The sequence below is a fragment of the uncultured Porphyromonas sp. genome, assembly GCF_915070105.1.
GTDB lineage: Bacteria > Bacteroidota > Bacteroidia > Bacteroidales > Porphyromonadaceae > Porphyromonas.
This window is the reverse complement of the sequence record NZ_CAJZFJ010000003.1, coordinates 1-57,671: the sequence shown is the minus strand read 5'-3', so window position 1 is coordinate 57,671 and position 57,671 is coordinate 1. Positions and strand designations below refer to the sequence as shown.

Here is a 57,671-nt window from a genome sequence, read left to right as displayed (position 1 = left end):
TTGCCCTAGCGCTGCACGCAGGTCTTCTAGCCCTGCTGTGGAGCCTCTACCTCAGTGCCCCACACCCTCAGCCCAAGCCGGTAGAGGTAATGGTGGCAGTGAACGTGGGCAATGTGGAGCAAGCTGCGGGCGCTGTCGAGCCTGGGGGTACACCTACCGAAGCTCCTCTGTCTACCCGTGTCGAGGCGCCTCGCCCTACCCCTCCCACTCCTCCGATCCCCACCCCTACCCCACAGCCCAAGGCTCCCTCACGCACCTCCAGCCAGCCCCTGCAGACGCAGAGCATAGAGCAGAGCATGCGCATCGAGGAGACCCGCCGTGCTGAGGCTGAGGCCAAGGCTCGTGCCGAAGCCGAACGCAGAGCCCGTGAGGAAGCCGCTCGCCGTGAGGCGCAGCGTCAGGAGATCGGGCACTCCGTATCGGGTGCCTTCGGACGGCAGAGTGGTGCAGCAGGGTCACAGGGGACAGCCAGCTCAGGCACAGGTAATCAGGGCAACCCCAACGGTAGCGCTGGTAGCTATGCCCTCACCGGGCGTACCATCGTCAGCAATGGCGGTGTCCTAGCCCGACCCTCCACCAGCCGAGCTATCGACGGCGTCGTACGTGTACGCATCGTCGTAGATGGCTCAGGACGTGTCATACAGGCTACCGTCGCCCAGGGTACCAATATCGCTGACACCTCCATCCGCAACGCTGCCCTTGCGGCAGCTCGTGCGACACGATTCAACAGCGTAGCAGGTGCTGATGACCAAGAGGGACTCATCACCTACCGCTTCAAGATCCAGTCGTAACCCACCCTTCCTTGCCCCCTCCTCCCGAGGGGGCAAGGCGCTCGCTCCTCTCACGGAGCACCCTCTCCTACACCCCAACTATACCCACTCCTCAACAATCCGAATTTATTATGCCAAAGAACATCTACGTCTTCCTCGCAGAAGGCTTTGAAGAGACCGAGGCCGTCGCCACAATCGACCTCCTACGCCGTGCCGGCCTACCTACCCACATTGTCACCATCGACGATGAGCCACACGTCACCGGCGCACACGGCATAGCGATCCAAGCCGACCTCTCCATCCGCGAGGTATATAGTGCCGATGTCCGTGCCCTCGTCCTACCCGGTGGACTACCCGGCGTGACCAATCTCGATGCCTCACCCCGCCTACACGAACTGATCCAAGATGCAGTCACCGACGGCAAGCTCCTAGCTGCTATCTGTGCTGCTCCCTCTATCTATGGTCGCCTTGGGCTACTTGAGGGGAAGGAAGCTACCGCCTACCCTGGCTTCGAAGGACAGCTAAAGGGTGCGAAGGCAACGGAGAGCCCCGTCGTCCGCTCGGGCAACTTCATCACAGCCAAGAGCGCAGCCTATACCTTCGACTTCGCCCTTGCCGTGATCGAAGCCCTCGAAGGCAAGGCGAAGGCAGACGAAGTCGCCGCCGCCCTCATCTACCACCGCCCCTAATTCCCCCTGCCCCTTCCTCTTCATCCCACAGCGAGATAAAGCAGCAGCCCCCAGCGAGTACCACTACTCGCTGGGGGCTGCTTACATACGGGGCTGAGGGAGCTCCTAGGGATCTATTGCTTCCAGTAGACGTCCCCCTCTCGTTGCATAGTCCCCTCATTATAGTCGATGAAGAGGCTATTTACCCGAGCGCCCCTATTGCTGTAGAAGACGATTAGCCTGCGACCATTAGACGTCTCTAGTCTATAGACACCAATAGGCTCACTCTCCACAAGGATAGCATTCTTATCAAGAGTCTGCCTCTGATAAGTCTCTCTTGATATGAATTTGTAGACGTCATAGCCCCTATTCCTAGATAGACGATTAACCCAGGTTGTCCCTGCTAGAGGGTAGGGCTTTCCGCCCTCTATGTCCTCATCCTTCTTGCAGAAGGAGAGGAGAGTGATAATCCCCACAACGAGGATAAATAGTCGAATGAACTTACTCATAATATTCTGATACTAATAACGACTCGTCTTCACGGGAGTAAAGGTCGCTGTAACCGTTCCACTGCTGATATTGAACAGCTCATACTTACCTCCCTCCGCAGAGACGATGATTACCTCTGATTCACCAAGCTCAAGGGCGTGGGATAGAGCACAAGCAAAAACCAACTCCTCTACAAGCGTACTTGCCTGAGTAAACCCTATCGTGAAGCTATTGCTTCCGGTACTTAACGACGCCCTTCGTCATATATCCCTCATCATAGTAGATGAATAGGCTATGACGGATCCTATCACCCTGATAGAAGTCCACGTTCCACCGGCCTCTATACTTCGTCACGACATAGCGCCCCCTAGCAGAGACATCTATCAGCACTGCGTTCTGGTCTAAGGTTCGCTCCTCATACTGGTTCCCAGCAAAGAAGCGAAAGGACGTGTACCTCTTATTCTCTGACATCGGGGAGGTCCAGGTTGTCCCCGCTAGAGGGTAGGGCTTTCCACCCTCTATATCCTCATCCTTCTTGCAGGAGGAAAAGAGAGAGACGACTCCGATGATAAGCACAAATAATCGAATGAACTTACTCATAATATTCTGATACTAATACCGACTCGTCTTCAAGGGGGTGAGGGTCGCTGTAACCATTCCATTGCTGATATTAAACAGCTCATACTTACCTCCCTCCGCAGAGACGATGATTGGATCATAGAAGAAGATGGAAAGCGTACCTAGATTATCTGACTCCATCTGAGTGGTTACCGAATAAGTCGTATTCTTAGGGTAGCAGCCAATGCCACTATGCCCCCGACATAAATCGTTCCTCTCCTTGCATATTCTTCTACTATGATACTCGAATAAACCCAACTTGGGTTAATTAGGTTCATGATCGGAGATGTAAAGGCACAGCTAAACCGAGGACATAGAGCCTTCCAGCAACCCAACTTGACCCGTCGTGTCATCTACCTCTACGAGTGACGGCCAGAGCTCTTCAACGCTATCCCCAGGAGCCACCTAGCCACCCTACTCGGGATGCACTGCAATACCCTACAGCAGCTCATCGACACATTGAGCCATCCCCCTCCCTGACCAACACCTCCCCACACTCCTAGGCCAGCCCTCGGGGCTGGGTAGAGATCCCCATTAGACTCATTAGGAGACATATTTTAGGCGCATAATTATAGGCTCATCCCGACTATATCGGAGGCGGAGAAGTATACACGTGTGTACACAAGAGTATACCCACGTGTACACAACTGTATACACGCGTGTACACAACATCGCTCTAAGTATATCCTCCGTAGAGCTCTCTCGGACACAGCACTCGGGGCTAACACCCAGTCACTCTAAGCCATACAGCTGGGACCCCCTCGGGTAGGAAGTAATATTCCCGAAAGAGGCAGAGCGTGGAGCATCCGGCAGGAGCGCATGAGCCCGCCCTAGCTCCTAGGGTATCTCCCCTATGTATGAGGGGCTTTTCGTACATTTGTATCCTAAATATTGTGCATGTAAGCCCTATACACCATTATATAAAGAGGACAAAAGATGAATATATCCTACGACCTACTGCGTAGCTATGTACCTACAGACCTCACCCCCGAGGAGGTGGCCGAGGCCCTTACCTCCATCGGACTAGAGACAGGGAGTGTCGAGGAGGTCGAGTCGATCCCCGGAGGCCTACGTGGCCTAGTCATCGGGCGAGTACTCACCTGCCAAGAGCATACCAACTCCGACCACCTACACGTCACCACCGTAGACATCGGTCAGGGTGAACCCCTACAGATCGTCTGTGGTGCCCCCAATGTACAGGCGGGCAAGGCCGTCGTCGTAGCGACCATAGATACCGTACTCCACTCCGGCGGGGAGTCCTTCACCATCAAGAAGGGTAAGATCCGTGGCGTAGAGAGCTACGGGATGCTCTGTAGCGAGGTGGAGATAGGCGTAGGGAACGACAATAGTGGGATCATCCTGCTGGATGCCGACGAGGTCGTCATCGGGCAGCCTGCCGCCGAGCACTTCGGCGTCACCTCGGACTATGTCCTCGAGGTGGATATTACCCCCAATCGCGTAGATGCTACCTCCCACTACGGCGTGGCACGTGACCTAGCAGCCTACCTCGCTCAGCGTACCGGGGAGCGTGTCCACACTCACCTCCCCCAGGTACTCAGTCGTCCCGAGGGCACCTGCCCCATACCCGTCTCCGTCGACGTAGCCCCCGAGCTCTGTCCTCGCTTCCAAGGGCTCGTCATCCGTGGGCTCAAGGTCACGGAGAGCCCCGAGTGGCTCCGTCGCCGACTCGAGACCCTCGGGCTCAAGCCGATTAACAATGTCGTGGACGTCACGAACTTCGTCCTCCACGAGATAGGGCAACCGCTACATGCCTACGACCTAGCCAAGGTCGGGACACAAGGCCTACGCATACGTGTAGGCCAGGGAGAGGAAATGACTCTCCTCGACCAGAGCAAGGTGAAGCTCACCGAGCAAGACCTCCTCATCGCCTCGGGCGAAGGCGCTCCTCTCTGCATCGCTGGCGTCATGGGCGGCTTAGACTCAGGGACGACCGAGCAGACGACGGAGATCTTCCTAGAGGCTGCGAACTTCAATGCCTCCAGCGTGCGTCGTACGGCACGTCGCATCGGGGTGAGCTCTGACTCCTCCTTCCGCTTCGAGCGTGGGCTCGACCCCAATGCCACCGAGTGGGCACTGCTACGTGCTAGCACCTTGATCCTAGAGCTTTGCCCCGATAGCTATATCGACGGCGGGATGGTCGACTACTACCCCGAGCCTGCGCAGCCCTACTCCGTCACACTGAGCCTCGGACGCATGCACCAGCTCCTCGGCCTAGAGATCCCCGAGGAGGACATCGAGCGTATCCTCAGCCAGCTGGAGATACGGATCACCGACCGACAGGGAGACCAGTGGCACCTCCTAGTACCTCGCTACCGTGTGGATGTGACTCGTGAAGTAGACGTCATCGAGGATATCCTACGTATCTACGGATACAACCGCGTAGAGCTCAGTGGCTATATCCACGCTAACCTCAGCCCCAAGGGGGCAGCAGACCGCTCCTATAGCCGTCGCCTCCTCCTCTCTGAGCAGCTCACAGGGGCAGGCTTCAACGAGATCCTATGCAATAGCCTCTCCTCCGAGAGCTATTACGAAGGGCTTAGCTCCCTACCTCAGGACCGTCTCGTACAGCTACAGAACCCACTGAGTGGAGAGCTGAACGTCCTTCGTCAGTCCCTACTCTTCGGTGGACTCGCTACCATCAGCCGTAACCTTCGCCGCCAGCAGAAGAGCCACTACTACTACGAGTGGGGCAACTGCTATGAGCTTGACCCCAAGATGCCCAATACCGCTACCACCCTAGCAGGCTACCGTGAGACGGCGACCCTAGGGCTATGGATTGCAGGGGAGCGGGTACAGAATAGCTGGGCACATAGCGATGAGACGGTCTCCCCCTTCGAGCTCAAGGCACATGTACAGCACCTCTTCGACCGCCTAGGCATCAACCTCGGTAGCCTAGCCACGACGACGTGCGAGCGAGACATCTTCGCCTCGCCAGCCCTCGTGTGGGCGACACACGATGGGCGTGAGGTCGCTTGTCTCGGGCAGGTAGCCCCCCAGCTACTAGACCGCTGGGAGATCGACCTACCCGTGTACTTCGCCTCGGTGAACTGGACGCTACTCAATACGCTCGCCGAGCGCACGAAGACCACCATCAAGGAGCTTCCCAAGTATCCCGTCGTCAAGCGTGACCTCTCCCTCCTACTAGACAGCAGGACGACCTTCGCCGAGGTCGTAGAGATCGCCCGACGCACGGAGAAGAAGCTCCTGCGAGACGTCACCCTCTTCGACGTCTACGAGGGCAAGAACCTCCCCGTAGGCAAGAAGAGCTATGCCATCACGCTCTACCTACAGGATCCCGAGCGTACGATGAGCGAGGGACAGATCGAGGCCATCATGACCAAGATCCAAAAGAACCTCCTAGAGAGCCTGGGAGCAGAACTACGATAACGACCCAACACAACGATCATAAGCAAAGAATAGACATGGGAAGAGCATTTGAATATCGGAAAGCTCGTAAGATGAAGCGCTGGGGAAATATGGCCCGCGTCTTCACCAAGCTAGGTAAGGAGATCACGATCGCCGTCAAGGCTGGTGGTGGAGACCCCGAGACCAACCCTCGCCTACGTGTGCTCATGCAGACGGCTAAGAAGGAGAACATGCCTAAGGAGAACGTGGAGCGTGCCATCAAGAAGGCTACCTCCAAGGACTTCTCCGACTACAAGGAGATGAACTACGAGGGCTACGGCCCCTTCGGCATCGCCATCTTCGTCGAGACCGCTACCGACAACACGACTCGTACGGTAGCCAACGTCCGTAGCTACTTCAACAAGTTCGGCGGTAGCCTCGGCACCTCGGGTAGCCTAGAGTTCCTCTTTGACCACAAGTGCATCTTCCACATCGTCAAGCGGGAGGGGATGGACCTCGAGGAGCTCGAGCTAGAGCTCATCGACTACGGCGTAGAGGAGCTGGAGGAAGACGAGAACGAGATCATCCTCTATGGAGCCTTCTCTGCCAACGCTCAGATCCAGGCTTACCTAGAGAGTGCTGGCTACGAGATCACCTCTGCAGAGTTCGTTCGCCTACCGAACGATACCAAGCCCGTTACCCCCGAACAGCGTGAGACCCTCGCCAAGCTGATTGACAAGCTCGAGGAGGACGAAGATGTCCAGAACGTCTTCACCAACATGCAGGAGGAAGAGGAAGAAGAATAACCCTCCTAGGGTGACCCCTCACCCTAGACCACGGACGAGATAAGCAGAAAGCACCGCCCCCCAGAGGAATTGGGAGGCGGTGCTCTCTGCTTATCGCTATATGTAGGGCGGGAGCGTGGGGAGTCAGCCTAGCTATTTGCGCTCACGATAGCTCTTGATGATCGGGTAGAAGACGATCACCCCCGAGGCCGCAAGGGTCAGTAGAGTGAGCCCATCAAGTCGAGGTGAGCCTACGAGGATCCACACCAGGAGGGCAAGCCAGAGCAGAGCGATCACGATCATCTGCGAATAGGTCAGAGGACGACGATAAGCCATAGTGAGGAGATAAGAGGAGATGAGAGAGTGATATGGTGGAGAGGCCTGCTCTGGAGTGCGTACCCTATGCCCCACGCTCCGTACTATCTGCCCCCACAGGAGCATCCACGAAGTAAGGGCTTAGCCGAATACTATCATCACGGGTAAACGTACCCTCGTGACGAAGGATCTGCCACGTCAAGCGCCTACCATGCCGTAGCACCATGCGATGTAGGGCTCGCTGTGTCGCTCGGCTTAGGTAGGGATGCCATGGGATCGAGTCCGCCCTTAGCGTCGAGAGCTGATGGGTATGAGGTGGAGTCTTGATGACAAACCACGGGCGTAGCTCTAGAAACTTATCCTCATCCACTCCATATACCTCCTGTAGCTGTAGGACGGTATAGTAGCCCCCGAGGACTTGGCGGAAGGAGAGGATACGATGAGCAAAGGCTGGACCTACCCCCGGGATACGTAGTAGGGTGAGGGAGTCCACACGGTTGAGGTCCAGCTGGACGTAACGTCTGAACTTCTCCACACGTGCCCCTCGGCTCGTTGGTCCACCGACATAGTGCTCATCGGTGATGAGACTATCGGAGTGAGCATGCTTCGCCCCTATCGGATTAGGCGAGGTGTTTGGAGTCTCCGCAGTCTGCTGTGCCCCTGCTGATACAGATGCCGAGGAAGAGGAGCGATGAGCCGTGAGGGCATAGACCGCCAGCGCAGAGGAGAGGAGGAGCAAGAGGATGATCATGACCTTGCGCTCCGCTCGTCCTAATATCCGATCCGTCTGTCGCATGGAGATAGAGAGGGGGGATTACCAGACTTGCTCGATTGCCTCCGCTAGAGCTCGGGTACGAGCTTCCTCGGGATCCTCGGGTGTCGTCCCCTTAGGTGTAGGCTCAGGGGTAGAGGACATAGAGAGCGTAGGAGGCTCAGGGGAGATACAGATGGTTACTGGCTCTGGCCCGTCCTCCGAGTCTTGAGGACCAATAGGAGCACTAGTCCGCTTGGGTGCTAGGGGATTACTCTTGGTAGACGAGGGACGCTGAGATACCGCAGGCTGGGCGTGTGGGTGTGCAGTGGGCTGTAGTCGTGGTTGGGACACAGGGCGGGGCTGGCTTTTCGTCGCAGTAGGGGGTGTAGCCTGCGTCGTAGGCTGACTGCTTGCCTGCGCCGTAGGTCGCTTGGCGGTAGCGGGGCGAGGGGCTTCGGTCGAAGGCTTCGACTCGGGTCTAGGTATTACAGCCTCGGGCTGTGCCTTGGCTGGCGAAGGAGTAGGCTCCACAGACTTCGTCGTGGATGCAGGCGCAGTCGCTGTCGTGGGTGCGGGTGTAGGCTTCGCCGCAGGAGCTGGAGAAGGTGTAGCCGTGGAGGGAGACGGAGTTGTCGCCGTGGGCGTAGGGGAAGGCGTCGCAGTAGGAGCAGAGGATGAGAGAGACGTAGCCCCTGGAGATGGGGCATAGCGACTAGGAGCATCCTCAATCGACTGGATACGTCCATCCTTGAGGACGATCATGCGGTCTGCACGACGAGCGAACTCGGGGTCGTGCGTGACGATCACAAACGTCTGCCCGAGCTCTCTACGCAGATCGAATATGAGCTGGTGCAGACTCTCCTTGTTGGCCGTATCTAGGCTCCCCGAGGGTTCGTCAGCGAAGATCACAGCAGGCTCATTGATTAGAGCTCGTGCGACTGCTACACGCTGACTCTCCCCCCCCGAGAGCTGTGAGGGTTTGTGACTAGCACGTTCCCTGAGCCCAAGTCGGTCTAGGAGCTGTAACGCTCGCTCACGTATCGTATCCTTTGACTCCCCAAGGATCATAGCTGGTATCATGACATTCTCCAGAGCCGTAAACTCAGGAAGGAGCTGATGCGCCTGAAAGATGAAGCCCATCGTACGATTGCGTAGCTCTGCGGTACGCCTTGTCCCGAGCCCCGTTACCTCCTCACCCAGCACCTGAATGGAGGCACCTGGGTCGGCCTGCTCTAGCGTCCCGAGGATCTGTAGGAGCGTGGTCTTACCAGCCCCACTTGCGCCTACGATGGAGATGATCTCTCCCTGCTGTACAGTGAGGTCTATACCCTTGAGCACCTCTAGGGAGCCGAAGCTCTTGTGTATGTTCGTTGCTTGTATGATCATGATTGGGGTCTTGCGAATGATCGTGCTGTGATATGACGGAGTACATAGGCTGCTAGCTGACAGCCAAAGAGGGCAGGCATATAGGATATGGTGCCTGCGGTAGAGCGCTTGCAGGGCTCACCCTGGATCTCCAGTACCGCCTCCTCGTCGGGGAGCTCCGAGGAGAAGATGACGGGGACGCCACGGGTGATACCGAGCTTGCGTAGTCGCTTACGCAGGGCTCTTGCTAGGGCGCAGTTGTAGCTACGAGAGAGGTCAGCCTGATGGATTAGGCTCGGATCACTCTTAGCTCCTGCGCCCATCGAACTGATGATAGGCAGATCATTCTGCCTAGCCAAGGCAATCAAGTGTACCTTGGGGCTAAGTGAGTCGATCGCATCGACGACGAAGTCATAGGGATGACGGGCAAGGAGCTCCACCATACTATCGTCTCGTAGGAATTCCTGTATGACCTCCAGCTCCAGCTCGGAATTGATATCCCGTAGGCGCTCTGCAAGGACAAAGGCCTTCGCCTCTCCTAGATGGCTCTGTGTGGCTACGATCTGACGATTGATATTGGAGGGCTGGATGATATCGGCATCGACGATGGTCATCCGCCCGATCCCTCCTCGCACGAGCATCTCGGCAGCCATTCCCCCGACACCACCGAGCCCAACTAGGAGCACATGACAGGCTCGTAGCTCCTCTGCTCGTTCATTCCCCAGCAGGAGACGTGTACGTTCTGTCCAAACCTTGTGATCGATCATTGCCTAGGGTTAGTTGATTCCACGCCTATTGAGCTCCTGCTGATAGCGCCGAGCGTTGGCTAGGTGTATGGCATAGTCAGGGGCAAAGCTATGGTAGCCCGAGAAGTCCTCACGTGCGCACATATAGATATAGTCGTGCTGCTCGGCTGAGAGTACACTATCGATGGTAGAGGTACGAGGGAGGACGATGGGAGCGGGAGGGAGCCCTACGACCTGATAGGTATTGTAGGGGGAGGTGACGGTGAGGTGCTCAGCACGGATACGACGCAGCGAAAAGTCCCCGAGGGCAAACTTCACCGTCGGGTCGGACTGTAGGCGGATACCTTGGCGAAGGCGATTGAGGTACAGCCCTGCTATGCGCCTATATTCATCGGACTTGGCGGACTCACTCTCCACGATCGAGGCAAGCGTCGTCACCTGCAGTGGACTAAGACCAAGCGCTGCCGCCTGCGTGCTACGTGCTCCACTCCAGAAACTCAAGTACCCGCTATGGATACTATCCAGCAAGGCCTCAGCTGAGGTATCCCAGTAGACCGTGAGGGGCTGACGAAGGACCTCGGCACGGAAGGCCTCGGCACTGACACCATAACGCTCCTGCATCCTCGGGCTGTGCATCAGCGCACGAAGGCTATCAGCCCGTAGCCAAAGATGGGAGGAGAGAAAGTCTATGATCTCCGCCTCCGTCCTCTGCGCCGTAGGGGTAATCGTCAGTGGCGCCTGCTCCCCTCGCTGGAGAATATCCACAAGCTCGGGCATCGTAGCTCCTCGGGGGATAGCATAGCGTCCTGAGCGTAGGGAACCTGTCGTCAAGCCTCTCCACTGGGCATAGTAGCGGAAGAGGGCTGGGAAGCGGAGCCAGATCTTGCTCTGGATCTGCTTCTCTAGCTGGGCATATCCCGATCCTGGAGCAATGAGTAGGTAGGTCGTCTCCTCTGCTCCTCTTCCTGCAGGGGTATTATAGAGGTATACCCCGCCTGCGGTGAGGGCAAGGAGGATGAAGAGGAGGAATACGAGGGCGATACGCCCGATCCTTCTCCCCCTACTGCGTCCTCTCCGCTTGGAGGAGAGGGACGAGCGGTAGCTACCGATACGACGATGGAGGGGGGTGGAGCGTCTGTTCATTGGGCTGTCGTTACTTGATCATCTCCCGAGGAGAAGCAAGGCGCTTGAGCTCGCTTCCTCGTATGGAGAAGAAGGTGGGGAGCTGCTGGACATTGTAGGTCGAGAGGCTTCTCCCCGAGGGGTCATGCACGCTGATCCAGGGTAGGGTGCGTGTAGCATTCTTCCAGAAGTAGGCATCACGATCGAGGGACACCTCATAGATAGTGATCTCGGGATGGCTCTCGTGTAGGGCTCGTAGCTGGGCAACGAGCTCGGGAGACCACTCCTGAGCGTAGGAGGTGAAGCTCAGGAGGACAGGGCCACGGGATGCCACCTCGGTGAGGGAGATCTCCTGACCAGACTTGTCTCGTAGCTTGAGCTCTGGGTAGTCCACGACATGGGGCTTAGCTCTCTGCGTGGTGTCGGGATTCTGTGCTCGGTAGTGAGCTCTTTGGTTGGCTAGTGCCGTAAGTGCGGCTTCCTTGAGCAGAGCGGTATAGGGGGCTGTGGGGTAGAAGGTGTCGTAGGCTGTCGCCACAGCGGCATAGGCCTTGGCATCAGCAGGTGTCTCTACGGAGAAATAGGCGCCCCCACGATAGGTCTGTAGGAGGGCAAAGTAGGCCGCTGGACTCTTGGGGTCTGCGTAGATATAGCGACTCTTCAGTACCTCCTTGAGTCCTCCACTCAGCGAATCGAGATGCTGCTCTATCCCCTCCTGCGTCATCTTAAGTGTGGGGAGCGAGGCGATGAAGGCCTCGATCGCACGATCCGTCTGCCAGCGTAGGTGACTGATCTCTCGTATCTGTTCGTTGTAGGCCTCTGCCTTGGTCAGGCGGTAAGAGGCAAAGAGGCTATCGCCCGAAGCCGTCAAGCTAAGTTGCGTCAGCGAATCAGCGGCGAAGGGGATGGACTCCTCGCCCAGCCTTAGGCGGTAGAACATCGGGTAGGCATGTCCCTCTCCCTCGAAGGAGAAGCGCCCATCCTGCCCTAGGACCACAGAGTCTAGGGTCTGTGCCTCATCGGAACTCGTGGTCTCTAGGTAGAGTACCTTACCCGAGGCGTCTGTGATCGTCCCCGAGACGGAGAAGTGCTGCTGCCCCGAACGACTGCACCCACAGAAGAGGGCTAGCGAGAGTAGGAGAGGCGTTAGATAGAGATTCGTCTTCATGTACTATGAATAGTATCTATATAAGATGTCTGTATATGCGATGTGTTAGCTCCAGTGTGTCCCCGTACTGAGGAGTAGCTCCTCGGCTCGTGCGATCTCGTGGAAGAGGGTCTCTCGTGTCGTCGCCTGGAGCATAGCGATGCGCACGGGGCGGAAGTTGTCGATGCCCTTGAAGATTGGGCTCGCTGCTATATGACGGCGACTATGGAGGATACCCCGACGTTCATCGAGCTTGTGGATATTGTTATCCACGAGCTGACGCAGGATGTCCACATAGAATGCCTTGGCTCTCAGGGGGGGCTCCTGACCTGTCTGGAGGAAGTACTTCATCTGCTCGAAGATCCAGGGTTGCCCGATCGTGGCACGTCCGACCATCACGGCATCGACGCCATAAGTGTCGAAGGCTCGGCGAGCCTCCTCTCCCGTAGTGATGTCTCCGTTACCGATAATAGGGATATGCATCCGAGGGTTGGCCTTCACAGCTCCGATGAGGCTCCAGTCGGCCTGCCCAGTGTACATCTGGGCACGTGTCCGTCCGTGGATCGTGAGTGCCTGGATCCCACAGTCCTGCAGTGCCTCGGCTAGCTCGACGATGATCTTGCTCTCGTTATCCCAGCCTAGGCGGGTCTTGACGGTCACGGGGATGTTCACAGCCCGGACGACCTCCTTGACGATACGTAGCATCTGATCGGGACAGCGAAGCATCCCACTGCCTGCCCCCTTACCTGCTACCCGCTTGACGGGACAGCCAAAGTTTAGATCCAGCAGCTCGGGCCCCGCAGCCTCTGCGATACGTGCTGCCTCTACCATCGGCTCTACCTCACGCCCGTAGATCTGGATCGCTACGGGACGCTCCTCTGGGTCGATAGCCAGCTTGCGTGTCGTCCCCGCTACCTGACGGATCAGGGCATCGGCACTTAGGAACTCCGTGTAGACAAGATCGGCTCCGAACCGCTTGCAGAGGAGGCGAAAGGCGACATCCGTCACATCCTCCATCGGGGCTAAGAGTAGGGGTTCATGCCCTAGATCGATCTTACCTATCTTCATTCTCTTTGTCTTCGCTAATATATGACTGTGCGGCCTCTAGTGCCTGGTGAATATCAGAGCAAATATAACGCTCTCCGATGAGATCTGCGATCTCGGTGGCCTCGAGTGTGGCACGTACCCGAGGATTGACCCCCGAGAGGACGAGCTGTACACCCTGTGTGCGGGAGGTCTCGACGAGGATATGGAGGTTGCGCACGGCCGTCGAGTCCATGAAGGGCACAAAGCGCATACGCAGGATACGTACCTTCGGGCGATCTCGGGTGGCGATAACCAGTTCCTCGAAGCGGTTAGCAATACCGAAGAAGAAAGGCCCATCGATCTCATAGACCTCTACCCCATCGGGCAGGGTGAGCACCTCCTGCGTCCCATGATGCCCGTCATCGCCGTGGGCATGTAGGGCGAGCTCCTTGCGGGAAACGAGGATCTTCGTAGACTCCACCATACGGCGCATGAAGAGGAGCATAGAGAGCAGTAGCCCTAGTTCTATAGCGATCGTTAGGTCAAAGAGCACCGTCAGCAGGAAGGTCGTCGCCAGCACCGCCACATCACTGCGCGGGCCACGTAGCGAGGCGCGTACCGACCGCCATCCACTCATGTTGTAGGAGATCACCACCAGCACACCCGCCAGACAAGCCATCGGGATATAGGCCGTCAGTGGCATGAGGAAGAGGAAGATCAGTAGCAGGACGATAGCATGTACCATACCGGCGACGGGGGTGCGCCCCCCATTGTTGATATTGGTCATGGTACGAGCGATCGCACCCGTCACAGGGATACCGCCCACGAAGGGGACGATGATATTGGCGACCCCCTGAGCGATCAGCTCGGTATTGGAGCGGTGTCGCTCCCCGATCACCCCATCGGCCACACTCGCCGAGAGGAGGGACTCAATAGCTCCCAAGAGGGCGATCGTGAAGGCGGGTGAGATCAGTGCTCCTATGGCCTGCCAGCTCAGCTCGGGGGCTACGGGGGTCAGCAGAGCGGTGGAAATCTGATAGCGGTCTCCGATGGTGACGAGGTCGGTGACCCCACCCCAAGTCTTCAGGGCATAGCCTACGAGGGTCATCACCACGATCGCTACCAGCGAACCTGGGATCACCTTCGTCACACGAGGGGTGAGTTGGATGATCACGATGCTCCCAATCCCCACGGCTAGAGTCAGCCAATGGGTCTCTCCGAGCGAGGAGAGGAGTACGCCCCACTTAGGCACAAACTCCTTGGGGAGCGAAGTCAGCCCTAGCCCAAAGAGGTCATTGACCTGAGTGGTGAAGATCGTCACGGCGATACCAGCCGTGAAGCCCAAGATAATAGGATAGGGAATAAACTTAATCAGAGAGCCTAAGCCCAAGACGCCCATCAGCACCAGTAGAATCCCCGCCATAAGTGTCGCCAGTAGCAAGCCACTCATCCCATACTCCCCGATGATCCCGAGGACAATGATGATGAAGGCTCCCGTCGGGCCACCTATCTGTACGGAGCTTCCCCCGAGGGCAGCGACGATGAAGCCCCCGATGACAGCTGTGACCAGCCCGACCTCGGGCGACACTCCGCTAGCGATAGCGAAGGCAATAGCCATAGGCAGGGCGACAATCCCCACGATCAGCCCAGCCATTAGGTCTCGGGTGAGCATCTGCGTCGTGTAGCCCTTGAGCCTATCCAGGAGCATAGGGCGGAAGTTCATGTTCAGCTTCATGTATTTATTCCTCAAATAAGTCCTCCTTACATTATATATAATACAGACAAAGATAAGCATAAGCACCCCAACACCAATTCCCCACTCTAAGGGGTGCGCACTCATATATGCCCTCCCAGCATGTGTACTCTCACAGAGCATGACACCCGCCCTCCACGAGAGTCGTCCAGATATGCGCCCTTCCCCACCCCTTCCCCTTGGTCAATAGCCAAAGGTAACCACCCGCCCAATCCCCTCTCCTAACTCCCTCTATATCGGGCACTACGAGAGGCGGAGCTAGGACATGCCGAGAAGGGAGATAGAGGGCATATAATATCCACCCTAATCACCTATGTAAGGTGATGACTGCGCTCTTACCGAGAGCGGGGAGGCGAACATATAATGATCGTTCCAGTCACCTATGTAAGGTGATTACAGTGGACATACCGAGCCCTACTCTAGGGGGCTCTCGGAAAGGGTGTGATGAGCGACTGGTGATAGGGGCAGGATAAATGGGGCGTGGGGCTATCGGTGCAGTAGGGCTAATAGGTCATAGGGCTAATAGGTGCAATAAGTCTAATATAGGTATGCTACTCACTAGCTCTAGGCAAAGCTAGGGAGACGGAACTCTCTCCCCCACTCGGGAGAGCACCACTGCTAGTAGATGAGAGTGCGTGTTGGAGGGAGTAGACCTCGAGAGGACGATGCCCACGACAGCAGATGAGCGCATGAGCACCACGGCTGGTAGATGAGAGAGTGTGTGAGGGAGGGGGCAGACCACGAGTGGAGGATGCCCACGATAGCAGATGAGCGCATGAGCACCACTGCGGGTAGATGAGAGAGTGTGTGAGGGAGGGGGCAGACCTCGAGAGGACGATGCCCACGACAGCAGATGAGCGCATGAGCACCACTGCTGGTAGATGAGAAAGAGTGGGGAGAGGGAGTGACCACAAGAGGAAGATGCCCACGACAGCAGATGAGCGCATGAGCACCACTGCTGGTAGAAGAGAGAGTGTGTGAGGGGGAGAGAGCAGACCACAAGAGGCCGATGCCCACGATAGCAGATGAGCGCATGAGCACCACTGCTAGTAGATGAGAGAGTGTGTGAGGGAGGGGGCAGACCACGAGAGGACGATGCCCACGACAGCTAATGTGCGCATGAGCACTACAGCTGGTAGATGAGAGAGTGTGTGGGAGGGAGCAGACCACGAGAGGACGATGCGAGGGAGATACCCATAGTAGAGCCCCACAGAGTGGGGGGCTATAGTATCGGACCTATTAGACTTATTAGACCTATTGCACCTATTAGACCTAGCCCCAGCAGAGCTATGGGAGCGAGAGGTCTAATAGGTGCAATAGGTGCAATAGGCCTAATAAGCTAGCCAAACCTAGCCCAGAGTGCACCAGAGCTGGTAGAGCTGTGTGGGTTGGGCAGGGTGGATAGACTATGAGTGCTAGGAGGTATAGTGTGTGGGGCGCTAGACTAGATAGCCGAGGAGTGCTGGATGATGAGCCTAGGGGGAGATAGGGCGATGGATGAGGTGATGAGCCTAGGCATGGAGAGATAGGGAGCTGTCGCCAGCTGAGGGAGACTAGCCCGTGAGAGCCTAGGGGCGGTAGAGCTTAACGACACGTCGATCACTGAGGGTCTCGGGAGTTGAAAGGGTGACGACGAGGAGGAGTAGCCCACGGCGAGAACCGACGAGAGCCTCTAGGTGCTGCTCGGGATGTTCTAGGAGCGAGAGCAGGTTCGTCGGGTGGTGCCCCTCATTCTGCTGGACAACGAGTTGCCCCATCAGGTCATAGATACGCCAGGTGACTTGGTGGCCTGAGTATGCACGTAGCTCTTGCAGAAGTTCCGAGGGGGTAGTAGAGCCCCCACGAGGGGCATCAGAGGCCTTGGGGTCTTGTTCTCTCGGCTCTTTGCTCCAAAGCGAATTGGATCTACCAGGGGTAGCATGGCCTTGGGTAGCACGTGCAGGACGCCAATTGGTAGCTCCGTCGTCATCACGTAGGGGATCGACACGCTCCCACGCTACGCCAGCCTTGGTCTTCATTCCCCTAGGTAGACGAGCCTTGTCGTAGCTGCAGGCATCTATCGTGCGCCCCGTGGCATCGATGAGCCCAACCACCCCTGCTCGGTCTGTAAGATGGGGAAGGCTTACCTCTAGGACACCCTGAGCCGGAAGCCCGTAGAGCGACATCAGCGTGGAGCGGTCACTCGTCAGGACGACAAACGAGCGAGCGAAGAGGGAGACATCAGGCAGAGAGACGACCTCTACCGACTCTGCATCCCGCCCGACGACAAGGCGGTAGGGCGAAAGGCGAAGAGGCTCATCCGTGGGGTTGTAGAGCTCAATGTACTCTACCCCTTCCTTCGCAGGGTGTGCCATCACCTCAGAGATCAGGACATGCTTACCGGGATTGGTGTCAATGGGAGGAACGGGGTCGGGGGCAGGGTCGTCACTTGGGGGAGGAGTGCTTTGACCTAGGGCGGAGGAGATCCGAAGGTGGCTAAGTTGCCAAGCCTCGTTGTTCTTCGGGGAGTATTGGCAGACCCAGGCGAGGGAGTTTTTCGTCGGCAAAGAGGGCAGGAACTCATCATTTGTCCCGAGCTCGAGAGGTTGCCCGCCCTTGTCAGGGAAGGAGATCACGAGACGCCAGCCTACTCCTCTTCGGTAGTCCACCCGATAGTCGATACTGAAGACATGGGTAGAGGCAACACCTTCCTCCTCGATGAGCGTCTTGGTCTCTCGGTACTTGATGCGTGAGGCACTTCCCTCGGGATTTAGCTGTAGAGAGAGCGTCACGAGGGCGATGCCGTGATGTTCGCCTCCGACAGCGAGGGCAACATAGTCGTAGGTATTACCCTGCTGGGAGAGACAGCATAGTAGGACATAACTACAGTTCACCGAGGAGGGCTGCACCTGCCAGCGTATGCGCCCCTCGAAGCGTGGATCTTCGGGTAAAGTCGTAGCAATGGAGAGGACACTCAGCCCCCGTGCCACAGGGCGAGGAGCATGGAGCTCGATCGCTCCCCCTCGGAGCAAGAAGTGATCACGGTCTAATCGCCAAGTCGGAGCTGGGGGCACGATCCCGTCACCGCCTAGGTCGGGTGTCCATGTTTGTGCCCCAAGGGGTATTCTCACCACAAGGAGAAGAAGGCATATATAGGTAATAAGGCGCATAGTACGAGTGTGTATAGGATGGTATATATGATAGTGTGTGCTGTAGTGAAATGCCTCAACTAGTGGAGGAAGAGACGTCGTATGGAGACAAGGAACGAGATGAGGTAGAGCGTGTGTGTGGTAGAGAGCTATATAATAATGTATAGGTGATAGGTGTACGTGTGGCAGAGAGCGAAGGTATCAAGGCCTGGGAAACTATGGGGGAGAAAGGGGTTAGCCCTCCCCTTCGGGCTCGTCAGGCGGAGTGTGGCTCGCACGGGGATGAGCTTGGTAGACCTGCTTGAGCTGCTCGAAGGAGGTGTGGGTATAACGTACGGTCGTGGAGACAGAGTTGTGACCGAGGAGCTCACGCAGGAGCATAAGGTCGCCCCCCGAGTTAAGCATATCGGTGGCAAAGGAGTGACGAAGGGCATGCGCTCCACGACGGGAGAGGTGAGGCACAGAGGCGAGGGCTCGGTGTACGACTTGGTAGACAGAATGGGGACTCATCGCTCCACCCCGAGAGGTGACCAAGAGCGTCTCGGTAGAGCCAAACCGCTCATCACGTATATCCCGCCAGTGCTTGATGGCCTGGGCTAAGCCTTCGCCAAAGGGGACGATGCGCTCTTTGCGTCCCTTACCCAGCACCTTGAGCTGTCGGGAGTGAAGGTCTACATTACGATCCAGAAGGCCTGCGAGCTCAGAGCGTCTCAGCCCACACTCATAGAGGATAGATAGGAGGAGCTGATCTCGTACCCCTATCCAGTCCTGCGCCTCGGAGGATTCGTCAATGAGCCTATTGAGCTCTGCTGTCGGGACGTAGACGGGGAGAGGCTTATCTGCCTTCGGCGGACGGAGGGATTGAATAGGATTGACCCGAATGATTCCACTGCGTAGTAGATAGCGATAGTAGCTCTTGAGCGAGGCAAGGTACTTACCCACCGAAGAGGCCTTGGAGCCCGTGTCCAACCGATGAGATAGCCAGCTCCGTACGAGGTCGAGGTCGTGCTCCGTGGGGGCGAAGGGTTCGCCTAGTCGCTCCTCTGTATAGGCTAGGAACGCCCATAGATCCACCGAGTAGGCGTGGATCGTCATGGGCGAGGCATCGACCTCGGAGCGGAGATAGTCGAGGAAGGCCTGGATATAGTTGGGTGGCGTGGGCATAAGATCACCTATCGAGGAGCGATGGAGAGCTATGGAGAGCTATGGGGCGAGGCGATGGATCTCCCAGCTACCGTCTGCCTGCCGCTCGTAGAGGAAGCGGTCGTGCAGTCGGCTATCACGACCCTGCCAGAACTCAATACGGCGGGGTACGACAGCCCAGCCCCCCCAGTTGGCTGGGCGAGGTACCTCCCGCCCTACGAAGCGGAGGCTCTCCGAAGCAAAGCGCATCATGATGTATTCGCGCGAGGGTATGTGCTGACTCTGTGGAGAGATACGTGCCCCTACCCTACTCTTGTAGGGACGCATGGCGAAGTAGGCATCGCTCTCCTCAGGGCTTAGGCGGTGAATATCCCCCTCTACATGGATCTGACGCTCCAGCTCGTGCCATAGGAACGTGAGGGCAACATGAGGATTGGCAGCGATCTGCTGCCCCTTGCGACTCTCATAGTTGCTATAGAAGACGAACTGCTCGTCCAGCACTTCCTTCAGTAGGACGGTACGGACACTTGGGTAGCCATCGGGGGTCGAGGTGGCGACGATCATAGCTGTGGGCTCATTGACCTGGGTCTCTATAGCTTGGTTGAGCCACTTGCCCACGAGTTCAAAGGGATCATCAGGCAAATCCTTGCGCCCGAGACTCAGGGAGGAGTACTCCCTGCGTATATTCTCTAAATGTAGATCCTTTACCATACTCTTGTTAAGACATATTAGGGCGGAGTAGATACATACCCCCAGCGGGTAGAGGTACTATCGAGACCCCATGAGTCTGCTCTCACAAAAGTACAAGATACACCCTTCGTAAGCAACTAGATCTCCTTGTTTAACACAATTATGCACGATATATCCCCACCTGCTATCGCCATAGGTTGGCTCCAGGATGAGTAGTGAGAGAGCTTCGAGGGTAATCTCCTTGTGACCGACTCAGGCAAGAGCAAGCATCAAAACTCACTCTATTATCAATAAATTAGGAGTCAAACAAGGCAGGGACTACAGGGGTGGTTTTAGGGTCAAAGAAGGGGTAAGAGACTACGAAACAGCACCTTTAGTTCTTAATTATTTTAATTATACTTTGTTAGTATTTTTATTATATATAAACTTTGCTTTTCGGTAGGAAAGTCTCTACATTTGCTTCTAGGAACATTAAGAAATACCCCTCACTCATCTTAGCTTGTGAGGGAAGGATCCCTCAATAACACCATTGCACTTCGCACCAAACCGGAGGCCTTGTGTCTACCTTCATCCCCTACAAGATCTGGGGCAAGGGCAATGTTGATGTAAAGAGCGTGATGTAAAGAGCGTGCGTATAGTCGTCCTCCCTTACTCACGCCAGTAGCGACGCTGGACTCGGGAGGAGATCCCCGTGAGGATCTCGTAGGGGATGGTATCGCAGACCTCGGCCACATCCTCTAGGGGAAGGCCTTCGCATCCGAAGAGGATCGCTTCATCCCCTACCAGCACACCGGGCACATCCGTCACATCGACCATACAGGCATCCATACACACATTGCCGATCGTGGGGCAGAGATGTCCACGGATCATCACCGCATACGCTCCCCGGCTCAGTCGTCGGCTGAAGCCATCGGCATACCCGACGGGCAGTACCGCCACACGGGAATCACGAGCGAGCTGCCCACGACAGCCGCAGCCGATGTATTCGCCTGCCTTCAGGTCCTTCACCTGAAGGATCACAGTAGAGAAGCGGGCGATGGGCTCTACCCCTGCCCTAGCCGTGGGGCTGAAGCCGTAGAGTCCGATCCCAAGACGAGCCATATCCAGCGCATACTGGGGATAACGCTCGATCCCTGCCGTATTGAGCAGGTGGCGACGAGGACGATAGCCGAGGGTACGCTCCAGCGCATCACAGCTCTGGACAAACTGCTCATACTGGTGGTGGACATAGTCCGCCTTGGTCTCCTCGTCTGCCGTCGCTAGATGGCTAAAGACCGTGCACACCCGCAGTTCACTGCACGCAGCGAGCTCCCTACCGAGACGCTCCATATCCTCGTAGTCGAAGCCCAAGCGGTGCATCCCACTATCGACCTTGATATGTATCGGGAAGTCCTGCACCCCCAGCGCCCGAGCCTTCGCACGAAGCCCCTCTAGGAGCTGGAAGCTGTACACCTCGGGCTCTAGCATGTGGGCAAAGAGGGTCTCGGCACTGCGTAGCTCGGGGTTCATAATCATGAGGTGGGTGCGTATCCCCTTCTCCCTAAGCTCTCGCCCTTCGTCTGCGACGGCTACGGCGAGGTATTCCACCCTATGCTCTTGCAGTGTGCGTGCTAGCTCAAAGGCACCTGTGCCGTACCCATCAGCCTTGATCATACAGATGATCGGATGCTGGGGATGCAGGAGAGCTCGGTAGTGATTGAGGTTGTGCACGACAGCCTGTAGGTCTATATCCAGCACTGTCTGGTGCTCCTGAATGGAGAGCCTGCGGTAGACCTCCTCGAAGGCAAAGCGCCGAGCCCCCTTAATCAGCAGACAGCTCCCCTGAATCTGTGACAGCACCTGAGACCCCAGCAAAGCCTGTGTCGTGGGGAAGGTAATGACCTGCACCCCCTCGAGCCCCTCCAGTTGGGACGAGATATGCTCCCCTACGGCGATCAGCTCCTGCACCCCGTAGCTACGGATCAGGCTCGCCACCTCGCCATAGAGGACTTGGTCACCGAGGCCGCTTCCCTCGATGTCCGAGAGCAGTAGGACTGGACGCATCGCCGTGGCGGTAGCCCGTCGCCTCAGGAAGTCTAGGGCGATAGAGAGCGACTGGAGGTCACAGCTGTAGGAGTCGTTGATGAGGGTATTCCCCGCTATACCATCCTTGACCTCTAGGCGCATGGCCACGGAGTGAAGGCCTTCCCATCGCTCGGGTTGGCTCAGGAGCTCGGGGGCAAGCTGGGTAATGAGCGTGAGGGCGACCAAGCAATCCTCCACATAACCCGCATCGGTGAAGGGGAGGGTCAGCTGATAGTCCTTCCCTAGGGCTCGTAGCTGGAGGTTCGTCTTATCTCCCCGTGCTTCCTCTCGCTCTACATAGAGGGTCGCAGTGCGGTCTTTTCTACTCCAGGTGAGGTGCTCACCCTCGGGACAAGCCTCCCGCATCAGCCGTGCCACGAGGGGGTCATCTATCCCGTAGACAGTCGTATGGCAGGCGGTGAAGAGCTGGAGCTTCTCCCGAAGCTTCTCCTCCAGCGACACAAAGTTCTCCTGATGGGCACTACCTAGGCAGGTGAAGAGGCCAATACTCGGCTGGATCACTTCCCGGAGGGGTGCCATCTCATGGGGCTGGGAGATACCCGCCTCTAGGATCGCCAGTTCGTCTGTCGCCTCTATCCCGAGCACGGAGAGGGGGACACCGATCTGCGAATTGTAGCTACGAGGGGAGCGCACGACAGCACGTGTCGGCTCTAGGAGCTGATAGAGGAGCTCCTTAACGATCGTCTTCCCATTACTTCCCGTGATCCCGATACACTGTAGCTGGGGGAAGCGAGCCCGATGAGCCGAAGCGATGCACTGCAGGGCTCGTACCGAGGAGGGGACGACATACCAGTTGCCCGACCATTCGCCCTTAGTCACCTGCTCTGGCAAGTGCTCCACGACGAAGCTACGTACCCCACGGGCGTAGAGCTGTGGGATATAGCGGTGACCATCCCCCGAATCGGTAGTGATGGCGATGAAGAGGGTATCTGAAGGGCTGAGGAGTGAACGGCTATCAGTCAGGATGTGTCGTATCAAGGCACTACCCTCCTGGACGGGGAGGGAGGTCTTCAGAAGCCTTCGTAGCTCCTCGGGGGCGAAGGCTGGGGTGACTAATCTATCCATACGTATCTATGGGGTATCATATATAACAGCCCACAAAGGTACAAATAGCTCGCCTGCCCTATACCACCTTCCTCGCCTCTTGCCCGACTTTGCCGACAGCACAGCTATCCTCCTCCCCTCGCCCACTGCCCACCTATACTGCCCATCATGCCTACCTCATCCCCCCCCAACCGATAGACACAGCATACCCGCCCCTACCTAAAGGACAGCATGCCCCACCATACTACACCCATCGCACACAGCATACCCACCCCTACCTAATAGGCAGCCTAGCCCACACCATGCTACACCCATCACACATAGCATACCCACCCCTACCTAATGGACAGCCTAGCCCACACCATACAGCCCCAACACACAGCATAGCTATCCCCAGCACACTACACACCTAACTCTAGGGCACGGCTACTCGCTCTCTCACCCTAGGGCAGTCACAGCTCTACCGCCCGACACGCCATAGCCCTCCAGCTCTAGGGCTACACACTTCCCCATACCTTATTAGACCCATTGCACCTATTAGACTTATAGACCTATCGCACCTATCCCCCTCCACTAGGCAGGCTATACCACACATACCGAGAGTGGGGAGAGCCTAGGTGGAGGTCGTATATAGCTACTACCTAGGAGGGGAAAAGTATACACGTGTGTATACCATAGTGTACCCACGTGTATACAACAGTGTACACGCGTGTACACTACCTCGCTCTAAGTATATCCCCGAAAGGGCTCTAGAAAGCGTGATCCTCGGGACGAAGCCTAGACGCTCCAGAGGAGCAGCTAAGCCCCCTAAGCCAAGATACAACACCCCCAAAGAAGCCCAAGGGTGGAGCGTACGAAAAGAGATCAGACGTCAACCCTAAGAGATTAGGGAGATGGAGAATGGTTTGCTACTATTTGTGTATCTTTGTGTTAATATGAGGTGTCTCGTCAGCTTATCAGCTCTTCTGATGAGTCCTTCTTCTCAAAGGGGATAGTACCGTCTCACTACCCTTGATAGAGGAGATGGAAATAGGTGGCTAGGCAAACAAATCGCAACAATCGCAAACAAAGCAAGCACATTTGTTTTTATTTACTTGGGAGCTCCTTTGAAAGAGGATGCTCCGTAGAGTGAGAATTGGAATCTGCAGCCCGCTTAACTCAGATAGATTAAGAGGGTTTTGCTTCGCATAACATAGACAAATAATAGAGTAAAGTATGAAGAAATTGACACTTGTACTGAGTACTGCCCTCCTAGCAGGGCTTGGTACCGTAGCTCGTGCCCAGGTGCAGGACGTAAGCTTCACCGTGGCACCCGTAGTAGGCTACACGCACTGGGATAGCAAGCTAAACCTCGGAGACGCACCCTACTGGGGACTGCGTGCAGGCTTTGGCTTCGGCCCACTCTTCGAGGTGCGTGGTCTCTATGAGCGTAGCTTCGACCTCAAGGGGAAGGGTGAGTCTAGCCCAGCATGGCTAGCCAAGTGGCTAGATAAGCTGGAGGATGCCAACGCCGAGATCGAACGATTCGGCGGTGAGCTCAAGCTCAACCTCTGGTCCAACGCTATCGTCACTCCTTACCTCACAGCAGGTGGTGGGGTAATGAAGTTCACCTACACAGGTACGCCTCAGGCTGGTCTACCCGCTAGCTACAAGGAAGAGCAGATCTACGGAGCTGGAGGACTCGGTATCAAGCTGAACCTCGGCCAGCGTGTCGCTCTCTCACTCGAGGGACGTGACCTGATGTTCAATGTCAATCCTAACAACCGCTTCCTCAACGCTCCCACCAGCGGCGACAAGCTCCTGCACAACTGGACAGGGCAGGCTTCGCTCGACCTCTACTTCGGGGGCAGCGCTAATCGCCCAGCCGATGCCGTCTCCCGTGCCTATAAGAGCATGTACACGGGTGGCTTCCGTGGGCTCAAGTTCGCTATCGAGCCCGGTGTAGCTTACGTAGACTTCGCCGAGAGTACAGGCTTCTCGGATCAGTGGTTCTACGGGGGTAGCGCAGGGGTAGACTTCTCCTCGGTCTTCGGCTTGAGAGGGTTCTACTACATCGCTACCGAGCAGCCCAGCACGCTGAGCCTAGACGTCAATAAGGAGCTCGCTATGTACGGGGGTAACTTCATCGCTCGCCTCAACATGCCCCTCGGGCTCACCCCTTACCTCAATATCGGTGCAGGGTACCTCGACGCTAGCAAGCGTTATGTAGGCTCGGGCAACGGGGTAGACCCCAAGAGCGGTCTCTTCCTCTTCGGAGGTGCTGGTCTGGAGATCCCTCTCCACCGCTATGTCGCCCTCCACGGGAATGTCAATGCCATGCTTACCCAGCAAGGCAATCCGGACATCACGAACGTGACCTCTCCCCAGCAGGTGAAGGTAAGCACCTTCTATCAGGCAGGTCTGCGCATCAACCTCGGTCGCTCCGCACAGAGCGGTCGTGCTCTCTACGAAGACTACAGCGCAAACAATGTCTCCACAGCTGTAGCCCTAGCTAACGAAGCTAACCTCCGTGAGCTCAACGAACTCCGTGCCTCCTACGAGTCACGCATCAACAAGCTCAACAAGGAACTCGCCGAGGCCGTCTCCCGCCGTGACACCGTCACCGTGACACGCGTCCTACGTGAGAAGGAAGACCTCAGCGGACGTATCTCCTCTGTCGATAAGAGCACCAGCGAGCTCGCTGTCGCTCAGGCTCAGGAAGTAGCAGCTCCAGCAGCTATCGCCGCTGCTATCGCACCCTCTGCTGCAGCTACGACGACAGGTGCACGTACGGTCACTCTGACCACGAGCCAGTTCGAGCAGCTTGTCCGCCGTGTCATCAGCGAGGTGAACAAGGAAAACAAGGAGAAGAGCACCACCCTAGGTGTCTCTGAAGTCACCAACAGCAACCTCTCTGACCTCGACAAGATCCTCCTGCTGAACGCCCTCTATCAGGGTCAGTACCGCATGCATGGCCTCAACCTCCAGCCCCTACAGGCATACCCACAGGTAGCTCCTGTACAGCAGGCTCAGCCACAGCAGGTACAGGCTCAGCCACAGCAGCAGGCTGCCCAGGAGGCTGACAACAAGTCTGTAGATGCTAACATCGCTCTGATCAAGCGTCTCGACCAGGTCATCGACCGCCTAGATGCTATCAGCACCAGTCAGGCTAAGACCGCTAGCGCAACGACCTCTGCCGTCAATCAGATGACGACCCAGGCCCTCGCTGCTAGCGTGGCAAAGGACAACGACCGCCACATCATCGTCGCTGACCGTGACGACCGTGGACAGGTCTACGCTCAGGAGGTACGTGTACGTGAGGAATCACCTCTCCGCTTCCAGGGCTTCTCACTCTTCGCAGGTCCGAACTTCGGAGATGCCTTCGCCCTCAACATCGGAGGACGTGCTCACCTGCAGATCCGTGACACTCGCTTCGACCTCGTCCCTGACCTCTACATCGGGCTTGGTGAAGGCTCACACTTCGGGCTCAATGCCAACCTCCGCTACAACCTCCCCACCCTGCTGGATGGCGCTCTCAACCCCTACATCGGGGCTGGGCTCGGCTACAACAAGGTCGGAGGTACGGGTCGCTTCCTACCTAACTACGTGGTAGGTACGACGCTCAACAAGGTACTCGGTGGTGGGCTCTACATCGACTACACCGTCCGTGGTGCCTTCCGCAACAACCAGCTAGCAGTCGGCTACCGCTTCCACTTCTAGCCCAAGATCCTCGAGACACTGATGAAGTCCAGATCCCTCCTCATCGCCCTCTCCCTCCTCGCCACGGCGCATATAGGCAGTGCACAGAGCAGTGCACAGAGCACCGCCCAGAGCCCGGTGCGAGGAGCGCAGACGGCGCCAGACACGCTGATTACGCTGACGGAGGACGAGCTAGTAGCAGGACTACGTGCCATAGCTGAGGCCTACCGCACGAAGGAGACACCCCAGCGACAGAGCGAGCTCACGGCAGAGCAGCTACGACTGCTGAAGTTCCAGATGCTACTCAATGCGCTTGGGCTAGGCGCCCTCCCACAGGGTACAGCCTTTGTCCACCCACAGGTACAGCCTATCCACCCTCAGCCCACTGCTCACCCACAGCATAACCCACAGCGTTATCCACAGTACCCTGAGGCTTACTACTATCGTCAGTATGAGCCACAGAGTCGTACCACCCTATCCCAGGGCTCCGAGGCAACGGATGCCCGACTAGATCGTCTAGAGCAGATCCTACTCCTTCTGCTCCAGTCACGCTCTAACGACTCTCGTACGACCACGACCGTCCTGCCCAGCCGATCAAGCAAGTCAGGACGCACCATAGAGCGTACGACCGTCGTACAGGGTCAGCGGAACGACTCCCTCCTCTACCGCCTCCAGCAGGAGCTTGCTAGCCTACGTGCCTCCATCACCGAAGCACAGGCCATGGCTCAGCAGACACCTGCTCAGCCCCAGCAGACCCCAGCAGAGGCCGTGAAGGCGCTCCCGCCGGTCACCCCCGTGACGCCGGTCATGCCCCTGACGCCCCTGACACCTGCCCAGCCGATCGTCCGTACGGACACGATCGTGGAGATCGTAGAGCAGCCCGAGAACCCCAATATGCTCCAGAGGTGGCAGGTCTTCTTCGGAGTCGGGCAGAGCAAGCTCTCGGCGGAGAGTCAGCAGACCCTCGACAGAGCCATACAGGCGCTGAACTATCGCACTACGACTAAGGTCACCCTGACAGGCTATGCCTCCCCCGAGGGGAATGCAGACCGCAACGACCTACTCTCCCTGCGTAGAAGTCGTGCCGTGCGCACCTACCTCCTGAACCACGGCATCACTCCAGATCGTATCGAGAGTGTCGCCGGAGGTGTCGATCACCAAGCGGAAGAGCATGTCTCTGCCCGCCGTGTAGACATTGTCCTGAGAGAGAAGTAGCACTAGACAACATATACAGATACGCCCCGCCCACTCCTCGGCAAGAGACAAGAGTCTCTCCGAGGAGTGGGCGGGGCGATTTTATTGGCAGCTCTCTCCTTCGCTTGATTTCCTATGGGTTAGCTTTCACAGACCAAACCATCAGGTCGCCTAGCTACCCCAGCTCCAGCTCCCCCCAGAGTAACCGCCTTCACAAAGCAGCTCCTTTACACACTGCACTCCTACTTGAGGTGGGAACCGCCCCCTCATTCAAGGAAGCGAGCAACATACACCCTAGCTCACCCCCACCTACCTACCATCGACTATTACCCTAGCCCTCCGACTCCAGCTGTAGAGCCGATACACAATAGGCCTCTAGGCGAGTGGTAGAAATGAGCGATAATACGGATAGAGAAATGAAGAAGGAAAAGAGAGGAGTATAGAGAAAGGGGTAAAGGAGGGTTCGGAAGAAGAATATAGAGTAGTTACCACACAACGATGATAAGCGAGCACAAGAGAGAAAAGTAAGAGAGAAAGCATCGCCCTTACCCCCAAAGGACTAATCGGAAAGAGAGCGAGAATGTGGAGATAGATGGGCTATGGAAGGATAAGTGCAAGCAAGAGCAGAGAAAAAACAATAGGGGGAGGAGACAGGGGCTTACCAAAAGGAACTGCGCCAGCCCTACACAGATGGTAGGACTGGCACAGCAAACAGATCAGTAATAGGAACGTATCTTTTGCTTATTCAATCAAGCCTTAAGGATTCTGTTCGCAGAGCTTATTCCCGACGATTTCCTGATAGGGGATGGAGAACTGCCAGCGTGGGTCGTCCATCGTCGTCGGTATATCCGAAGCGTTGGTACCCGAGTTACGTTCGATAGCGACCTTGTAGGCATTCAGTCCGACGAAGGTCTTTATGATATCGAAGTTGGCTGCCTCTAGGCGCTTAGGAGGCGTCCCTAGGCGCTTCATATCGAAGAAGCGGACACCCTCATAAATCAGATCCATACGCTTATGCAGTAGGATCTTATCGAGGAGTGCTGTCCCCGTCTCCGTGGGCTGGGTGAAGTCCGCATCACGGGTCTTGACGATCGTATAGAGGGTCTTCTGAGCATCGCTCTCCTCGCCTAGGCGAGCCTGAGCCTCGGCTAGGATATAGTACATCTCAGCCACACGCATGACGACCACATCCCCGAAGGAACTCTTAGGTCCTTGAGCCTTGAACTTAATACATTGCCCTGTGACTTCCCATTCATTAGCCCCCTTAGCAACCTTGAAATACTCTGGGGCTGCATCGTCAGGGATCTTATCCCCAAGATCCGCACAGACGAACCACTTGCGGCGGACATCCTTCGCCCCGAGCTGATTGTAGAGGGTACGATTGACTGCGAACCTCAGGCCTCTATTATGAGCATTGAAGTTGTAGCCGTACTGTGCATAGAAGCTATTGAAGAAGTAGTTCTGATCCTCCGCCTGGCGATAGCCCCACATCCACTCAGGAGCAGTATAGTCATTGAAGCCCTTGGTGAGAGAGGCTCCATTTAGGCTATGTGTCTGATCAGCGATAGCAGCCTGAGCATACGTCTTTGCCTGGGCATAGTCGGCCTTACACATCGCGACTCGAGCTGCGATACCTGCGACGACGGAGTAGGTCAGGTGATTGCGTGTCTCACGTTGTTCCGTGGGTGGCTTGAGCTCGTCCATAGACGCCTTGAGGTCTGCCTCGATCTGGTCGTAGACGGCAGCCACAGTAGCCCGAGGGGCGGGATCATACTGTGTGGCGTAGTTCGCATCCGTACGCAGGATGACCCCGAGGTCTTGGCTCGCTGTGGAGGCATCGTACCTCTTGGAGAAGAGCTGTATGAGACAGTGGTAGGCATAAGCTCTAAGCCCAAGGGCCTCGCCATAAGCATACTTTACCGCAGCCTGCAAACGCTCCTCCTTCGAAAGATAGTTCTTGTAGCTGTAGATGGCTGTATTAGCCTGCTGGATGATGGTGTAGTAGCTGTCCCAGGCCTTATAGTTGATCCGTTCTCCTTCCTTTGACCAGCGATGGTCTGTCCAGCGGTATACTCCCATGTAGTATGCTGCACGAGAATTGATGACGTCATCACCAATCATATCGAGCTGATAGTTGAGCGATGGGATACCGACGCCAAAGGCCTGCCCAAAGTTATAGGAGTACATCATATTATGTATCCCATTTACTAGGGCGATGACCCCAGTAGGGGTGTGCTCAGCGACCCCTTCGCCCACGGAGCTCGTCGGAGCTGTATCGAGATAGTCCCCCTTACAGGAGGTAAGGGCAAGGGCTCCGAGGGAGCAAACTAGGATATATCTGAAGAGTTTCATAATGATCACAGTCTAGTTAGAATGTTACTTTCAGAGAGGTCGTGAAGGTACGAGCGATGCTGTACCCAGCAGCTCCCAGGACACCAGTGTAGTCATCCATGGGGTTCATCCCTCTACGGGCAGAGATGAGGAAGATATTCTCGGCAGCAGCACCTATGGCGATCCCCTTTAGGCCAAGCTTCTTGGTGAACACCTCAGGGACGACGTAGTTGAGGGAAACATTCTTCAGTGCAAGGGCAGAGGAGGAGGTGAGGAAGCGGTCGGAGGTAAGGGTAGAGTACTCCTTGCTCTGAGCTGTGAGAGCCGGTACGTCGGTGATATCCCCAGGCTTCTTCCAGGCTCTGTAGAGGTCCTTGTGCATGGCACGTCCTCCAGCGAGGTCGCGAGCCATCAGATCCTGATAAGCACCATCATAGGTCTTACCCCCGAGCTGATAGGAGAAGCTTGCACTCAGGGTAATCCCCTTATAGGAGACCGAGGTCGAGAAGCCCCCGTAGACGTCGGGGATAGATGTGCCGGCGAAGTGCTTCTTGGCCTTCAGCCCATCCTTGGTGTAGGTAGCCCACTCCTTGTTATTGACCCCTGGTTCGCTGGGATACTTTTCCTTGTCGAGGCGGTACATTGCACGTCCGTCGGCAGGGTCTACCCCGAGGTACTCATTGAGGTAATATTCGTAGCGGCTACGTCCCTCCATGTACTTGTAGTAGGACGTCTCGATACCATCATCTCGGTTGGCATCTGGTAGGCGAAGGATCTTGTTCTTGAGGAACGTAGCGTTAGCTCTGACGCTCCACTCGAAGTCCTTGAGGCTAAGGACTGTGACCGAGAGGTCGGCCTCGATACCATAGTTACGTACCTTACCGATATTCCTCGTCTGAGAGCTCACACCAGAGGAGGCAGGGAGCTTGTAGCCGAAGAGGAGGTCACGAGACTCCTTATTGAAGAACTCGACCGTACCACGTACCCGCTTGAAGAGGGCGAAGTCCAGTGCTATATCTGAGTTCATCTGAGACTCCCAGACGAGGTCTTTATTCCCGAAGGTAGACATGCCTAGCCCGGGCTCGTTGTAGTTGCTCCTAGACAGGCTATATAGGGTCTGATAGGGGTAGTAGCCCGAGAGACCGTCATTCCCTGTAGCCCCGATCGAGGCACGGAGCTTGAGCTCATTGACCCACTTAACATCCTTCATGAAGGCTTCGGAGGAGACGTTCCACCCAGCACCGACAGACCAGAAGTTCCCCCAGCGGCGGTTACGAGCAAAGCGAGAGGAGCCATCTCGGCGGTAGGAGGCGGAGAGGTTGTACCGCCCATCGTAGCTGTAGTTGATACGTCCGAAGTACCCCTCCTTACGGTAGGTAGCGGTATTGGAGCTTAGAGCTACGATCCTATTGTAGGCGGAGAGTTCGTCGGTCTCTACGAGCTTGAGGTTATCCTTCTGCCCCTCGAGCTCAGCGTAGACGTAGTCATAGTTCTCGTGCCCGATCAAGCCCTCGAACTCGTGCTTGTCGATGGTCTTCTGGTAGGAGAGGAGTTGGTTGAAGGTCAGTGAGGTCTCGCGGTAGGTACCGTATGTGAGCATCCCCTGAGGCTGGTCACCCATGACGTTATTACGGCGGTGCTTGCTCTTTGCGTTCGTCAGATCATAGGAGAGCGTCGTCTGGAACTTCAGCCCCGTGATCGGCTTGATCTCTACGAAGGCTCGGGTGTTGATAGCATCCTTCTCAGACAACTTGAGGTCTCTGAAGGAGGTCTCGATAGCATTGAAGCCAGGAGCGTAGGGGCGTCCCTTAGAGTGGTCGTAAATACGATCCTTTGGCTGGAGTACGTTATTCTTCTCATCCACGTACTGCCCCTTTTCATTGCGCAGGTGCATCGGATAGATAGGAGCGATGTTCTGCACGAAGTTCGGCATATTAGAGGTGTAGGAGCCGAGTGTCCCAGGGGACTGGGCATGGGTATGAGCAAAGCTCACACTACCACCGAGGGTCAGGTAGCTGCGTACGTCGTAGCTGAGGTTAGCACGTCCCGTGTAGCGCTTGAAGTTCGTCTTCACTAGGAAGCCATTCTCATCTAAATAGCCCAGCGAGATGAAGGACTTCATACGCTCGGTATTCATCCCACCACTGAGGGTATATTCCTGGCGATATCCATTCTTATATAGAGCCTTTTCCCAGTCGAGGTCGTCTCCCCATAGGAGGCCATTGATCTCAGGGTTCATCTGCCCATTGGGCATCATGATGGCAGGGATAGGTTTCTTATTTACATCATAGGTCTTGGAGAGCTCGTATTCCCCAGCGTTATTGAGCTGGTACCAAGTATTAATCCCAGCATAGGGATTGTACTTGAGGCTCTCATATACGTCGAGGGCAGCCTGCTGCTTGATATAGGTCTGCCAGTCGTCCTCGGACATACCATTGGGCTTGCGGGCATTGAGATTGTAGTGGTTGTACCACTGCTGCCAGCGGAGCTTGTAGTGATCCATGACCCCGACCCGATCATAAGAGGGCAGACCACGCTGGGAGAAACCCTGGTGCATCGAGAAGGTAAAAGTGGGGATACCCTGAGAGGCTCCCATTGCGCCACGCTTGGTCGTCACGAGGATGACCCCGTTCCCTGCGCTCGAGCCGTAGAGGGCTGTAGAGGCAGCGTCCTTGAGGATAGCGAGGTTTTGGATATCTTCGGCTGGAATCTCAGAGAGCGAGCCATGGAAGACAGCACCATCGACGACGATCAGAGGGCTGGAGGAGGCATTAATTGAGCCGAAGCCTCGGATACGGATAGCTGCTCCCGAGCCAGGCTGACCTGATGTGGTCGTGACCTGTACCCCTGGGGCAGCTCCAGCTAGCGCGGAGGAGACGTTGGCTACTGGACGGGAGGCCAGCTGCTTGGCACCGAGGGAGGCCTGTGCCCCCACGAGGCTCTGCCTCTTCTGAGTACCGTAGGCCACGATGACGACATCATCCGTGACAATATCCTCCGAGGCTAGAGTAATCTTCAGAGGTGTAGTCGCGATGGGGACCTTCTGCGTGATATGACCGATACAGCTAATCGTTAGGGTTCGTGAGCCTTCTGGCACCTTGATTGTGAAGTGTCCATTGACATCTGTGACCACTCCTGTTCCAGGGTAGTCTGTACACACGACACTCGCACCGATGAGCGGCTCCTTGTCCATCGCAGAGAACACAGTACCCGTCACTGTGATCTGCTTCTTCTGCGCCCAAGCTACTCCTAATGCTAAGAAGAGGAATAGTAGGGTTAGTACGCTTTTTCTCATGAGTCTGTAGTTGTTAGTGTTCGATATTCGTCTTGTTTATTCCCGATGTTTATCTAGTTGGTTATTTCTTATTTTCTTGATCCTTCTATTCTTCCCCTCCCTAGTTTGCCCCCTTTCTTATATAAAAGTACCCTAGGGAGCGCCCTTTCTTTAAGCCCCAGTAATAGTCTCACCCTCTATTGCTAGCAAATGTATGTATTTTACCCTAGAAAAAGAACATATTACCAAAATTAAATTATTAACGAAGTCAATATACTAAAAACAAACAGGTTACCTCCTACCCAATCATCAGACATTAGGCTTTCCATACACCACCCTTAGGGTTAAACCTCGCTTTAGTCCTATGTTAATCAATAAATTAGATAAGGATAAATGCTCATACGACTTTACATACAAGCCCCTTAATAACAGTGGAGATCCCCCTCCTCCCACTCGAAGGGACACAATAAAGGCTAAGGGTGTCTGTCGAACTGATCGACAGACACCCTTAGTCTTTAATACAGGATATGTAGAGAGAGAAGTGGCCTAGTACTCGTCAGAGACGCTTAGCTTGGCACGACCCTTAGCACGGCGAGCGGCTAGTACACGACGACCATTAGCGGTAGCCATACGTGAGCGGAAGCCATGCTTGTTCTTTCTCTTTCTGTTCGATGGTTGGAACGTTCTTTTCATCTTACTTGTCTAGCTATATTTATTCGTACGATTCTATTCTATGCTGATGCAAAGCAAATTGAGCCACAAAGATAGCGAATTTTATCTAATCTTATCCAGCAGCCTTTGGATGAGGACAGGGAAGGCATAGCTCGCCTGCTCCTCCTCGGCGATTACTTGGTAGTCGGGGATGGAGGTGAGACCTGCGCACTCTATCAGGAAGAGCGAGGCATAGATCTGCCTATGCGAGAGCCTATGGGCATGGGTGGCGAGGGGCACGGGATGAAAGCGAGGAGAGCGAAGGCAGGCGATCAGCTGAGCGAAGTCCTTCGTCTCACTAAGAGCCTCTACGCTTAGTGGCTCCTCCCCCGACTCGATGAGCGGATATTCATAGAGTCCGTGCCAGATGTCTCGCCCCTGACGTCTGCGGATAAGACAGCGAGTACCATCCTCACCCTCGATCCGAACGAGGAAGTAGTTCATATACCGAGGGAGTACACGTGTGCGCCCCTGCTTGATAGGTAGCTGCTCCTGCACGCCTTGGCGGCGAGCCTCGCAGTAGTCTCCGACAGGGCACTCACCGCAGCGAGGACGACGAGGCAGGCACACGAGGGCACCTAGCTCGATGAGCCCCTGATTGTGCCGGCTGGGGTGCTGGCGATCAAGGAGTGCCTCAGCTAGTGCCCAGTAGACCTTCTGTCCAGCAGGAGTATCGATCGGATCGCTAAGGGCAAAGAGACGGCTGAACACACGATACACATTCCCATCCACGGTCGGATAAGGTAGATCGTAGGCGAAGGAAAGGATAGCTCCACGGGTATAGGGCCCGACACCAGGCAGACGACTCAGCTCCTCGGGGGTACGAGGGAGCTCACCCCCATAGTCGGAGACGATGATCTGTGCAGCTCGCCTTAGGTTGCGTCCTCGGGAGTAATAGCCTAGCCCCTGCCAGAGCAGGAGTACCTCATCCTCCGAGGCTTGGGCTAGATCCTCCACACTGGGGAAGGCCTCGATGAAGCGATGGTAGTAGCCCATCCCCTGCTCCACCCGAGTCTGCTGTAGGATGACCTCGGAGAGTAGGATATGATAGGCAGAGACCGCTTGACGCCAAGGTAGGGGACGATGGTAGGCATCATACCACGCCCCGAGCTCAGTCTGTATAGACCTATATAGAGAGGATACGGAGGGCATCTACCAGATCCTCGTCGATGGGCTTGTTCTTCTTTATCGCCTTGGAGAAGGGGACGTAGACGAGAGCATCATTGACGATCCCGATCATCACGTTACGCTGCCCCTCCAGCAGAGCATCTATAGCGGCCACACCCATACGGCTGGCTATAATGCGGTCTTGTGCGCTGGGAGAGCCTCCACGCTGTATGTGGCCGAGGATGACGACACGCACGTCGAACTGTGGGTATTCCTTCTCGACACGCTCCGCAACCTTCATTGCACCTCCCGTACTCTCACTCTCTGAGACCAGCACGATACTACTATTCTTCGTCTTACGAAAGCCGTTCTCGATCGTCTCGGCTAGTTGGTCCTTCTCGAAGGCATATTCGGGGATGATAGCAGCCTCTGCCCCCGAAGCAATAGCCCCATTGAGAGCCAGGAAGCCAGCCTCTCGTCCCATGACCTCGACGAAGAAGAGACGCTCGTGCGAGGAGGCGGTGTCACGGATCTTGTCCACTGCCGAGACGATGGTGTTCAGGGCAGTGTCGTAGCCGATGGTGAGGTCGGTTCCATAGAGATCATTATCGATCGTCCCCGGTAGACCTACTATGGGTATATCATACTCCTCGGCGAACTCCCGAGCCCCCGAGAGCGACCCATCGCCCCCGATGACGACGAGGGCATCGATCCCATGAGCACGCATCGTCTCATAGGCCACTGCCCGACCCTCGGCGGTACAAAACTCGGAGCAACGAGCCGTCTTGAGGATCGTCCCCCCTCGCTGTACGATGTTGCTCACATGCTGCGTCTCGAAGTCCTCGATCTCCCCCGTGATCAGTCCCTTATATCCTCGGTAGATCCCCTTGACACGTATGCCGTGGTAGATCGCCGTGCGGGTCACGGAGCGTATGGCAGCATTCATCCCAGGGGCATCGCCCCCCGAGGTTAGCACCCCGATACACTTGATGGTAGCCATATCTACATTCTCTGTCTTAATTCTACTTATTGTTCCTTTCTCTGTATACAAAGATACACCATTCACAGAGCCTTCGCACCCTACTCTCCCTGCCTCATCCTTCTCTTCGAGGGGTGGAGGGGAGGTAGCCCCCTGCTAGTTACGAGACTGTGGGACGATGGAGTAGATCAGGTGGCGAGAGGGATTGAGCACGGCATGGATCGTCTTACAGAGCTCCTCGGGGGTAATCGAGCGAAGGAGCTCCTCGTAGAGCTGGAAGTCCTCTAGCTGCTCCCCATTGCGCACGAGCCCGAGTAGGACCGTCTGCCACTCACTGGTGTTGCTCTCGGTGAGAGCCTCCCGCTTGTTGATGAGGAAGGTACGGCGAATATCGGCTAGCTCTTGCTCCCGAGCAGGCTTTGTGCGAAGCTCCTCCACCAGCTCCTCGATGAGGCGACAGGCCAAGGGGGCATTCTCCGGCTGCACAAGGGTCTCTAGGCGCAGGGAGACAAAGGGACGAGGCCCGGGACGATAGTCCATATAGAGGTAGGGGGAGTAGATGATCCCTGCCTCGGAGCGTAGACGAGCGATCAGACGTCCTCGCAGGAGCTCACGTAGCGTCTTCAGCTGGAGGGAGGTGCGCAGGTCTGGGGTATAGCTCCCATAGTATATATTGTGTAGGAGGGTCTGATCGGCTTGGTCGGCCTCTAGGGTAATGACGGTCTCGGGACGAGAGGTGCGAAGGCACTCCTCGGGATAGGGACTAAGGGATCGGCGAGGAAGCCCTGCGAAGACATCGCTGATCTCATGGAGCATCTCCTCTAGGTCAAACCGCCCTACGACGACCACCGTCAGCCCCTCGGTGCGTGACCACTGATCTCGGTGATAGGCGACCATCCTATCCAGGCTCAGCGCCTGGATCTGCTCGCGGGTCTCGGGCTCACGCTGTGGCACGTACGTCCCCAGCACACTGTCGATGAGGCGGAGCATCCTGCGGTCAGGCTGTCGGTGTAGCATCTGCTCCAGCCGTGAGGGGCGACCGACCTCACTCAGCTGTCCCTGACGAATGTCCTCGAAGTCTGCATAGGCACGCTCGGGGCGAAGCATCTTCTCCCGCATCAGTCGTAGCAGAGGATAGGTCTCCTTGGTAGGAGCAGAGCCTAGGAGTGTCCCCCAGTCCATCGCCTCCGTGAGGGTCATCGAGACACCATGATCATATAGATAGCTCATGAGGCTATCACGGCTGGGGATAGCCTCGATCCCCCCGAGCTCCATGTAGGCAGCGAGCGAAGGTACCTGTAGCTGTAAGCTATCTGGTATGGCACGCAGACCTCGGGGCTGGTTGATAGCGATACGCACCAGCGAGTCGGCATCAGAGAGGGGGCGAAGGATGAGGCGAATCCCATTGGGCAAGAAAGCCTCTGTGACCCCAATCCCCTCGTACGTCCTGCGGGATAAGATGTGCGCCCTAGGCGTGCGCCCTGCGGTAAGGACAGCTGGCGTAGGGCTAAGATTCTGCTGGGGCTTTTCCTCCTCCTTAGGGGTATAGCGAAGGAGCGAACGGCGGGTCTGAAGTCCCATCTGTATGGCTTGGCGTAGGCTCGCCGTCGTCGGGGGCTGCTGCCCCTTGAGCAGGGGATTATGGCTATAAGCTACGAGGGCATTCCCCTGCACGATACGCTGATACTCGGCCAGATAGGGCTGGAGCTCCTCCACTCGTACCGCATCGATACGTCGGGAGAGCGACTTGACCTCATCGTCGGTCTTGAGGAAGAGGTCTCCATGCAGGATCTCGTCCACATAGTAGTCACACCAGCTGGAGGAGGGAGTAGCGTCGCCTAGGGCGAAGAGACTGGCCTTGGCACGCTCCTTTAGTTCGGTGAGTTCTCGGGGGCTGATTGTCCCGGGACGCTGGAGCGCACTCAGGGCACTCAGGGCATGACGGATGTCACGGAGTAGGCTCATCGTCAGATCACCCTCTAGCGTGAGAGCCAGATGGCTAGTGCGCCCTAGATACCAGTGATCTGTGAGCTTAGCCCCCTGTATGAGATCTGTGCGGTGTGCCCAGGCACGCAGTGCCATACGCTGGATGAGAGTCTGCAGGAGCTCATCCTCTGTACGTGAGGGTGGGGTGCGATGGGGAAAGATAAGGTCTAGGGTAGCGGTCGAGAGGAGGGTGTCGGCTAGCGCAGAGTGCGTGTACTCGGGGTCGTAGACCAGCTCCCCCTCCTCCAGCGGCGGGGTAGGTCGTGCGGGTAGGTCGGCAAAGGTCTTCTTCAGCAAAGCCTCCGTGCGCTGAGGATCCACATCCCCCACGATGAGCACTGTCGCTAGGCTAGGTGTGTACCAGCGCTGATAGAAGCGTCGTATGGTGCCCACCCGCACCCGGTCAATATCCTCAGGCGTACCGATGGGTAGGCTCCGTCCGTAGGCACCCCGACCGATCTTGAGGCTATAGAAGGGGTCGGGAGCCTCGTAGGCACGGATCTCCTCTCGGATGACCCCCCGCTCCCGATCCATAGCTAGACTGTCCAGCTGTAGACCCGAGAGCCAGTCTCGCATGATGAGCATTGCGGAGTCTAGGACAGCCCTACCATCGAGCGGTAGGGACATCATATAGACGGTGCGGTCGTGCCCCGTCAGAGCATTGAGCCCGATCCCGTAGCGTACCCCGAGGCTCTCGGTGTAGCGGGTGATTCCCTGCCCGGGGAAGTGCTTGCTCCCTGCGAAAGCTAGGTGCTCTAGGAAGTGCGCTACCCCCTCCTCACCTGGCTCCTGCACACCAGAGCCAAGGCGAAGGACGAGACGGCACTCTGCCTTCTGCCGTGGCTCTGCATTGCGCCTAATGATGTAGCTTAGTCCGTTAGGTAGCTGACCTCGTGCCTCTTGGGCATGAGTATATCCTTCGCCGAGATTAAATGCACCGACGAGGATCAGGAGCCACAGCCATAGCCCCTGCCATCTCGATTGATCTTTATCTTGCATGTCGTCCTCTATCCACCTATCGTATATGAGGCGCTCGTAGTAGGGACGTATGGTGACACGTCCCTACTATGAGTACTATCATATATAAACGGCTGGGCTATACCTTTTTGTTGCCCTCGAGGACAATATCACTACTTCTTGGTAGTGCTCTCCTTGTTACTATCCGCCTCTAAGAGCTCGTAGCGGAAGGACTGCTCGAGTCCCCGATAGATGATCTCACTATCATCCACCTTGCCGGTAAGAGCTGGGCTAAGGAGGGTACGCAGGATGAGGTCGTTCATCGGACTGCGCTCTATGGCCTGCTGGTACTCATCACGATCGATCATACGCCAGTCGATGATTAGTCCGAGTCGCTGGCGCAGAATGAGGTTAAGCCAGATACGTCTCGTAGGTCCATTACCAAAGAGGAAGGGGTGGGCAATATACATCTCCACGTACTTAGAGATGATCTCTCTAAAGGTACTCTCGGGCATACGATCAATGACAGGTAGGATAGCCTCAAGATACAGATGCCCTGCGAAGCGGAAGGCACCTCGATAGCTATTGACCTCACGTAGCCTACCCGCCTCGTCACAGAGGCCGTGGAAGAGTGCTCGGTGGATGGCACACAGCCCTGCGGAGGTACCGACCTCGATTTGGTCGATCTTCCCCGACTCAAAGAGCTGGATTGCTCGCTCCAAGGCTTGGGTATTAGTGTCACTAGTCTTCATTGCCTATGCTTAGATTTATAGTTTATAGATATATCTCCTACAAAGATAGTAAGATCAGCCATGCATCACTCCTCGCCCTCCGCCATCACCTATCCCTACTCCACCCAGCTCTACACCGACCTCACAGCCCCACAACCTACCCCTGCCCTACTCCACCCAGCCCTACCACACACCTCACTGCCCCACCACCAGCACCTGCCCTACTCCACTACTCGGCTATCTATCCTAGATCCGCCTACCCTACCTATGTGCACACGACTCCCTATCCACTCCTGCACTCTCACCTGCTACACATACTATCCCGCACACTGCACACACCGCACACACCGCACACACCGCACACACGCCACACCGCCCTGCCCATCTCCCCCACAGATGTACCATGCCACCTATATCCTATAGGCACTACCATACAGCCCTACCTAGGACACCTCTATCCTCCATTTAGCTCAGATACCTTTATTGGACTTATTAGACCTATTGCACCTATTAGACCTATCCCTACTCGGGCTAGGGTAGGGCAGGTAGTCGGTGTAATAGGTCTAATACCTCCGTAGTCCCCTCGGATAAGCCCCTCTCGCAGACCCTGCGGTGGATATCCACCCACACTCCCACCCTCCTGCAGACCGTGCAGTGGACACCTACCCGCCATCCTACCCTCCTGCAGACCCTGCGGTGGACACCTACCCGCCCTCCTACCCCCCCACTGAACCACCACGGTGGTGGATACAGAGCCCTAGCACATACTATCGTCGAGGGATATTAGACCTATTGCACCTATTAGACCTACATCCCATCTCCCCCCTACCCCTAGTCGCTCATCGCTCCCTTTCCGAGAGCCCTCCTAGAGGTGCGTTGAGCCCCCTAGGAGAGAACTCGGTATGTCCGCTGTAATCACCTTACATAGGTGACGGGAACGATCATTATATGTTCGCCTCCCCGCTCTCGGTAAGAGCGCAGTCATCACCTTACATAGGTGATTAGGGCGGATATTATATGTCCTATATCCCCCTTCTCGGCACGTCCTATCCCACCCCCTCGTAGTGTCCGAGACAGAGGGAGTTAGCTCGGAGAGATGACCCTCCCAGTGGCGGTGTGTACACCTCCCCTGCTGGGAAGCAGGCAGAGCGACATCGTGGAGAGCAGGCCCCCTCGCCAAGGTGATAGGCATCCCCTATGAGAGGCGCAGAGCCCTCCTAGCGAGTAGTATCACTGGCCGAACAGATACCACGTACCCAAGCTGGCGTATACCATGATTATATACGCACGCGCGTGAGAGGGCTCTGCAGGTAGCGAGAGGACGGGGGTAGACTTTTTGCCACCTTGGGATGGGAGTACCCTTATTGACCTACCTTATTGTAGGTACTATCTGACAAAGATTATGTACTTTTGTAGCCATAATAATTTAACTAAACATATCATCAATCACGTGTTATGCCGAACATTATCACGATAAAGAAAGGACTGACGCTGAATCTGAAGGGAAAGGCCGAGGAGGTAGAGCTTGCAGCCCCTGCAAGAGGCACTTCCTATGCCCTCTCTCCTGATGATTACATCGGGTTCGTCCCTAAAGTGATCGTTCAGCCTGGAGATCGGGTACAGGCAGGGGATGCCCTCATGTACCACAAGCAGATCCCCGAGCTAAAATTAACCTCCCCAGTCAGTGGTGAGGTGGTCGCTGTCCACCGCGGTGCTAAGCGCAAAGTGCTGAGCGTAGAGGTGAAGCCCGATACGACTATCGAGTACAAGCACTTCGCTACCGAAGGGCTCAAGGGGATGGAACGCTCGAAGGTACTGTCCCTCCTGCTAGAGAGTGGAATGTTCAGCTTCTTCAAGCAGCGCCCCTACGACCGTCTGGCCAACCCCAATGCCGAGCCTAGGGACATCTTCGTCACGGCGAACTTTACCGCCCCCCTCGCCCCTAAGTTCAGCTACCTCGTGCAGGGTCGGGAGGATGAGCTACAGCTCGCCCTAGATGCCCTCACCAAGCTGACCACAGGTAAGGTCTACGTAGGTGTAGGCGCAGGTGAGCTAACGGGTCTACAGGGCGTAGAGCGTGTCGAGGTACGTGGGCCACACCCCGCAGGCCTCGTCGGTGTGCTGATCAACCACACCGCCCCCATCAACAAGGAAGAGACCGTCTGGACGCTCAAGGCTACCGACCTACTCGTCATCGGTCGCTTCCTCAAGACTGGTAAGGTAGACTACAGCCGCACGATCGCCCTCACGGGCTCGGAGGCTAAGGAAACAGGCTACGTAAAGGTCCTACCCGGAGCACGCTTCGAGGAGGCTCTAGCTGGTCGCCTAGGCAAGAAGGGTGCGCACGAACGCATCATCGAGGGCGATGTCTTCACGGGCGTCAAGGTCGATGAGGAGCACGAGCGCATGAGCCTCGGCATAGACCAGATCACCATCATCCCCGAGGGTGATGATGTCCACGAGCTCTTCGGCTGGGCACTGCCCCGTCTGAAGGAGTACAGCCACAGCCGCAGCTACTTCTCCTGGCTCATGCCCAAGAAGGAGTATACACTGGATGCGCGTGTCAAGGGTGGTCGTCGTGCGATGATCATGAGTGGCGAATACGACCGAGTGTTCCCTATGGATATCTACCCTGAGTTCCTCCTCAAGAGCATCATTGCCTTTAACATCAACGACATGGAGGCACGTGGGATCTACGAAGTGGCTCCCGAAGACTTCTCCGTCTGCGAGTTCGTTGATACCTCTAAGATCCCCCTACAGCAGATCGTACGCCAGGGGCTGGATGAGCTGTATAAGGAGATGAACTAACACGAAAGGTTTCACAATAAACGGACAAAGACCTTGAACGCATTAAGAAAACAAATCGACAAGATAAAGCCCGCCTTCACTAAGGGGGGACGCTTCTCAGCGCTGGAGTCTGTATTCGACGGCTTTGAGACGTTCCTCTTCGTGCCCAATACGACCGCTAAGCGTCGTGGGGCGCATGTGCATGATGCGATCGACAGCAAGCGCACGATGAGCGTAGTGATCTTCGCTCTACTGCCTGCGCTGCTCTTCGGGATGTACAATGTAGGGCTTCAGCACAATACGGCCTTGGGTATAGAGGGTAGCTTCTGGAGCACCTTCTTCTATGGCTTCCTCTCTGTGCTTCCTCAGATCGTGGTCTCCTATGCTGTGGGACTAGGGATCGAGTTCATCATCGCCCAGATCAAGCACGAAGAGATCCAGGAGGGCTTCCTCGTGACGGGTATCCTGATCCCCATGATCATCCCCGTAGAGACACCTCTATGGATGATGGCTATCGCTACGGCCTTCGCTGTGATTTTCGCTAAGGAGGTCTTCGGCGGTACGGGCTACAACGTCTTCAATGTAGCTCTAGTCACACGTGCCTTCCTATTCTTCTCCTATCCCGCAGCTATGTCGGGTGATAAGGTCTGGGTACGCCTCAGCTCTACCTTCGGTCTCGGAGGAGAGGGCGCAGCCGTGGATGGCTTCTCCGGTGCTACACCACTAGGCCAGATCGCTGCTGCCAAGGGGATGCTCCCCGATGTGCACAACACCCTAGGTCAGCCTCTGACGGATCTGGATGCCTTCTTCGGCTTCCTGCCTGGGTCTGTCGGTGAGGTCTCTACCCTAGCGATCCTGATCGGTGCCTTCATCCTCATCTTCACGGGGATAGCGAGCTATAAGATCATGGTATCTGGTGTCGTAGGTGCTATCGTGATGGCTCTTGGCTTCAACGCAATCGGTGCAACCGCAGCGATGCAGATCACCCCACTACAGCACCTGCTCTATGGGGGCTTCGCCTTCGGGATCGTCTTCATGGCTACTGACCCCGTCACAGCCGCTCGTACGGAGACAGGTAAGTGGATCTATGGATTCCTCATCGGGATCATGGTCGTCTTCATCCGCGTACTCAACGCAGGTTACGCAGAGGGGATGATGCTAGCTATCCTACTGCTGAATACCTTCGCTCCACTCATCGACTACATCGTGGTAGAGCGCAATACGCAGAAGCGTCTTGCCCGCCTAGCCTCCAAGGCAAAGAACTAATCACAACGCTACGAAGATGAATAGAGATAAGAATTCATACGTGATCATCTACGCAGCTGTGATGGTCATCCTGGCTGCCGTGCTACTGGCAGGCGCCAATATACTACTCAAGCCTTCACAGGAGGAGAATGCCAACATCGACAAGATGGAGCAGATCCTACGTGCCCTAGGGCAGACCCCCGACAAGGCTAACGTCATCCCGACCTACAAGAGCCTTATCAAGAAGGAGCTGATGGTCAATGCTGATGGGCAGGTCGTCTCCACAGCTGAAGGCGACCAGATCGGACAGAGCGAAGCCTTCAGGGCTAACACCGAGCTCGACTACAAGCTCATCGCCAAGGGCGAGAAGCGCCCCCTACCCGTCTACATAGCTGAGGTAAATGGCAAGACCATCTACGTACTGCCTATGAACGGGGCTGGTCTCTGGAATAAGATCTGGGGCTACATCGCCATCGATGCCGCAGACCACTCCAGCGTCGTAGGGGCAGACTTCGGTAACGCTGGGGAGACCCCAGGGCTAGGTGCTGAGATCTCCACCCCACACTTCGCCGATCAGTTCAAGGGCAAGCAGATCTTCCGTGAAGGTGTCTTCACAGGTATCGCTGTCGTCAAGAGTGGACAGGTCGCCGAGGACAAGGACTACGTCGATGGTATCTCCGGTGGTACCCTCACCAGCAACGGTGTCCACGATATGCTCGCCGCCTCGCTTGCACCCTTTCAGCAGTTTCTCCTAACCTATAACGCCCAGTAGCCATGTCACTCTGGAACAAGAAGAATAAAGAAACACTCGTAGGGCCACTGAGCAAGAACAACCCTATCATGGTGCAGATGCTCGGTATCTGCTCCGCCCTAGCGGTCACCTCCAAGCTCGAGCCCTCGATCGTCATGGCTCTCTCCGTGACTGTCGTCGTAGCCTTCTCGAACGTCGTGATCTCGCTACTACGTAAGACGATCCCCAATCGTATCCGTATCATCGTACAGCTCGTCGTCGCCGCTACACTAGTGACCATCGTGAGCGAAGTGCTCAAGGCCTACGCCTATGACGTGAGCAAGCAGCTCTCCGTCTTCGTCGGTCTGATCATCACGAACTGTATCCTCATGGGACGCCTTGAGGCCTTCGCCCTAGGTAACGGCCCCTGGGAGTCCTTCCTCGACGGGATCGGTAATGGTCTAGGTTATGGTGCCGTACTAGTAGCTGTCGGCTTCTTCCGTGAGCTCTTTGGCTCGGGTACGCTACTCGGCTATCAGATCATTCCTCAGAGCTTCTACTCTACGGATGGTATCCACGGCTACGTAAATAACGGGCTTATGATCCTCCCTCCGATGGCACTCATATCTGTCGCCGTACTGATATGGATACACCGCTCCTACAACAAGGAGCTACAGGAAAACTAATCTCCCACGACAAATAGAACTAAGAAAGAATGGATTCATTAGCCTTATTCTTTAGGTCGATCTTTATCGATAACATGATCTTCGCCTACTACCTAGGGATGTGCTCGTTCCTAGCAGTATCGAAGAACGTTAAGACGTCATTTGGACTGGGGATAGCGGTAACCTTCATCCTCACCTGCACGCTACCGATCAACTACCTACTCGAGACCAAGGTCTTCAAGCAGGGCGCACTCGAGTGGCTACTAGGTGCGGAGGCTTCGGGAATCGACCTATCGTTCCTCTCGTTCATCATCTTCATCGCGGTGATCGCTGCCTTCACGCAGCTCGTCGAGATGCTCGTTGAGCGATTCAGCCCCTCCCTCTACGCTTCACTCGGGATCTTCCTCCCACTGATCGCAGTGAACTGCGCCATCCTTGGGGGATCGCTCTTCATGCAGCAGCGTGAGTTCCCCGGTATCGGTGAGGCCACAGTCTACGGCTTCGGGTCTGGGATCGGATGGATGCTTGCCATCGTCGGTATGGCCGCCATACGTGAGAAGATCCAGTACTCAGATATCCCCAAGCCCCTACGTGGCCTCGGGATCACCTTCATCATCACGGCGCTGATGGGTATCGCCTTCCTAAGCTTCTCTGGGGTCAAGCTCCAGGCTGCAGATGACAAGGCACAGCAGAGCCAGACAGAGCAAGTAGAGGCTACCCAAGCTCCATCAGGGGTAGAGGCGAACTAACATAGATCAGGTATATAAGTCATAATGAACACAACCATTATACTGGTGAGTGTCGGGGTCTTCCTCCTGCTCACACTCCTTCTGGTGGTCATCCTGCTTGTCGCAAAGAGCAAGCTCGTACCCTCTGGAAACGTTAAGCTCACCGTCAATGGCGAGAAGGAACTAGAGGTACCCATCGGCGGTACTCTGCTCAATACCCTACAGGGTCAGAACATCTACCTCTCCTCTGCCTGCGGTGGTAGTGGCTCCTGCGGTCAGTGCCGTTGCCGTGTCGTAGAGGGTGGTGGTGAGATCCTACCTACCGAGACAGGCTTCTTCTCTCGCAAGGAGCAGAAGGAGCACTGGCGTCTCTCCTGCCAGACCAAGGTAAAGGAAGACATGCAGGTCATCGTACCTGAGTCTGTCTTTGGTGTGAAGGAATGGGAATGCGAGGTCATATCGAACCGTAACGTATCGACCTTCATCAAGGAGTTTGTCGTCAAGCTTCCCGAAGGTGAAGTGATGAACTTCAAGAGCGGTAGCTACGCACAGATTACCATTCCTCCCTACGACATCAAGTATGCCGACTACGACATCGACGAGAAGTTCCGTGGGGACTGGGATCACTTCGACATGTGGAGCCTAACCTGCCACAACGACACCGAGACGATCCGTGCCTACTCCATGGCGAACTACCCTGCTGAGGGGAACATCATCACGCTAAACGTACGTATCGCTACTCCTCCTATGGATCGTGCTACGCACAAGTGGCTCCCCGTATCGCCTGGTATCTCCTCCTCATACATCTTCTCCCTCAAGCCAGGTGACAAGGTACGTATGAGCGGCCCTTACGGAGACTTCCACATCCAGGACACTGATGCTGAGATGCTCTACATCGGTGGTGGTGCTGGTATGGCACCTCTACGTGCACAGATCCTGCACCTCTTCCGTACCCTACATACGGGTCGTAAGGTCTCCTACTGGTATGGTGCACGAAGCAAGAAGGAGATCTTCTACGAAGAGGACTTCCGCGAGATCGAGAAGCAGTTCCCCAACTTCAGCTTCCACATCGCCCTCTCCGATCCTCAGCCCGAGGACAACTGGACGGGCTACACAGGCTTCATCCATCAGGTCATCCTCGACAACTACCTCAAGGATCACGAAGCTCCCGAAGATATCGAATACTACATGTGCGGTCCTGGCCCTATGGCCAACGCCGTCAAGGTAATGCTCGAGAACCTCGGGGTAGAGCGCAGTCAGCTCTTCTTCGACGACTTCGGAGGCTAGTCCCTAGGGGACAATTCCCCCACTCTCAAGTACTCTCCTCAGGTTCGCCTCGGGGAGAGTACTTTGTTTTCTCCCCTGACCAACCAAGACCAACCCTAGGTCTCACTGAGGCTCCCTACACATATACAGAGAGCATCTACACGCACACCGAGAGTTCATTCTCCCCGTGCTCCGAGGGCGCTTCCTACCCACACATATTGGAAGTCCCCCCTCTCTCACCTCAAGAGCCCTTTTAGTCTGTGCACCGAGGACGCTCGCTACGCACACACCTAAGAGCCCTTTCCCGCACTCACACCGAGAGCCTAATCTCGTTGCTTATCGAGTGCACTCCTCCTCGTAGCGTAGGGAGCGAGAGGATTCCCCTCTCTCCTCAGCTACGAGAGCGACTCTCCCCCAATCCCATCACTCCTAACTCTCACCCATTATGAGCATACAAGAAGCCTTAGAGCACCGCCGTGCTATCCGTCTCTATGACGAGACTCGTCCACTCGACAGCGAGTGCGTTAAGCACTGCCTCGAGCTCGCTACCCTTGCCCCCACCAGCTCCAATATGCAGCTCTGGGAGGCCTATCACGTCACCAACAAAGACCTCATCCAGCGACTCGGCAAAGCGGGCATTGGACAGAGGACCATCGCAACAGCTACTGAACTCGTAGTCTTCGTCGTGCGTCCCGACTACGTCAAGAGACGTGCGAAGGCAAACCTTGCCTTCCAGCGTGAAGTCATCCGCAAGACTTACCCAGAGGAGAAATGGGAGAAGTACACCAAGCTCCAAGAGAGCTACTATAGGAAGTTGATCCCCTTCCTCTATGCTCGTTGCTTTGGCTTAGTGGGACTCTTTCGTAAGGCTGTCATGCAGCTTGGCGGGCTCTTCGCACCCACCCCTAGGCAGGTCTCCGAGAGCGACGGCGATGTGATCCTACATAAGAGCTGTGCCCTCGTTGCACAGACCTTCATGCTCGCCATGAGCGAGCAAGGCTATGACACTTGTCCCATAGAGGGCTTCGACAGCTGGCGGGTCAAGCGTGCCCTGCATCTCCCCTATGTCGCTCAGGTATCGATGATCGTCTCCTGCGGGATACGTCGTGCTGATGTACCACTGGGCGAACGCTTCCGAATCCCCTTCGAGGAGCAGTACCACCGCATCGACTGATCAAGCGCACCGCCACACAGCTTGCTGGGGCTTACCCTCTAGCCAAGGTACGCCCCCAGCTAGACACCCCCAAGGGCACAGCCATACCCCTCCTCCAGCTCTTCTCCCTATAGTCTGAGGGCATAGCATACAATGACAGTCTAAGCGAGGAGGAGACCTATACAAAAGAACAAGGGCAGGATACGATCGTATCCTGCCCTTGTTCTTTTGTCTTAATAGCCCCGTACACTACGAGCTGGCCACTACCAGCTCTGTCCCGAGGAGTAGCCGTGCTTATCCCACTTGACGTCGTGGAGCATACTGCTCTTGACCCCGATGGTGATGCTGTAGCTGCGGTAAGGGCCGAAGGGGATGGCATTCGCCGAGAGCGTCCAGCAGTGTAGGTCTCGGCTAATACCGATCGTCATGTTGGCAATTCGTTTGGCGAGGAAGTCGTAGCTCGCATTGAAGTTGAACGACCAGTTCTTCGTTGGCTGGATGCTCCCCGAGAACATCAAGCTATGGGTCAGCCCGTAGTTGTACTCGTCTCGGCGAGGGTCAAAGGTCGTACGGTTGAGGTTCACCCCATAGGAGAGGGATAGATTCCACGGGATGGAGACCTTGAGGTAACCATCTTGGTCGTACTCACCTTCGCTCTCGTTGTTGCCGAAGAGCGACTTACGCTCTTGTTTCTTCGCAGCAATGTCTGCCAGGGAAGTGTCCTTGCCGTCGGGACGAGGGCCGTTGGGGTCGTTCTGCAGGCTATCGGTCTTGCTGTCCTTATCCTTGTCCTTTTTATCCTTCTTGCCGGTGAAGAGTCCCTTGATCTTCTCAAAGGTCTGATTATTGAACGTATAGCTGAAGGACGTACCTGTACCGCGTAGGCTACCGAAGCCCTTGCCGTTGAAGATACGTAGCTTGTTCACACGATGAGGGGTGACGTAGCCACTAGCGTCCGTGGTATGCCCGTAGAGGTAGGGGTCGAAGGAACCGCTGAGGTTGATATTCAGCGATTGGGAGAGGCGGATCGATATGCTCGCATTGATATCGGCTAGCTGGAAGGAGTCAGCGGCGAGATTATAGCTTGAGTTGAGGGAGAAGTTATCGATGAGGCTGATCTTCTTGTATTCCTCTATGCTATCGGTCTTATGGCGCACCTTCATCTCGAGGTTGTTATCGAGACCGAAGTTGATGGAGGCGGACTTTCCCCTACCAGGGGCACCGAAGAGGTGGTTATCCCCGTAGCGGGAATAGATCTCCTGACGGGCACGACCATCCTTGTCCACATAGTCGAGCGTCTCGTAGTAGCCCCACATACGGGCACCGAAGTCCGGGGTATAGCTCACCCCGATACGGGGCGTCACACGGTGGCGGATCATCTGCACCTTGTCCCCGAAGAGCTTCCACGGCTTGTAGAAGCCATAGAGGGTCGTATTGAGGCTTGCCGAGGTGCTGAAGTCGAAGACACGGTTGAAGCCATACTCTCGCTCATAGACCGTACTATTGGTCGTGGGGTCGTAGCGCTTATGGGACTTGTAGGTGTACCAGCGTTCGTTGTAGTTGGCGCTCAGCGTGAGGTCGATATAGTCGAGGATCTTGTAGGAGGCTGAGATGGGGATATTGTGGGAGAAGGCATTCTGCCAGTCACGGATGAGGTTGGCCTTGAAGAGGCGGTACTCCTTCGTCGAGATGCTGTTGCGGAACTGCCCCGAGTAGCTTAGACTGATCTTCTCGTACCAAAGCTCTGCCCCCACACGCTTCTTACGCTTGAAAGGGTAGATACGGTTCATACTGATCGATACATTCGGCAGGCTCATCGTGACCATGGAGTCTGCTGAGGTCTGTGTAGCGTCGATCGAGGCCGAGAGACGGAAGGGTGTGCCAGCGAAGGTGTGGCTATAGTTGATGGAGGAGTTCTTCGTGTTCTGCCCTGAGACCATGGGGTTGTAGAGGGTGTTCAGGGAGTTGTGGTTGTAGCTACTGGTGGAGTAGTTCACACTAGCGGAGAAGGTAGAGTTGGGGTTCGCCTTGGCATCCTGGCTGTGCGTCCAGTTGATACGGAAGTCGTTGCTCTGCGTGAAGTCCCCCACTATATCACGCTCCCCAGTCTTGGTGACGAGGTAGCTCACATTGAAGTTCCCGCTGTAGCGGTACCTCTTGCGGTAGTTGGAGCGGGCATTAGCCCCCCACGAACCGAGCGAATACCAGTCCCCCGTGAGAGCAAGATCGACATAGTCATTGAAGGCGAAGTAGTAGCCGCCCTCTCTGAGGTAGAAGCCCCGCTGGGTCTCCTCCCCATACTTCGGCATGATGATCCCCGAGGAATAACTCTTATTAAAGGGGAAGAAGCCGAAGGGTAAGCCGATCGGCGTGGGTACGTCAGCGATGACGAGGTACGAAGGGCCTGCCACGACATTCTTCTGCGGACGAGCCTTCCCCTTGGTGAGCATGAAGTAGAAGTGCGGGTGCTCGTGATTGTCACACGTGCTGTAGCGCCCGTTCTCCATGTAGAGGCAGTTATTGCTCATCAGCTTGGTACGCTCGGCCGTGATGTAGCCTTCGCCCTGCTGGGTCACAGCACCCGTGATGAAGCCCTTGCTGGTCTTGAAGTTGTAGTTTAGGCTCTTGGCTTCGTAGCTCTCCCCTCCGTCCTTGAACTTGGGGAAGGCCGTCGCCTTCCCAGCGCTGTCGATCGTATAGTGGGCGAAGATCAGGGAGCTATCGGTGTTCATGCGCATGAAGTTCCCCTCCAGTCCCTTGTCCTTATAGTCTACGGTGCTAGGGCCGAAGAGGTAGGCGAGGTTCTGCCCGAGGAGCACCATCGAGTCCTGCGCCTTGTAGGCGATGATGTCGTCGAAGGGTTCGGAGGTCTTGCGCTTACGTACCGCCTCTAGGCTATCCGTGCGAGCCTGTGCCTGACGAAGGCTATCCTGCCCCAGACCATCCCCGAGGCTATCGACGAGGGAATCAATGATATGCCCCAGGCTGTCCCGAGAGAGGCTACTATCACCTCTGCCGATCCGCCTAGAGTGAGCCAACTGCCTGAGGCTGTCTGTACCGAGACTATCTGCCCCGAGGAAGGAGCGGAGCTGCTCGAGCGTGCTCACGCTATCCCGACGTGCGGACGCAGAGTCGCTCACTAGAGCCGAAGAGGCCTTAGCGGGTCGCTTGGGTGTCCTATGTCGGGTAGCGCAGGCCACTAGGCTCATGAGGGCGATCACCCCGAGAGCTAGCCTACGACTAGAGTCTCTGCGTCTGAACATCTGCAAGGATAACGCTCCCGCCCATACCCCTAGTGTAGCTCTATACGAGCCCTCGGCACGTGGCGAAGTAGCGCACAAAGATAGCTAACTCTGCCCAATCCGCCCCTCCCATTTCCCGAGGGGGCACAGGCAACGCTCTCCATGGACACGGACGGAGCTCCCCCGAGATACAAGCAAGGCCTCCCCAAAGACAGAGGTGAGAGCTCCCAAGGACACGAGCAAAAGTCCCTATTCTGAGGCGGGCTTAGCATACTCTCCATCCCTCCCACAGACTCATTACTTACAGGGCACTTACGCTCTTACCTAGAGCCCTCACACGCTCTTACCGAGAGCGTATGTGCGTTCTTACCGAGAGCGCAAGTGGGCTCTAGGTAAGAGCGCAGTCCCCCTTCCGAAGCCACCGATACAGAGGGAGTTACAGAGCTAGAGGAGAGGCAGATCGAGGCACTATAAATCTATCTAGGAGCAGCTACCTCTGAGGACTTCTCCGAGAGCAAATAATTGGAGATAGCGAGGGAGGAAGGTGAGGTATTCAAGCAAAGAGCTTCAGAGCAATCAAGGGAGTAAGGCCTATTTCTTTCATGGTATCATGGTGTTATCAAGGGGGCAACTAGCATCAGAAACCCCATCCGCACTAGGGCGAGACCTGAAAATATGGAGAAAGCATTAAGCCTCTACAATCTAATGGTATAGGTCCCACACATAGGCTATCATCAGATGGTATCATATTCGTTTAGGTCATTATTCGTACCATACCAATACGCTTATAATCGAGATTATACAGCAAAGAAGAGTTGCGGAGTGACTGCCGATACGGCGACCACTCCGCAAGATCATGACTGCAGACAGCTCTTAGAGGTCTTATTCAATATGCTCCTAGAATGCGTATTGTATCCCTACTTGATATCCTACATACAACTGTTGTCGTAGGGATGCTGTCTGCTTTTCCCATATTGGTTTGGAGGAGAGTAGCCGCCCATCACCTACATTCCCTGAGTGTAGGTAATTGAGACTAAGACCACCCCAGATGTCCCAATGCTGTCCGACTCGAATGGACGGAAGGAGTGCATAGCCCACCTTAAACGTACTATTCTTTGAAAATCCGATATTCTGTACCGTAACTTCGTTGTTTATCCTCAGCCATGGGAAGCAATTGAGATGCACCCCCAAGCCCGCTATAGTAGCCAGCGTCTTCTCTTGGGCTCTATAGTTATACCCTAACCCGATGATCCCATAGGTAAATCTACTCCCTGTACGCAGTGAAATAGCCGTTGTACCGACTTCATCATATTGTACTCCTAGGGTATACTCTCCATTTTTGATCAGATTGAGTAGCCCGATCGGGTAGTCACTCTCATCCGCGATATTGACGAGAGCGGCGAATTGTACCCCGGAGACTTTTTTAGCCAGATTCACTACACCTGTGATTTGTGAGCCGACCACTTCGTTCCCCATATTTAGGATACCAGAGAGCTGAACACCTCTATAGTAGATCTTCGAGATATTGGCTACCCCTGCAAGAGAGGCTCCAGATCCCTTATTACCGATATAGTTGTATAGCCCTGCCCACTGAATGCCATGGGCATCGTTTCGCACGATATTGGCCAATCCTGCGAAGGTAAAGGCTCGTACATTCCCCGAAAGGCCGACCAGCGTACTAAAGGAAACGGTATTTGTGTACGCTCCTGCATTCCCTCCATTGGTGCTTATTGGAGGGAAGAAGCCGAGCTGTATCCGAGAGGTCTTCTCCCCAGTAGACTGGGCGTATCCTGACGTAATGAACGCACTCACGAGGACGAGGGCGGATAATGCTATTTGTATGATCTGTTTCATGTCCGTATCTCTTCTTGAGTTTCAGTGATCTATGCGTAGGCTGTGTCTGTATGTGATTACTTTAGCTGACAGCACAAATGTACTTAATTTATTGGACTCATTACACTTATGGGAGAGAACCATGGGGCTAACACTTGCCTATCCGAGGCCTTTGAGACCATACCCCCCTAGCCACGACACCACCCTCCGACAGCCTATATATAATATGGAGTAGACAACACCTGTATTCCGCTGACTTACACGCTCATAGAAGAAATGCAGGTAAAGACACCCTCACCCCACCCAATACGCGAAGGACGAGAGGGCGATGGGGGAGGGGCAGAGAGGGGCGGCAGGATCTAGTCGGAGGACGTTATCTCACAGATTTTTATTATCTTTGCACTGCAAACGAGACAACGGAGGAGGCTGGGAGCTTCCTCCGTTCGCTTTATAGCATAGCAACAGAACAGACTAAGGTAAAGGAGGAAGATTGTCAATGATCCAGCATACGACCATAGAGGAGATCGTCTCAGCCTACATCGCTGAGCACCACCCCGACTACTACATCGTAGAGACCGCCGTACACCCAGGCAACCGCATCGTCGTAGAGCTCGACTCTGAGAGCGGTATCAACATCGACGCCTGCGTGACCCTCACCAAGCACATCGAGAGTCAGCTCGATCGCGAAGCTGAGGACTTCGAGCTCGAGGTAGGATCGGCAGGCCTCACCTCCCCACTGAAGGTACTCCGTCAGTACACCAGCACCATCGGTCAGGAGGTAGAGGTGCTACGTAAGGGCGGCATCAAGGAGAAGGGTGTCCTCACGGCAGCCTCCCCCTCCGAGATCCAGCTACTGGTCACCCGCCTCGTACGCCTCGAGGGCAAGAAGCGCAAGACCAGCGTCGAGGAGACGCTCACCATCCCCATGGAGGAAGTCCTACAGACCAAGCGTGTCCTACACTTCTAATTAACGAGTATAAATAACCCCCAAATAGCCCAATGGCAAAGAAAAAAGAAACAACGAGCCTCATCGAGGCACTCTCCGAGTTCAAGGAGCTCAAGAACATCGACAAGAACACCATGATCCAGGTCTTGGAGGACTCTTTCCGCAATGTCCTCTCCAAGATGTTTGGCTCCGATGACACCTTCTCCGTCATCATCAACCTCGAGAAGAAGGGGGACTTCGAGATCTGGCGTACCCGCCACGTCGTCGCCGACGAGGAGGTCACCGACCCTGTGCACCAGGTCGCCCTGAGCGAGGCACAGGCTATTGACCCCGATGTCACCCTAGACGAGGACTTCGTGGACGCCGTAGACTTCAATGCCTTTGGTCGTCGTGCCGTCATCAACCTCCGTCAGGCTCTTGCCAGCAAGATCCTAGAGCTACAGAAGGACAACTTCTACCACAACTTCATCGGCCGTGTCGGCGAGCTCGTCTCTGCCGAGGTCTATCAGGTGTGGAAGCGTGAGGCTCTACTCATCGACGACGAGGGCAACGAGATGCTCATGCCCAAGAGCGAGCAGATCCCTGGCGATTTCTTCCGCAAGGGCGAGACCGTACGTGCCGTGATCGCACGTGTGGAGAACGAGAATAGCAACCCCAAGGTCATCCTCTCTCGTGTCAGCCCCGAGTTCCTCAAGCGTCTCTTGGAGCTGAACGTCCCCGAGATCGCCGACGGGCTCATCACCATCCGTGCTGCTGCCCGTATGCCAGGGGAGCGTGCTAAGATCGCCGTAGAGTCCTACGATGATCGTATCGACCCTGTAGGCGCCTGCGTAGGGGTCAATGGGTCTCGTATCCGTAGCATCGTACGTGAGCTCAAGGGGGAGAACATCGACGTAACGACCTTCACCTCCAATACCCTGCTCTTCATCCAGCGTGCCCTTAGCCCAGCTAAGGCACTGGCCATCACCCTCGACGAAGAGGGCAAGCAGGCCGAGGTGTACATGCGCCCCGATCAGGTACCGCTGGCTATCGGTAAGAATGCAGCGAACCTGCGCCTAGCTGAGCAGCTCACGGGCTACCGCATCGAGGTCTTCAGAGACGAGGAGGGAGTAGAGGAGGATATCTACCTCGATGAGTTCGACGATGAGATCGAGACTTGGGTCATCAACCAGCTCAAGGAGAAGGGTTATACCACCGCCAAGTCTGTACTACGTGCAGGACGCGAAGAGCTCCTCGAGACCTCCGACCTAGAGGAGGACACACTAAGCCATGTCCTACACGTCCTAGAGACGGAGTTCGCTGACGAGGCTGACGAAGAGGAGTATGAGGGAGTAGAGGAGGATGCAGAGGGCGCAGATGCCGACAGCACCACCACAGAGGGAGAAGAAGCTTAACCAAACAAGAGGAAGAGAACAGAGTATATGCCAAAGGAGATAAAGCTATTCGTCCTAACCAAGAAGCTCAACGTGGGTATCGGCTCACTGAAGGACTCTCTTGAGCGTAGGAGTTTCCCCAATATCGAGTCCGTAAACCCCAACACCAAGGTTTCACTCGACCTAGCCACCCTGCTCGTGCAGGAGCACGGCAAGCACCTCGGCAAGGAGCGCGTCGATGCGATTCTCGCTGAGCTCACCTCCCCTGCCCCTACAAAGGCTGCCGCAGAGGAGACTAAGACCACCAAGGAGGCTCCCGAGAAGAAGCCCAAGGTCACCCATATCGAGACGACTATCCCCGAGGATCGCCGTCCCAGCCTAAGCATCAAGGGCTCGATCAAGCCCTCCGAACCTAAGCCTACCCCTAAGCCCGCAGAGCCTGCTCCTCAGCCCGAGGTGAAGGCAGAGGTGAAGGCAGAGCCTAAGCCAGAAGTGAAGGCAGAGGTCAAACCCGAACCTAAGCCAGAAGTGAAGGCAGAGGTCAAACCCGAAGTGAAGTCTGCCCCCAAGGCAGAGCCTACCCCTGCTCCCGCTGAGCCCAAGGTCAAGGCTGAGGAGAAGGTCGAGAAGCCCGCACCACAGAAGGAGGAGGCTAAGCCCGAGCTCAAGCCCGAAGTGAAGCCCGCCCCCAAGAGCGAGCCCACCCAGCCTACCGAAGCCCCTATCGCAGAGTCCAAGCCCAGCGAAGAGGAGGCTGCACCCACGGCCACAGAGCCTCGAGGTGAGGTATTCCGTCCCTCGACAGCATCGGTGAACATCAGCTTCAATGTCGTAGGGAAGATTGACCTCAACGCCATCAACGACACGACTCGCCCTGCCAAGAAGAGCAAGGCCGACAAGAGCCGTAAGCGCACCCGTGTCGGCAAGGGTCCCGTAGACGTCAAGGCCGAAGCAGCCAAGGCGGCCGAACTCGGCTCCAAGAAGCCTGGACAGAAGCCCGGTGGCAACCAGGCTGGCAATGGTCGCTCCACAGACCCCAACTCCCGCTCTCCACGAGCTGGTCAGGGTGCAGGCGATGCACAGAAGACGGGACGCAAGGCTAAGCGACAGAAGGAACTTCCACAGAAGGCCGTAGTCACCGACGAGGATGTCCAGCGTCAGGTCAAGGAGACCCTCGCCCGCCTAACAGGTAAGAACCAGCAGGGAGCTAAATCCGCTAAGCACCGCCGTGACAAGCGTGATGCCGCTCGCTCCGCAGCCCTCGATGCTCAGGAGCGCAGTGAGGCAGAGAGCCGCACACTGAAGCTCACGGAGTTCGTGACCGTCAGTGACCTCGCCATCATGATGGACGTCCCAGTCACACAGGTCATCGCTACGTGTATGAGCATTGGTCTCATGGTGTCGATCAACATGCGTCTAGATGCTGAGACGATCGATATGGTCGCCGAGGAGTTCGGCTTCAAGACGGACTTCGTCAGCGCCGAGGTCGTCGAGGCAGTCTCTCAGGATGAAGAGGAGGACAACGAGGAAGACCTCGTCACACGTGCTCCGATCGTCACCGTGATGGGACACGTAGACCACGGTAAGACTTCACTCCTTGACTACCTCCGCAAGACAAACGTCATCGCAGGTGAGGCAGGGGGGATCACCCAGCATATCGGTGCCTACAACCTCAAGCTCGCCGATGGCAAGCGCATCACCTTCCTAGATACGCCAGGTCACGAGGCCTTCACCGCTATGC

At 56.0% G+C, this 57,671-nt stretch carries 38 protein-coding genes and 2 pseudogenes (1 of these 40 running past the window's edge); 16 read left to right on the top strand and 24 right to left on the bottom strand.

Features of this window, described 5'->3' with window-relative positions:
- Window positions 1-791 carry the 3' portion of a TonB family protein gene (locus tag QZ554_RS00730; RefSeq protein ID WP_297193444.1) on the top strand. 52 nt of this gene lie to the left of the window's left edge, so the window shows 791 of its 843 coding nt (coding positions 53-843); its start codon lies beyond the left edge, outside the window; its stop codon occupies window positions 789-791.
- A 110-nt stretch (window positions 792-901) separates the two neighbouring features.
- Complete coding sequence (locus QZ554_RS00725) at window positions 902-1,459, top strand: DJ-1 family glyoxalase III (protein ID WP_297193441.1); 558 nt, start codon at window positions 902-904, stop codon at window positions 1,457-1,459.
- A gap of 113 nt (window positions 1,460-1,572) precedes the next feature.
- Here the strand turns inward: QZ554_RS00725 and QZ554_RS00720 are convergent, their stop codons facing one another.
- The 3 genes from QZ554_RS00720 to QZ554_RS00710 form a co-directional block, all read right to left on the bottom strand.
- A complete protein-coding gene (locus QZ554_RS00720) occupies window positions 1,573-1,947 on the bottom strand; it encodes a hypothetical protein (RefSeq protein ID WP_297193439.1) in 375 nt (124 codons plus the stop codon).
- A gap of 208 nt (window positions 1,948-2,155) precedes the next feature.
- Complete coding sequence (locus tag QZ554_RS00715; RefSeq protein WP_297193437.1) at window positions 2,156-2,527, bottom strand: hypothetical protein; 372 nt, start codon at window positions 2,525-2,527, stop codon at window positions 2,156-2,158.
- Between the two features lie 12 nt (window positions 2,528-2,539).
- Window positions 2,540-2,686 (bottom strand): hypothetical protein, encoded by a 147-nt coding sequence (locus QZ554_RS00710; protein WP_297193436.1) that lies wholly within the window; start codon window positions 2,684-2,686, stop codon window positions 2,540-2,542.
- Between the two features lie 795 nt (window positions 2,687-3,481).
- Between QZ554_RS00710 and pheT the strand changes: the two genes are divergently transcribed.
- Both pheT and QZ554_RS00700 read left to right on the top strand, forming a co-directional pair.
- Window positions 3,482-5,953 (top strand): phenylalanine--tRNA ligase subunit beta, encoded by a 2,472-nt coding sequence (gene pheT / locus QZ554_RS00705; RefSeq protein WP_297193434.1) that lies wholly within the window; start codon window positions 3,482-3,484, stop codon window positions 5,951-5,953.
- Between the two features lie 35 nt (window positions 5,954-5,988).
- On the top strand, window positions 5,989-6,717 hold the full coding sequence (locus QZ554_RS00700) for a YebC/PmpR family DNA-binding transcriptional regulator (protein ID WP_297193432.1): 729 nt from the start codon (window positions 5,989-5,991) through the stop codon (window positions 6,715-6,717).
- 132 nt (window positions 6,718-6,849) lie between these two features.
- Here the strand turns inward: QZ554_RS00700 and QZ554_RS00695 are convergent, their stop codons facing one another.
- The 12 genes and pseudogenes from QZ554_RS00695 to QZ554_RS00640 form a co-directional block, all read right to left on the bottom strand.
- A complete protein-coding gene (locus QZ554_RS00695) occupies window positions 6,850-7,032 on the bottom strand; it encodes a hypothetical protein (RefSeq protein ID WP_297193430.1) in 183 nt (60 codons plus the stop codon).
- A gap of 64 nt (window positions 7,033-7,096) precedes the next feature.
- Window positions 7,097-7,807 carry a helix-hairpin-helix domain-containing protein gene (locus QZ554_RS00690; protein WP_297193428.1) on the bottom strand — a complete coding sequence of 237 codons (711 nt, stop codon included), beginning with the start codon at window positions 7,805-7,807 and terminating at the stop codon, window positions 7,097-7,099.
- A 687-nt stretch (window positions 7,808-8,494) separates the two neighbouring features.
- A pseudogene (locus QZ554_RS00685) lies at window positions 8,495-9,151 on the bottom strand (ABC transporter ATP-binding protein); the annotation flags it as partial.
- Window positions 9,148-9,897, bottom strand: coding sequence for a tRNA threonylcarbamoyladenosine dehydratase (locus QZ554_RS00680; protein WP_297193426.1), 750 nt, complete (start codon window positions 9,895-9,897; stop codon window positions 9,148-9,150). The gene QZ554_RS00680 and the pseudogene QZ554_RS00685, both read right to left, overlap by 4 nt.
- 9 nt (window positions 9,898-9,906) lie before the next feature.
- Complete coding sequence (gene mltG, locus QZ554_RS00675; protein WP_297193424.1) at window positions 9,907-11,019, bottom strand: endolytic transglycosylase MltG; 1,113 nt, start codon at window positions 11,017-11,019, stop codon at window positions 9,907-9,909.
- Window positions 11,020-11,029: 10 nt separating this feature from the next.
- Window positions 11,030-12,166, bottom strand: a complete 1,137-nt coding sequence (locus tag QZ554_RS00670) for a DUF4369 domain-containing protein (protein WP_297193422.1) — start codon at window positions 12,164-12,166, stop codon at window positions 11,030-11,032.
- Between the two features lie 45 nt (window positions 12,167-12,211).
- A complete protein-coding gene (gene dusB, locus QZ554_RS00665) occupies window positions 12,212-13,213 on the bottom strand; it encodes a tRNA dihydrouridine synthase DusB (RefSeq protein ID WP_297193420.1) in 1,002 nt (333 codons plus the stop codon).
- The gene (locus tag QZ554_RS00660; RefSeq protein WP_297193418.1) at window positions 13,200-14,906 is read right to left on the bottom strand and encodes a SulP family inorganic anion transporter; all 1,707 of its coding nucleotides are present in this window, start codon (window positions 14,904-14,906) and stop codon (window positions 13,200-13,202) included. The genes dusB and QZ554_RS00660 overlap by 14 nt, the downstream gene beginning before the upstream one ends.
- Before the next feature lie 1,586 nt (window positions 14,907-16,492).
- On the bottom strand, window positions 16,493-18,037 hold the full coding sequence (locus QZ554_RS00655) for a lamin tail domain-containing protein (protein WP_297193416.1): 1,545 nt from the start codon (window positions 18,035-18,037) through the stop codon (window positions 16,493-16,495).
- A 249-nt stretch (window positions 18,038-18,286) separates the two neighbouring features.
- Window positions 18,287-19,216, bottom strand: coding sequence for a tyrosine-type recombinase/integrase (locus QZ554_RS00650; protein WP_297193414.1), 930 nt, complete (start codon window positions 19,214-19,216; stop codon window positions 18,287-18,289).
- A gap of 39 nt (window positions 19,217-19,255) precedes the next feature.
- Entirely contained in the window at window positions 19,256-19,906 is a 651-nt protein-coding gene (pdxH, locus tag QZ554_RS00645; protein ID WP_297193412.1) for a pyridoxamine 5'-phosphate oxidase, read from the bottom strand.
- 627 nt (window positions 19,907-20,533) lie between these two features.
- The gene (locus tag QZ554_RS00640) at window positions 20,534-23,035 is read right to left on the bottom strand and encodes a bifunctional UDP-N-acetylmuramoyl-tripeptide:D-alanyl-D-alanine ligase/alanine racemase (protein ID WP_297193410.1); all 2,502 of its coding nucleotides are present in this window, start codon (window positions 23,033-23,035) and stop codon (window positions 20,534-20,536) included.
- A gap of 1,194 nt (window positions 23,036-24,229) precedes the next feature.
- On the opposite strand from QZ554_RS00640, the gene QZ554_RS00635 reads away from it, so the two are divergent.
- Window positions 24,230-26,713 carry an outer membrane beta-barrel protein gene (locus tag QZ554_RS00635; RefSeq protein WP_297193408.1) on the top strand — a complete coding sequence of 828 codons (2,484 nt, stop codon included), beginning with the start codon at window positions 24,230-24,232 and terminating at the stop codon, window positions 26,711-26,713.
- A 21-nt stretch (window positions 26,714-26,734) separates the two neighbouring features.
- A complete protein-coding gene (locus QZ554_RS00630; protein ID WP_297193407.1) occupies window positions 26,735-27,907 on the top strand; it encodes an OmpA family protein in 1,173 nt (390 codons plus the stop codon).
- A gap of 735 nt (window positions 27,908-28,642) precedes the next feature.
- Here QZ554_RS00630 and QZ554_RS00625 read toward each other — a convergent pair.
- The 7 genes from QZ554_RS00625 to QZ554_RS00595 all read right to left on the bottom strand — a co-directional run bounded on the left by QZ554_RS00625 (window position 28,643) and on the right by QZ554_RS00595 (window position 39,983).
- Window positions 28,643-30,238: a RagB/SusD family nutrient uptake outer membrane protein gene (locus QZ554_RS00625; protein ID WP_297193404.1), complete on the bottom strand. Its 1,596-nt coding sequence runs from the start codon at window positions 30,236-30,238 to the stop codon at window positions 28,643-28,645.
- A 16-nt stretch (window positions 30,239-30,254) separates the two neighbouring features.
- Entirely contained in the window at window positions 30,255-33,512 is a 3,258-nt protein-coding gene (locus tag QZ554_RS00620; RefSeq protein WP_297193402.1) for a SusC/RagA family TonB-linked outer membrane protein, read from the bottom strand.
- A gap of 525 nt (window positions 33,513-34,037) precedes the next feature.
- A complete protein-coding gene (rpmH, locus tag QZ554_RS00615) occupies window positions 34,038-34,184 on the bottom strand; it encodes a 50S ribosomal protein L34 (protein WP_297193400.1) in 147 nt (48 codons plus the stop codon).
- 81 nt (window positions 34,185-34,265) lie between these two features.
- Window positions 34,266-35,354, bottom strand: coding sequence for an A/G-specific adenine glycosylase (mutY, locus tag QZ554_RS00610; RefSeq protein WP_297193398.1), 1,089 nt, complete (start codon window positions 35,352-35,354; stop codon window positions 34,266-34,268).
- Entirely contained in the window at window positions 35,329-36,309 is a 981-nt protein-coding gene (gene pfkA / locus QZ554_RS00605) for a 6-phosphofructokinase (RefSeq protein ID WP_297193396.1), read from the bottom strand. Before pfkA ends, mutY begins: the two co-directional genes overlap by 26 nt.
- A 135-nt stretch (window positions 36,310-36,444) precedes the next feature.
- Window positions 36,445-39,273, bottom strand: a complete 2,829-nt coding sequence (locus QZ554_RS00600) for a M16 family metallopeptidase (protein WP_297193394.1) — start codon at window positions 39,271-39,273, stop codon at window positions 36,445-36,447.
- Between the two features lie 131 nt (window positions 39,274-39,404).
- The gene (locus QZ554_RS00595) at window positions 39,405-39,983 is read right to left on the bottom strand and encodes a Fic family protein (RefSeq protein WP_297193392.1); all 579 of its coding nucleotides are present in this window, start codon (window positions 39,981-39,983) and stop codon (window positions 39,405-39,407) included.
- 1,434 nt (window positions 39,984-41,417) lie between these two features.
- On the opposite strand from QZ554_RS00595, the gene QZ554_RS00590 reads away from it, so the two are divergent.
- The 7 genes and pseudogenes from QZ554_RS00590 (at window position 41,418) to QZ554_RS00560 (ending at window position 48,557) form a co-directional block, all read left to right on the top strand.
- The gene (locus QZ554_RS00590) at window positions 41,418-42,770 is read left to right on the top strand and encodes a Na(+)-translocating NADH-quinone reductase subunit A (RefSeq protein ID WP_297193390.1); all 1,353 of its coding nucleotides are present in this window, start codon (window positions 41,418-41,420) and stop codon (window positions 42,768-42,770) included.
- A gap of 33 nt (window positions 42,771-42,803) precedes the next feature.
- Window positions 42,804-44,015 (top strand): NADH:ubiquinone reductase (Na(+)-transporting) subunit B, encoded by a 1,212-nt coding sequence (locus tag QZ554_RS00585; RefSeq protein WP_005468263.1) that lies wholly within the window; start codon window positions 42,804-42,806, stop codon window positions 44,013-44,015.
- A gap of 16 nt (window positions 44,016-44,031) precedes the next feature.
- Window positions 44,032-44,766: an NADH:ubiquinone reductase (Na(+)-transporting) subunit C gene (gene nqrC, locus QZ554_RS00580; protein WP_297193388.1), complete on the top strand. Its 735-nt coding sequence runs from the start codon at window positions 44,032-44,034 to the stop codon at window positions 44,764-44,766.
- Window positions 44,767-44,768: 2 nt separating this feature from the next.
- A complete protein-coding gene (nqrD, locus tag QZ554_RS00575) occupies window positions 44,769-45,410 on the top strand; it encodes an NADH:ubiquinone reductase (Na(+)-transporting) subunit D (protein WP_297193386.1) in 642 nt (213 codons plus the stop codon).
- A gap of 29 nt (window positions 45,411-45,439) precedes the next feature.
- Window positions 45,440-46,054: pseudogene (gene nqrE / locus QZ554_RS00570) on the top strand (NADH:ubiquinone reductase (Na(+)-transporting) subunit E); the annotation flags it as partial.
- Window positions 46,055-46,162: 108 nt separating this feature from the next.
- Window positions 46,163-47,404: an NADH:ubiquinone reductase (Na(+)-transporting) subunit F gene (gene nqrF, locus QZ554_RS00565; protein ID WP_044168050.1), complete on the top strand. Its 1,242-nt coding sequence runs from the start codon at window positions 46,163-46,165 to the stop codon at window positions 47,402-47,404.
- Window positions 47,405-47,828: 424 nt separating this feature from the next.
- Window positions 47,829-48,557, top strand: a complete 729-nt coding sequence (locus QZ554_RS00560; RefSeq protein ID WP_297193384.1) for a nitroreductase family protein — start codon at window positions 47,829-47,831, stop codon at window positions 48,555-48,557.
- 242 nt (window positions 48,558-48,799) lie between these two features.
- Here QZ554_RS00560 and QZ554_RS00555 read toward each other — a convergent pair whose 3' ends face one another.
- Both QZ554_RS00555 and QZ554_RS00550 read right to left on the bottom strand, forming a co-directional pair.
- Window positions 48,800-51,799 carry a putative LPS assembly protein LptD gene (locus tag QZ554_RS00555; RefSeq protein WP_297193382.1) on the bottom strand — a complete coding sequence of 1,000 codons (3,000 nt, stop codon included), beginning with the start codon at window positions 51,797-51,799 and terminating at the stop codon, window positions 48,800-48,802.
- Between the two features lie 876 nt (window positions 51,800-52,675).
- Complete coding sequence (locus QZ554_RS00550; protein WP_297193380.1) at window positions 52,676-53,632, bottom strand: hypothetical protein; 957 nt, start codon at window positions 53,630-53,632, stop codon at window positions 52,676-52,678.
- A gap of 475 nt (window positions 53,633-54,107) precedes the next feature.
- On the opposite strand from QZ554_RS00550, the gene rimP reads away from it, so the two are divergent.
- From rimP to QZ554_RS00535, 3 genes are all read left to right on the top strand, one after another.
- The gene (gene rimP / locus QZ554_RS00545; RefSeq protein ID WP_297193378.1) at window positions 54,108-54,578 is read left to right on the top strand and encodes a ribosome assembly cofactor RimP; all 471 of its coding nucleotides are present in this window, start codon (window positions 54,108-54,110) and stop codon (window positions 54,576-54,578) included.
- 32 nt (window positions 54,579-54,610) lie between these two features.
- Window positions 54,611-55,951, top strand: a complete 1,341-nt coding sequence (nusA, locus tag QZ554_RS00540; RefSeq protein ID WP_297193376.1) for a transcription termination factor NusA — start codon at window positions 54,611-54,613, stop codon at window positions 55,949-55,951.
- 27 nt (window positions 55,952-55,978) lie between these two features.
- A partial coding sequence (locus QZ554_RS00535) for a translation initiation factor IF-2 N-terminal domain-containing protein (RefSeq protein ID WP_297193374.1) occupies window positions 55,979-57,671 on the top strand: 1,693 nt, incomplete at its 3' end.

Bases quoted from the DNA above. Each gene is read 5' to 3' on its own strand.
- QZ554_RS00660 (WP_297193418.1), bottom strand. From the start codon at position 14,906: ATGAAGCTGAACATGAACTTCCGCCCTATGCTCCTGGATAGGCTCAAG.
- QZ554_RS00680 (WP_297193426.1), bottom strand. From the start codon at position 9,897: ATGATCGATCACAAGGTTTGGACAGAACGTACACGTCTCCTGCTGGGG.
- QZ554_RS00625 (WP_297193404.1), bottom strand. From the start codon at position 30,238: ATGAAACTCTTCAGATATATCCTAGTTTGCTCCCTCGGAGCCCTTGCC.
- nusA (WP_297193376.1), top strand. From the start codon at position 54,611: ATGGCAAAGAAAAAAGAAACAACGAGCCTCATCGAGGCACTCTCCGAG.
- QZ554_RS00560 (WP_297193384.1), top strand. From the start codon at position 47,829: ATGAGCATACAAGAAGCCTTAGAGCACCGCCGTGCTATCCGTCTCTAT.
- QZ554_RS00630 (WP_297193407.1), top strand. From the start codon at position 26,735: ATGAAGTCCAGATCCCTCCTCATCGCCCTCTCCCTCCTCGCCACGGCG.
- QZ554_RS00715 (WP_297193437.1), bottom strand. From the start codon at position 2,527: ATGAGTAAGTTCATTCGATTATTTGTGCTTATCATCGGAGTCGTCTCT.
- mutY (WP_297193398.1), bottom strand. From the start codon at position 35,354: ATGCCCTCCGTATCCTCTCTATATAGGTCTATACAGACTGAGCTCGGG.
- QZ554_RS00670 (WP_297193422.1), bottom strand. From the start codon at position 12,166: ATGAAGACGAATCTCTATCTAACGCCTCTCCTACTCTCGCTAGCCCTC.
- QZ554_RS00600 (WP_297193394.1), bottom strand. From the start codon at position 39,273: ATGCAAGATAAAGATCAATCGAGATGGCAGGGGCTATGGCTGTGGCTC.
- dusB (WP_297193420.1), bottom strand. From the start codon at position 13,213: ATGAAGATAGGTAAGATCGATCTAGGGCATGAACCCCTACTCTTAGCC.
- pfkA (WP_297193396.1), bottom strand. From the start codon at position 36,309: ATGGCTACCATCAAGTGTATCGGGGTGCTAACCTCGGGGGGCGATGCC.
- QZ554_RS00720 (WP_297193439.1), bottom strand. From the start codon at position 1,947: ATGAGTAAGTTCATTCGACTATTTATCCTCGTTGTGGGGATTATCACT.
- QZ554_RS00695 (WP_297193430.1), bottom strand. From the start codon at position 7,032: ATGGCTTATCGTCGTCCTCTGACCTATTCGCAGATGATCGTGATCGCT.
- rimP (WP_297193378.1), top strand. From the start codon at position 54,108: ATGATCCAGCATACGACCATAGAGGAGATCGTCTCAGCCTACATCGCT.
- QZ554_RS00550 (WP_297193380.1), bottom strand. From the start codon at position 53,632: ATGAAACAGATCATACAAATAGCATTATCCGCCCTCGTCCTCGTGAGT.
- QZ554_RS00640 (WP_297193410.1), bottom strand. From the start codon at position 23,035: ATGGATAGATTAGTCACCCCAGCCTTCGCCCCCGAGGAGCTACGAAGG.
- QZ554_RS00555 (WP_297193382.1), bottom strand. From the start codon at position 51,799: ATGTTCAGACGCAGAGACTCTAGTCGTAGGCTAGCTCTCGGGGTGATC.
- nqrD (WP_297193386.1), top strand. From the start codon at position 44,769: ATGTCACTCTGGAACAAGAAGAATAAAGAAACACTCGTAGGGCCACTG.
- QZ554_RS00725 (WP_297193441.1), top strand. From the start codon at position 902: ATGCCAAAGAACATCTACGTCTTCCTCGCAGAAGGCTTTGAAGAGACC.
- nqrF (WP_044168050.1), top strand. From the start codon at position 46,163: ATGAACACAACCATTATACTGGTGAGTGTCGGGGTCTTCCTCCTGCTC.
- QZ554_RS00700 (WP_297193432.1), top strand. From the start codon at position 5,989: ATGGGAAGAGCATTTGAATATCGGAAAGCTCGTAAGATGAAGCGCTGG.
- QZ554_RS00710 (WP_297193436.1), bottom strand. From the start codon at position 2,686: ATGGAGTCAGATAATCTAGGTACGCTTTCCATCTTCTTCTATGATCCA.
- QZ554_RS00590 (WP_297193390.1), top strand. From the start codon at position 41,418: ATGCCGAACATTATCACGATAAAGAAAGGACTGACGCTGAATCTGAAG.
- QZ554_RS00650 (WP_297193414.1), bottom strand. From the start codon at position 19,216: ATGCCCACGCCACCCAACTATATCCAGGCCTTCCTCGACTATCTCCGC.
- rpmH (WP_297193400.1), bottom strand. From the start codon at position 34,184: ATGAAAAGAACGTTCCAACCATCGAACAGAAAGAGAAAGAACAAGCAT.
- QZ554_RS00620 (WP_297193402.1), bottom strand. From the start codon at position 33,512: ATGAGAAAAAGCGTACTAACCCTACTATTCCTCTTCTTAGCATTAGGA.
- pheT (WP_297193434.1), top strand. From the start codon at position 3,482: ATGAATATATCCTACGACCTACTGCGTAGCTATGTACCTACAGACCTC.
- mltG (WP_297193424.1), bottom strand. From the start codon at position 11,019: ATGAACAGACGCTCCACCCCCCTCCATCGTCGTATCGGTAGCTACCGC.
- nqrC (WP_297193388.1), top strand. From the start codon at position 44,032: ATGAATAGAGATAAGAATTCATACGTGATCATCTACGCAGCTGTGATG.
- pdxH (WP_297193412.1), bottom strand. From the start codon at position 19,906: ATGGTAAAGGATCTACATTTAGAGAATATACGCAGGGAGTACTCCTCC.
- QZ554_RS00635 (WP_297193408.1), top strand. From the start codon at position 24,230: ATGAAGAAATTGACACTTGTACTGAGTACTGCCCTCCTAGCAGGGCTT.
- QZ554_RS00690 (WP_297193428.1), bottom strand. From the start codon at position 7,807: ATGCGACAGACGGATCGGATATTAGGACGAGCGGAGCGCAAGGTCATG.
- QZ554_RS00595 (WP_297193392.1), bottom strand. From the start codon at position 39,983: ATGAAGACTAGTGACACTAATACCCAAGCCTTGGAGCGAGCAATCCAG.